The 50,572-nt window shown below is 71.3% G+C and carries 44 protein-coding genes, 1 pseudogene and 2 CRISPR repeat arrays; of the genes and pseudogenes, 30 read left to right on the forward strand and 15 right to left on the reverse strand.

The features are described 5' to 3' along the window. The 14 genes and pseudogenes from ABD330_RS26740 to ABD330_RS26805 form a co-directional block, all read left to right on the forward strand. On the forward strand, window positions 1–188 hold a 188-nt coding region (locus tag ABD330_RS26740; protein WP_344468568.1), incomplete at its 5' end, for a hypothetical protein. Between the two features lie 86 nt (window positions 189–274). Continuing rightward, window positions 275–1,402: a CRISPR direct-repeat array (repeat unit 29 nt; unit sequence GGAGCGATCCCCGCGAGCGCGGGGCGGAC). Window positions 1,403–1,660: 258 nt separating this feature from the next. Beyond that, window positions 1,661–2,011, forward strand: a complete 351-nt coding sequence (locus ABD330_RS26745; protein ID WP_344468569.1) for a hypothetical protein — start codon at window positions 1,661–1,663, stop codon at window positions 2,009–2,011. Next, on the forward strand, window positions 2,008–2,268 hold the full coding sequence (locus ABD330_RS26750) for a hypothetical protein (RefSeq protein ID WP_344468570.1): 261 nt from the start codon (window positions 2,008–2,010) through the stop codon (window positions 2,266–2,268). Before ABD330_RS26745 ends, ABD330_RS26750 begins: the two co-directional genes overlap by 4 nt. Before the next feature lie 555 nt (window positions 2,269–2,823). Next, window positions 2,824–5,736, forward strand: a complete 2,913-nt coding sequence (locus tag ABD330_RS26755) for a CRISPR-associated endonuclease Cas3'' (protein ID WP_344468571.1) — start codon at window positions 2,824–2,826, stop codon at window positions 5,734–5,736. Between the two features lie 217 nt (window positions 5,737–5,953). Continuing rightward, window positions 5,954–7,669 carry a type I-E CRISPR-associated protein Cse1/CasA gene (gene casA / locus ABD330_RS26760; protein ID WP_344468572.1) on the forward strand — a complete coding sequence of 572 codons (1,716 nt, stop codon included), beginning with the start codon at window positions 5,954–5,956 and terminating at the stop codon, window positions 7,667–7,669. Then, on the forward strand, window positions 7,669–8,271 hold the full coding sequence (gene casB, locus ABD330_RS26765; RefSeq protein ID WP_344468573.1) for a type I-E CRISPR-associated protein Cse2/CasB: 603 nt from the start codon (window positions 7,669–7,671) through the stop codon (window positions 8,269–8,271). Before casA ends, casB begins: the two co-directional genes overlap by 1 nt. Window positions 8,272–8,333: 62 nt before the next feature. Next, the gene (gene cas7e, locus ABD330_RS26770) at window positions 8,334–9,473 is read left to right on the forward strand and encodes a type I-E CRISPR-associated protein Cas7/Cse4/CasC (RefSeq protein ID WP_344468574.1); all 1,140 of its coding nucleotides are present in this window, start codon (window positions 8,334–8,336) and stop codon (window positions 9,471–9,473) included. Next, the gene (gene cas5e / locus ABD330_RS26775; protein ID WP_344468575.1) at window positions 9,470–10,342 is read left to right on the forward strand and encodes a type I-E CRISPR-associated protein Cas5/CasD; all 873 of its coding nucleotides are present in this window, start codon (window positions 9,470–9,472) and stop codon (window positions 10,340–10,342) included. The genes cas7e and cas5e overlap by 4 nt, the downstream gene beginning before the upstream one ends. A 5-nt stretch (window positions 10,343–10,347) precedes the next feature. Beyond that, window positions 10,348–11,109, forward strand: coding sequence for a type I-E CRISPR-associated protein Cas6/Cse3/CasE (gene cas6e, locus ABD330_RS26780; RefSeq protein WP_344468576.1), 762 nt, complete (start codon window positions 10,348–10,350; stop codon window positions 11,107–11,109). A gap of 2 nt (window positions 11,110–11,111) precedes the next feature. Further along, window positions 11,112–12,134 (forward strand): type I-E CRISPR-associated endonuclease Cas1e, encoded by a 1,023-nt coding sequence (gene cas1e / locus ABD330_RS26785; RefSeq protein WP_344468577.1) that lies wholly within the window; start codon window positions 11,112–11,114, stop codon window positions 12,132–12,134. Next, window positions 12,131–12,409 (forward strand): type I-E CRISPR-associated endoribonuclease Cas2e, encoded by a 279-nt coding sequence (gene cas2e / locus ABD330_RS26790; protein WP_344468578.1) that lies wholly within the window; start codon window positions 12,131–12,133, stop codon window positions 12,407–12,409. The genes cas1e and cas2e overlap by 4 nt, the downstream gene beginning before the upstream one ends. A gap of 18 nt (window positions 12,410–12,427) precedes the next feature. Then, a CRISPR array of direct repeats spans window positions 12,428–12,883; the repeat unit is 29 nt; unit sequence GTCAGCCCCGCGCTCGCGGGGATCGCTCC. Window positions 12,884–13,053: 170 nt separating this feature from the next. Then, window positions 13,054–13,467, forward strand: a pseudogene (locus tag ABD330_RS26795) (gfo/Idh/MocA family oxidoreductase); the annotation flags it as partial. A 171-nt stretch (window positions 13,468–13,638) separates the two neighbouring features. Beyond that, window positions 13,639–14,718 carry a protein kinase family protein gene (locus tag ABD330_RS26800; RefSeq protein WP_344468579.1) on the forward strand — a complete coding sequence of 360 codons (1,080 nt, stop codon included), beginning with the start codon at window positions 13,639–13,641 and terminating at the stop codon, window positions 14,716–14,718. A gap of 627 nt (window positions 14,719–15,345) precedes the next feature. Then, window positions 15,346–16,068: a bestrophin-like domain gene (locus ABD330_RS26805; RefSeq protein ID WP_344468580.1), complete on the forward strand. Its 723-nt coding sequence runs from the start codon at window positions 15,346–15,348 to the stop codon at window positions 16,066–16,068. 145 nt (window positions 16,069–16,213) lie between these two features. On the opposite strand, the gene ABD330_RS26810 is transcribed toward ABD330_RS26805, so the two are convergent. The 3 genes from ABD330_RS26810 to ABD330_RS26820 all read right to left on the reverse strand — a co-directional run bounded on the left by ABD330_RS26810 (window position 16,214) and on the right by ABD330_RS26820 (window position 18,813). After that, entirely contained in the window at window positions 16,214–17,302 is a 1,089-nt protein-coding gene (locus ABD330_RS26810; RefSeq protein WP_344468581.1) for an aldo/keto reductase, read from the reverse strand. A 17-nt stretch (window positions 17,303–17,319) separates the two neighbouring features. Next, entirely contained in the window at window positions 17,320–17,667 is a 348-nt protein-coding gene (locus ABD330_RS26815; RefSeq protein WP_344468582.1) for a nuclear transport factor 2 family protein, read from the reverse strand. A gap of 165 nt (window positions 17,668–17,832) precedes the next feature. Next, complete coding sequence (locus tag ABD330_RS26820; protein ID WP_344468583.1) at window positions 17,833–18,813, reverse strand: methylglyoxal synthase; 981 nt, start codon at window positions 18,811–18,813, stop codon at window positions 17,833–17,835. A 383-nt stretch (window positions 18,814–19,196) separates the two neighbouring features. Between ABD330_RS26820 and ABD330_RS26825 the strand changes: the two genes are divergently transcribed. Both ABD330_RS26825 and ABD330_RS26830 read left to right on the forward strand, forming a co-directional pair. Continuing rightward, window positions 19,197–19,679 (forward strand): hypothetical protein, encoded by a 483-nt coding sequence (locus ABD330_RS26825; RefSeq protein WP_344468584.1) that lies wholly within the window; start codon window positions 19,197–19,199, stop codon window positions 19,677–19,679. Window positions 19,680–19,681: 2 nt separating this feature from the next. Beyond that, on the forward strand, window positions 19,682–20,131 hold the full coding sequence (locus ABD330_RS26830) for a tail fiber domain-containing protein (protein WP_344468585.1): 450 nt from the start codon (window positions 19,682–19,684) through the stop codon (window positions 20,129–20,131). Window positions 20,132–20,171: 40 nt separating this feature from the next. Here ABD330_RS26830 and ABD330_RS26835 read toward each other — a convergent pair whose 3' ends face one another. Together ABD330_RS26835 and ABD330_RS26840 are read right to left on the reverse strand one after the other, a co-directional pair. After that, a complete protein-coding gene (locus ABD330_RS26835; protein ID WP_344468586.1) occupies window positions 20,172–20,936 on the reverse strand; it encodes an SDR family NAD(P)-dependent oxidoreductase in 765 nt (254 codons plus the stop codon). 9 nt (window positions 20,937–20,945) lie between these two features. Further along, window positions 20,946–21,611: a DUF4386 domain-containing protein gene (locus tag ABD330_RS26840; protein ID WP_344468587.1), complete on the reverse strand. Its 666-nt coding sequence runs from the start codon at window positions 21,609–21,611 to the stop codon at window positions 20,946–20,948. Between the two features lie 77 nt (window positions 21,612–21,688). Between ABD330_RS26840 and ABD330_RS26845 the strand changes: the two genes are divergently transcribed. Continuing rightward, complete coding sequence (locus tag ABD330_RS26845) at window positions 21,689–22,165, forward strand: MarR family winged helix-turn-helix transcriptional regulator (RefSeq protein ID WP_344468588.1); 477 nt, start codon at window positions 21,689–21,691, stop codon at window positions 22,163–22,165. A gap of 83 nt (window positions 22,166–22,248) precedes the next feature. On the opposite strand, the gene ABD330_RS26850 is transcribed toward ABD330_RS26845, so the two are convergent. From ABD330_RS26850 to ABD330_RS26875, 6 genes are all read right to left on the reverse strand, one after another. Continuing rightward, a complete protein-coding gene (locus tag ABD330_RS26850) occupies window positions 22,249–22,683 on the reverse strand; it encodes a VOC family protein (RefSeq protein ID WP_344468589.1) in 435 nt (144 codons plus the stop codon). Window positions 22,684–22,840: 157 nt separating this feature from the next. Then, a complete protein-coding gene (locus tag ABD330_RS26855; protein ID WP_344468590.1) occupies window positions 22,841–24,832 on the reverse strand; it encodes a WD40 repeat domain-containing serine/threonine protein kinase in 1,992 nt (663 codons plus the stop codon). Between the two features lie 49 nt (window positions 24,833–24,881). Continuing rightward, window positions 24,882–26,912 carry a WD40 repeat domain-containing serine/threonine protein kinase gene (locus ABD330_RS26860; RefSeq protein WP_344468591.1) on the reverse strand — a complete coding sequence of 677 codons (2,031 nt, stop codon included), beginning with the start codon at window positions 26,910–26,912 and terminating at the stop codon, window positions 24,882–24,884. 221 nt (window positions 26,913–27,133) lie between these two features. After that, window positions 27,134–27,649 (reverse strand): GNAT family N-acetyltransferase, encoded by a 516-nt coding sequence (locus tag ABD330_RS26865; protein WP_344468592.1) that lies wholly within the window; start codon window positions 27,647–27,649, stop codon window positions 27,134–27,136. 115 nt (window positions 27,650–27,764) lie between these two features. After that, window positions 27,765–28,760 carry a phosphatase PAP2 family protein gene (locus ABD330_RS26870; RefSeq protein WP_344468593.1) on the reverse strand — a complete coding sequence of 332 codons (996 nt, stop codon included), beginning with the start codon at window positions 28,758–28,760 and terminating at the stop codon, window positions 27,765–27,767. 497 nt (window positions 28,761–29,257) lie between these two features. Next, a complete protein-coding gene (locus ABD330_RS26875; RefSeq protein WP_425555646.1) occupies window positions 29,258–29,512 on the reverse strand; it encodes a chaplin in 255 nt (84 codons plus the stop codon). 288 nt (window positions 29,513–29,800) lie between these two features. Between ABD330_RS26875 and ABD330_RS26880 the strand changes: the two genes are divergently transcribed. The 5 genes from ABD330_RS26880 (at window position 29,801) to ABD330_RS26900 (ending at window position 35,660) form a co-directional block, all read left to right on the forward strand. Further along, a complete protein-coding gene (locus ABD330_RS26880; RefSeq protein WP_344468594.1) occupies window positions 29,801–31,366 on the forward strand; it encodes an APC family permease in 1,566 nt (521 codons plus the stop codon). Window positions 31,367–31,379: 13 nt separating this feature from the next. Then, the gene (locus tag ABD330_RS26885; protein ID WP_344468595.1) at window positions 31,380–32,597 is read left to right on the forward strand and encodes a saccharopine dehydrogenase family protein; all 1,218 of its coding nucleotides are present in this window, start codon (window positions 31,380–31,382) and stop codon (window positions 32,595–32,597) included. A 180-nt stretch (window positions 32,598–32,777) separates the two neighbouring features. Next, on the forward strand, window positions 32,778–33,749 hold the full coding sequence (locus ABD330_RS26890) for an RNA polymerase sigma factor (protein WP_344468596.1): 972 nt from the start codon (window positions 32,778–32,780) through the stop codon (window positions 33,747–33,749). Between the two features lie 225 nt (window positions 33,750–33,974). Next, on the forward strand, window positions 33,975–34,796 hold the full coding sequence (locus ABD330_RS26895) for an alpha/beta fold hydrolase (RefSeq protein ID WP_344468597.1): 822 nt from the start codon (window positions 33,975–33,977) through the stop codon (window positions 34,794–34,796). A gap of 315 nt (window positions 34,797–35,111) precedes the next feature. Next, window positions 35,112–35,660 carry a CGNR zinc finger domain-containing protein gene (locus ABD330_RS26900; RefSeq protein ID WP_344468598.1) on the forward strand — a complete coding sequence of 183 codons (549 nt, stop codon included), beginning with the start codon at window positions 35,112–35,114 and terminating at the stop codon, window positions 35,658–35,660. A 31-nt stretch (window positions 35,661–35,691) separates the two neighbouring features. Here ABD330_RS26900 and ABD330_RS26905 read toward each other — a convergent pair whose 3' ends face one another. Continuing rightward, a complete protein-coding gene (locus ABD330_RS26905; protein WP_344468599.1) occupies window positions 35,692–36,255 on the reverse strand; it encodes a hypothetical protein in 564 nt (187 codons plus the stop codon). Window positions 36,256–36,807: 552 nt separating this feature from the next. Here ABD330_RS26905 and ABD330_RS26910 point away from each other — a divergent pair. The 4 genes from ABD330_RS26910 (at window position 36,808) to ABD330_RS26925 (ending at window position 41,622) form a co-directional block, all read left to right on the forward strand. After that, window positions 36,808–38,418, forward strand: coding sequence for a tannase/feruloyl esterase family alpha/beta hydrolase (locus tag ABD330_RS26910; protein ID WP_344468600.1), 1,611 nt, complete (start codon window positions 36,808–36,810; stop codon window positions 38,416–38,418). A 570-nt stretch (window positions 38,419–38,988) separates the two neighbouring features. Further along, window positions 38,989–40,050, forward strand: coding sequence for an alpha/beta fold hydrolase (locus tag ABD330_RS26915; RefSeq protein WP_344468611.1), 1,062 nt, complete (start codon window positions 38,989–38,991; stop codon window positions 40,048–40,050). Window positions 40,051–40,184: 134 nt separating this feature from the next. After that, entirely contained in the window at window positions 40,185–40,616 is a 432-nt protein-coding gene (locus ABD330_RS26920; RefSeq protein WP_344468601.1) for an SRPBCC family protein, read from the forward strand. A 229-nt stretch (window positions 40,617–40,845) separates the two neighbouring features. Further along, window positions 40,846–41,622 carry an alpha/beta hydrolase gene (locus ABD330_RS26925; protein ID WP_344468602.1) on the forward strand — a complete coding sequence of 259 codons (777 nt, stop codon included), beginning with the start codon at window positions 40,846–40,848 and terminating at the stop codon, window positions 41,620–41,622. Here the strand turns inward: ABD330_RS26925 and ABD330_RS26930 are convergent. Next, window positions 41,619–44,387: a helix-turn-helix transcriptional regulator gene (locus tag ABD330_RS26930; RefSeq protein WP_344468603.1), complete on the reverse strand. Its 2,769-nt coding sequence runs from the start codon at window positions 44,385–44,387 to the stop codon at window positions 41,619–41,621. The genes ABD330_RS26925 and ABD330_RS26930 overlap by 4 nt on opposite strands. A 246-nt stretch (window positions 44,388–44,633) precedes the next feature. Further along, window positions 44,634–45,107: a nuclear transport factor 2 family protein gene (locus ABD330_RS26935; protein WP_344468604.1), complete on the reverse strand. Its 474-nt coding sequence runs from the start codon at window positions 45,105–45,107 to the stop codon at window positions 44,634–44,636. 607 nt (window positions 45,108–45,714) lie between these two features. Between ABD330_RS26935 and ABD330_RS26940 the strand changes: the two genes are divergently transcribed. The 3 genes from ABD330_RS26940 (at window position 45,715) to ABD330_RS26950 (ending at window position 48,331) form a co-directional block, all read left to right on the forward strand. Further along, window positions 45,715–46,629, forward strand: coding sequence for a C1 family peptidase (locus ABD330_RS26940; RefSeq protein ID WP_344468605.1), 915 nt, complete (start codon window positions 45,715–45,717; stop codon window positions 46,627–46,629). 371 nt (window positions 46,630–47,000) lie between these two features. Beyond that, window positions 47,001–47,609, forward strand: a complete 609-nt coding sequence (locus ABD330_RS26945) for a hypothetical protein (RefSeq protein WP_344468606.1) — start codon at window positions 47,001–47,003, stop codon at window positions 47,607–47,609. A gap of 269 nt (window positions 47,610–47,878) precedes the next feature. After that, window positions 47,879–48,331 carry a hypothetical protein gene (locus ABD330_RS26950; protein ID WP_344468607.1) on the forward strand — a complete coding sequence of 151 codons (453 nt, stop codon included), beginning with the start codon at window positions 47,879–47,881 and terminating at the stop codon, window positions 48,329–48,331. Between the two features lie 312 nt (window positions 48,332–48,643). On the opposite strand, the gene ABD330_RS26955 is transcribed toward ABD330_RS26950, so the two are convergent. Further along, the gene (locus tag ABD330_RS26955) at window positions 48,644–49,243 is read right to left on the reverse strand and encodes a hypothetical protein (RefSeq protein WP_344468608.1); all 600 of its coding nucleotides are present in this window, start codon (window positions 49,241–49,243) and stop codon (window positions 48,644–48,646) included. A gap of 276 nt (window positions 49,244–49,519) precedes the next feature. Here ABD330_RS26955 and ABD330_RS26960 point away from each other — a divergent pair, with 276 nt between their 5' ends. Next, on the forward strand, window positions 49,520–50,281 hold the full coding sequence (locus ABD330_RS26960; RefSeq protein WP_344468609.1) for a hypothetical protein: 762 nt from the start codon (window positions 49,520–49,522) through the stop codon (window positions 50,279–50,281). Window positions 50,282–50,572 lie beyond the last annotated feature (291 nt).

Raw genomic sequence — 50,572 nt, forward strand, 5'->3', positions numbered from 1 at the left:
CACTCGTCGACGCCATTGAGGCCTATGGCCGGGCAGTCGCCGCTGGCGAGACGGACCGTGAGCAGGCTGCCGCCGCGATTGTCGAGGCTGGCCGTGGTGCCATCGCTCCCCTGAGCGCGGAGGAACTCATCACGAACTGGCGGACGGCGCGCCAACGCCACGAGCCCGGCCAACAGGGCGATCACTGACCAGACTGAACAGGGTCGGCGCCCCGCACGCTGCCCCCATGACGACGAAGGCCCCATGTCCTCCTGGCCGCCCTCGACGCGCTCAAGGAACGATCCCCGCGAGCGCGGGGCGGACCACGGAAGGGATGAAGCGCCCGTGAGCCTGTCGGAGCGATCCCCGTGAGCGCGGGGCAGACTGGGCACCGCCCAGGTGCTCGGTCACCATCTGGGAGCGATCCCCGCGAGCGCGGGGCGGACTACCAGGGGGTCGTGACGCACGGGCCGATGTCGGAGCGATCCCCGCGAGCGCGGGGCGGACATCGCCCGCAACTGGAAGCCGTGGCGGACCCGGGAGCGATCCCCGCGAGCGCGGGGCGGACGTGGCTGTCGGACCGGCGGGTGGAGAATGCGGCGAGCGATCCCCGCGAGCGCGGGGCGGACAGGCCGATCCACATCCGCGACGTGACCGGCGTGGAGCGATCCCCGCGAGCGCGGGGCGGACTCCGACGAGGAGGAGGAGCTGTGGCAGGCCGCGGAGCGATCCCCGCGAGCGCGGGGCGGACCGCAAGGGGTTCTCGGTGACCGTGGCCGGGAAGGAGCGATCCCCGCGAGCGCGGGGCGGACCCGGAACGCCGCGACGACGTCCGCCGTCAGGCGGAGCGATCCCCGCGAGCGCGGGGCGGACGTGATGACGGTGAGAACTCCGGCGCCGGTGAAGGAGCGATCCCCGCGAGCGCGGGGCGGACGCAGGTGCGGGGACGAATACAGGTGAGGCGCTGGAGCGATCCCCGCGAGCGCGGGGCGGACTGCAGGTGGCAGCCCTGGCACATCGCGCGGAGGGAGCGATCCCCGCGAGCGCGGGGCGGACCACCGGTCGCCTCGGCGCCGAGCCCGAAATGCGGAGCGATCCCCGCGAGCGCGGGGCGGACCTGCACTGCTGGCCTGCTCGCCGTGTTCCCGCCGAGCGATCCCCGCGAGCGCGGGGCGGACCACGCCTGCCCGGTGTCGGCGGTGCCCCAGCCGGAGCGATCCCCGCGAGCGCGGGGCGGACGTGGCACGGCGGAGATCGTCCTCGTAGTCGTGGGAGCGATCCCCGCGAGCGCGGGGCGGACTCGTCCTCGCCTTATCGCTGAGTCGGGCGACGGGAGCGATCCCCGCGAGCGCGGGGCGGACTCAGCTGGCGAGCTGGCCACGATCTGATGGAAGGAGCGATCCCCGCGAGCGCGGGGCGGACACTTCGTGACCTGCAACGTTACCGCCACCAACTACCGCACAGCATCAGTTCGAGCAAGCCAACGTACACGCGGGCTCGGCCGCAACCCCGCGAGCGCGGGGCAGACGGGTGCACCATCCGCTAGGACGGCTCCGCGAAGGAGGGACCCCCGCGAGTGCTGAGCTATCCGTTAGTCACGTCGGCCCCAGCGACGTCTGAAGACGTATCCCCCGCCAGCACGGGGCCGGGTAGCCTCACATCAGACGAGAGGAGCGTACTCATGAGCCAGCCTGCGCACGATGGAGTCGAGTTCATTCCGCGGCCCGAGCAGAGCCCAGCCGCGCTCAAGGCCGCCCTGGCCGTGGTCGCCGCCGATCGCCTCCCCGAGATGATCGACGGGCAGACCCGCGCCATGGCCGAAGCCATCACCACCGGCAGCATCCAGCCGATCCGCGCCTTCGTCGCACACTGGGCCACCGTCCTCGAGATCGAACGGCAGCCCGCTATCGCGCAGGCCTACCACCGGGCGAACTACCTCGCCAACCACGCCGCCACCGTTGCCGAGTGCCGCGAGCACGCCGCCACCGTCGCCGAGCTCTACCGCGCCGCCTACGCGGCGGTGACCGGGTGACCTGGACCTGGGAATACCTCCCCAGCGCCCAGCACGTCACCGCCGGAGCGCCGGCCGACTTCCTCGCGGCCGTCGAACACCGAGCCGCCGAACTGGTCCGGGCCGCCGAAGCGCTCCACCTCGACGGCACCTCCTACCAGGGCAGCGGCGAGCCGATGCGCTACCTCGACGTCGCCGGCGGCCTACTCGCCTACTACGTCGTCCCCCGCCTGGAGCTCGTCGCCATCTGCCAGGTCACACCACCACCGACACCCTGACCTACGCAGCCATACCGGCCGAAAACCTTCCAGCATCACCGCATCAGAGCAACCAGCACAAGCACGGACACACCCAGGCAGCAGCGGCTTGAGCACCGCCGTGACGGAGCTATCCCCGCGAGCGCGGGGCGGACGGCGCGATCCTGTGCGGTACGTGCTGGCAGCCGGAGCGATCCCCGCGAACGCGGGGCAGACGCGCTCGTGGCGATCTGGTCGCGGGGGTCGATAGAGGGATCCCCGCGAGCGCGGGGCGGATAGGCCGGCAGCCCTGAGCCACGCCGCGAGGGTGGAGCGATCCCCGCGAGTGCGGGGCAGACCGGGCCGCCGACGCGCTGGCCAGGTCGGCCAGGGGGCGATCCCCGCGAGCGCGGGGCGGACGTCCGGCCGTCCGCGTACGCGGCGTACAGCTTGGGGCGATCCCCGCGAGCGCGGGGCTGACACCTCGTGGCCTGCGGTGGTGCTACAGCATCGGCAGCTCGTGGCGAGGCTACCGGTGGCGGGGCCGATTGTCAGTGGTGTCACCTACCGTGTGCGAGAGCTTACGGAAGTGGGGAGATGCTGGTGCGCGATGACCGCTGGGAGCAGTACGCGCCCGAGGTGGTGGCCGCTGTCGGGGCGCTGTGGGGGAAGTCGGCGGGTAAGGCCGGTGGGACCAGGAATCTGCTGCTGTCGCACATGCTGGACACTGCAGCGGTGGCGGAGGTGGTCTGGGGCGACTACCTGCCGCCTGTCTCCCGGCGGAGTCTCGACGAACTTGCTGGCGGGCCCGGGAGGGGCCGGCGTTTCTTCGCGTGGCTTTGCGGTGTGCACGACTGTGGGAAGGCCACTCCGGCGTTCCAGCACATGGATGCTGACGGCGCGCGCGCGGTGCTCGCGGCGGGTCTGACCTGGGACAGGTACGCGGTGGGCCGGAGCCGGTGGCGGCATGACAAGGCCGGCGGCAAGCTCCTCAGGCGTCTTCTGGTGGAGGCCCAGTGGGCCGAGGCGCAGGTGGAGTGGGTGTGGCCGTTGGTGGCGGGCCATCACGGGACGGTTCCCACGCTCGGTCAGCTGGGTGCCGGGAAGCCCGCCTTGCAGGGTTCGGGTCAGTTGTGGCCGGCGGTGCAGTCCGCGCTGGTGGAGGTGTTCACGCGGGAGCTCGGTTTTGATGCTGAGCGGCCGCTGGCGGCGGTTCAGGCGCGAGGGGTGCCGGGGCGGGCGGTGCAGTTGCAGCTGGCCGGGTTGGTGGTGATGTGTGACTGGATTGCCAGCGACGAAGCTCATTTCGTTGGTGTGGATGATCTGTCGAGGGTGACGATGCCGGCGGCGCGGGGTCGTGCGTCCGCGGCGTGGTCGGCGTTGGGGCTGCGGGGTGGGTGGGGGCAGCTTCCCGCGCCGGGGAGTACGGGGTTCAAGGCTCGTTTCGGTGCCGACCCTCGTCCCTCGCAGGAGCTTGTGACGGACGTGGTGGGGCGGATGGGCGGTCCCGGTCTGCTGGTTGTCGAGGCTCCGATGGGCGAGGGGAAGACGAAGGCGGCCTTGGCCGCTGCTGAGGTGCTGGCGGCGCGGTTCGGCGCGGGTGGTGTGTTCGTCGGGATGCCCACCCAGGCGACCAGTGATCCGATCTTCACGCAGGTCCGTGACTGGCTGCGTGGGATCGAGCCCGGCTTGGAGGACCAGGTCGCTCTGCTGCACGGGAAGCGCATGTTCAATCCCGAGTGGCGTCAGCTCCTGCAGGGTGCTGGCGACTGGGGCCAGGACGCGGACGACCGTTTCGCATCCGTGTGCGAGGACGAACCCGACGAATACGGCATGGACTCCTTCGACGAGTGTGCCGGGGAGAGCCACCAGCGCCATGCCCCGGCTGAGTGGTTCCTGGGCAGGCGGCGCGGGCTGCTGAGCCCGTTCGCGGTCGGCACCATCGACCAGCTCCTGTTCGCGGCGACCCGGACCAAGCACGTCATGCTGCGCGCGGCCGGGCTGGTGGGCAAGGTGGTGGTGTTGGACGAGGTGCACGCCGCTGACGTCTACATGTCGCAGTTCCTGGAGGAGGGCCTGTGGTGGCTGGGGCAGGCGGGCGTCCCGGTGGTGCTCCTGTCGGCGACGCTTCCGCCCGTGCAGCGCCGGAAGCTGGTCGGGGCGTATCTCGCGGGTGCCCGGTCGGCGGAGCCGGGTGTGGTGGAGTTGCCGGAGCCGCAGGGGTATCCGAGTGTGACGGCGGCGTGGGTGGGCGAGGGCGGGGCGGCGGAGTTCGTGGTGGAGCACGCCAGGTCGTGGCGTGAGGATCTGGGTGTGCGGGTGGAGGTCTTGGCTGATGGGCCTCCGGCCGTGCCGGAAGGGCCGGCTGGTCCGGGCGCTCCGGCGGGTCCTGTGTCGGAAGAGGCCGCTCTGGTGCAGCTGCTCGGCGAGCGGTTGGCGGACGGCGGGTGTGCGCTGGTGATCCGGAACACGGTCGCCCGCGCGCAGGCGACCTTCGAGGCACTGAGGGAGAGCTTCGGAACGGATGTCCGGCTGCTGCACGGCCGGTTGCACGCCGGGCACCGGGCGGACCGGACCCGGGAGTGCCTGCAGCTGCTGGGGCCACCGGGGCCCGAGCATGAGCGGCCCGGGCGGCTGGTCCTGGTGGCGACTCAGTTGGCCGAGCAGTCCTTCGATGTGGACGCGGACCTGCTGGTGACCGATCTCGCTCCGGTGGACCTGCTGCTGCAGCGGATCGGCCGGCTGCACCGCCATGGCGGGCAACGGCGGCCGGCGCGGGTGGCTGTCCCGACGGTCGTGGTCACGGGTTTCAGCGAGCGCGGGGACGATGCGCCGTGGATCCTCGGGGCGAGCGAGGAGATCTACGGCCGGTACCTGCTGCTGCGGACCGCGGCCCTGGTGATGGCTGCGACGGGCGGGACGTGGAGTGTGCCGGGGCAGGTGCCGGAGCTGGTGGCCCGGGTGTACGGCGAGGACAGCGGTGTGGTTCCTGACAGTTGGGCCGAGGAGGAGGCGCAGGCGCGCCGTGCGTGGGACAGGTGCCAGGAGAAGCGGCGGATGGCGGCCCGGGATTTCGTGCTGACCCGGCCGGGGGAGCACGGCGCTGCGACGTTGGAGGGTCTGCACTACGCGGGTGCGCCCGGGAGTCTGGCGGAGGGCCAGTTCGAGGCTCTGGTGCGTGACGGGGACCGGAGCGTGGAGGTGGTTCTCGTGCGCCGGGACGGCCAGGGGCTGCGGGCCGTGTCGGGCCGGCGGCTGGGGCCGGGCGGCGAGGTGACGGCGCAGACGCTGGATGACGTGCTGGCAGGGACGGTGCGTCTGCCTGCGTCGTTGACGGCGGCTGCGGAGGCGGAGTTGGTTCCGCTGCCGGGCTGGCGGGGTCATCCGTGGCTGCGGTACAGCCAGGCCCTGGTGCTCGACGACGGGTCCGATGTGGTGCTGGGGGAGTACCAGGTCGGTTATGACGAGTCGTTGGGGCTCGTGGTGAGCGGCGGTCCGGCGCGGCGGTGAGGTTGTGAGCGGGCCCCTGGGGGCCCGCTCGTTCCCCGCGAGCGCGGGGCCGACGGGTAGCTCGGCGGTGTCGGCAGACACGGCTAGGAGCCATCCCCGCGTGGTGCCGGCGGGGCCGATGGTGCCAATTCAAGCATTCGGCTCACTCCGGACATCGGGGAGTGCCAGGATCGAAACCAACTCGCAGCTGAGACACGGCTAGTTGGAGGGCTTCTGCATGCCTGAGTACAACCTGGTCGACGAGGCGTGGCTGACGCTGCGCCCTGTGGGGGCCGGGCCTCCGCGGGGGGTGGGGTTGGCGGAAGCGCTGCTGGACGCTCACGCGTTCGAGGGTGTGGTGGTGGAGTTCTCCACACAGCTTCCGGCGGTGATGCGCCAGGTGCTCCTGCCGGTGTTCGGGGATGCGCTGGGTGTTCCGTCGGGGCGGGCGGAGTGGGCGGAGCGGTTCTCGCGCGGCCGGCTGAGCGATGGCGAAGCCGAGCGCCTGCGGCGCTATCTCGACGAGCACCGGGACCGGTTCGACCTGTTCAGCGAGGTGGCTCCGTTCGGGCAGGCGGCCGGGCTGCGGACGGCGAAGGACGAGACGAAGGGGTCGGCGGCGCTGGTGGCGACGGCCGCGAGCGGCAACAACGTGCCGTTGTTCGCGAGCCGTACGGACGCTGACCCGCTGGAGCTGACACCGGCCCAGGCTGTCCACTGGCTGCTGCACACGCTGTGCTGGGACACGGCGGCGATCAAGACGGGCGCGGCCGGTGACCCGCAGGTCAAGGCGGGGAAGACGACGGGGAATCCGACCGGCCCGCTGGGGCAGCTCGGTGTGGTCATGCCGGTGGGGCGGACCCTGTACGAGACGCTGCTGCTGAACCTTCCCTGGACGCCCGCCTCCCAGGTGGGCGAGCCGCAGTGGAAGCGCCCGCCAGCAGGACCCGGGTGGGAGCCGCGGTACGCGGAGGGGCTGCTGGACCTGTGGACCTGGCAGGGCCGACGGATCAGGCTGATCCCCCAGGCCGGCGCGGGCGGGCCGAAGGTGACCCGGGTCGTGGTCTGCGCGGGTGACCGTCTTGAAGCGATCCCGGCGTCTGAGCCGCACACCACCTGGAACCTCGGCCAGCCGGCCAAGAAGGCCGGCGGGGCGAAGAGCGCGGTGGGGGAGCGGCGCCCGCGCCGTCACACCCCGGGCAAGGCCGCATGGCGTGGCCTGGAGGCCCTGCTCGCCCCGGCCCGGGAGTCGAACGGGAAGTTCGAGACGAGTGCGCTGCTGGAGCAGTTCAACGCGCTCCTGGAAGCCGGGACCCTCGAGGAGACGTACCCGCTGCAGGTGCAGACCTTCGGCATCGTCTACGGAACGCAGTCCTCCGTCGTGGAGGACGTGCTGCACGACGCCGTGCCCCTGCCGCTGCCGGCCCTTCGGGACGGTGGCGAGGTGCACGACCTGCTGCTGGAGGTCGCCGACCAGGCGGAGAAGCTGGCGTGGACGGTCAACAACCTGTCCGCCGATCTTCGGCGCGCCGTCGGTGCGGACCCCGTCCCGTGGGACAAGGGCCAGCGTCCCGGCGAGCTTCTGCTGCACGTCCTCGACCCGCTGGTACGCCGCCTGCTGGCAGGAGTCCAGCGTGCCGGCTCCGACGAAGCGGTCCTGGCACGGGGCCGGCTGGCGTGGGAGCAGGTCGCCTGGCAGGCCGCGCGCTCTGTCGCCGAGCCGCTGTTCGACGCGGCTCCGGCCGATGCGTTCCGCGGCCGTGAGGTTCAGCAGGCGGGGAAGGGCACCCGCACCTCGGTCTACTCGCTGGGCGCTGCCGAAAGCAATTTCCGCAGGCAGCTTGCCTTCATCCTGCCGCGGCAGGCCGACGTGCTGCGGGCGGCGGCCGCCGCCCGGCGCGAGACCGAAACCCGCGCAACCGAAGACGGATCGACCCTAGGAGCCGGCATCTGATGGCCGACAGCACGAGGACAGCACGTCTGTACTGGGACCGGTTCGTCGGCCCCGACCACAAGTGGCGCCGCGACCCGGTGACCGGCGGCGAACGGACACCGCCGGGCGAGGACCTGGCCGCCCTGCGCGCCGGCCTCGGCAGGCCCGCGATGGACGTCCCCAAGCTGTGGCCGTACTACACCAGCGCCGTCAACGACGACCTGGCGCGCCGCGACCAGGTCTCCGACGAGCAGCAGGCCGAGCACGCGGCGCTCACTCTGTTCGGCCTGCACCAGCAGAGCCGGAACGAGCCGATGCACCGTCAGGGCGTCAAGCTCGGCCAGGCGCTCCTGGCCCTGCGCCGCACCGAGAAGTTCAGTGACGAAGCGCTGGACCGCCGCGTCGCCACCCTCGCCGCGGCCACCAGCGTCCCGGCGCTCCTTGTACACCTGCGCGGGCTGGTCACCCAGCTGCGCACGGTTGGGCAGCCGCTGGACTACACCCATCTGATGTCCGACATCCAGCAGTGGCACAGCGTCGACAGGCGCTCGGCGGTCCGCCGCAAGTGGGCGCTCGGCTACCAGGCGTGGAAGCCGGAAAGCACCGACAAGAACGGCGCCTGACCGGCGCGGACGTTCCCGTACATGCCCGACAAGGGCCGCACACCCATCGCTAGGAGAAGCGCATGACCAGCCGCCTGTACATCGACGTGCACATCCTGCAGACCGTCCCGCCGGCCAACCTGAACCGGGACGACAACGGGAACCCGAAGGAGGCGTACTTCGGAGGCAAGCGCCGCTCCCGGGTGTCCTCCCAGGCGTGGAAGCGCGCCACCCGCCTGCACTTCGCCCAGCGGTACGCCGAGCAGGACCTCGCCACCCGCACCAAGCGGATCGCCGCACAGGTGGCCAAGCGTCTGCAGGCCCGCACCACCGTCACCCTGGAGGACGCGCAGCGGATCGCCGGTGCACTGCTCAAGCCGATGGGGATCACGGCAGGGAAGAAGGCGGGGGACACGGCCTACCTGCTGTTCTTCGGCCGCCGCCAGCTGGAGAACATCGTGGACCTGGTCGCCTGCCGGGCCCCGGAGCTCGCTGCGCTGGAGGACAAGGAGCTGGAGGAGGCGGTGAAGGACCTGCCGGTCCGGGAGCAGTTGCAGTCCGGCCACCCGGCGGATGTCGCCCTGTTCGGCCGGATGGTCGCGGACATCCCGGGGCTGAACGTGGACGCGGCGACGCAGGTCGCCCACGCCCTCTCCACGCACGCCGCCGATCTGGAGTTCGACTACTTCACGGCGGTCGACGACGAGAACGCCGCGGACGAGACCGGTGCCGGGATGATCGGCACGATCGGGTTCAACTCCGCGACGCTCTACCGGTACGCGACGGTCGGTCTGCACCAGCTGCGCGAGAACCTTGGAGAGGACAAGGCGGCGGTCGACGCGGTCGAGCTGTTCGTCGACTCGTTCGCCCGCTCGATGCCGACCGGCTACGCGAACTCCTTCGCACACCGCACCCGCCCGACCCTGGTGGCCGTCGTTGTCCGTACCGACCAGCCGGTCAACCTGGTCTCCGCCTACGAGAAGCCCGTCGCTGCCGGGGACGGGATCGTCGCGGAGTCCGCCCGCCGCCTGGCCGAGGAGTACGACACCTCGGTCCGCCAGTGGGGCGACGAGCCCCGGCACGTGGCGGTCTGCCACAGCTTCGGCGACGACACCGGGGAAGGCGCCGCGCTGGCCGCCGCGTTCGGAGCCAACAAGCCGTTCCCCCAGCTGCTGGAGGACCTCAAGGCGACGCTCGCCGACGAGGTAGCCACCCACCGATGAGCAGCCAGCCCGATCCCCACGGGACTCCGGCCGGCGGGCCCGGAACAGAAAACGACCTCGCCGTCCTCGTCCTGCGCCTCGCCGCCCCTTTGCAGTCCTGGGGCGACCGCAGTGCGTTCAACCGCCGCGACACCCGCCCCCAGCCGACGAAGTCCGGCGTCGTCGGCCTGCTCGCCGCCGCCTCCGGACGCCCCCGGGAAGCCGACATCACCGACCTCGTCGGCCTGCGCCTCGGAGTGCGGATCGACCAGCCCGGCACGCTCCTGCGGGACTACCACACCGTCAGCGACTACCGCGGGCGCCCGCTCCCGCAGGCCGGAGTCAACGCCAAGGGCATGCAGAAGCCCACCTCCCCGGCCAAGGACACCCACGTCACCCAGCGCTTCTACCTGCAGGACGCGGTGTTCGTCGCCGCACTCCAAGGCCCGCGCGCCCTGGTGGAATCCCTCGCCGAAGCCGTCCGCCACCCGGCCTTCCCGCTCGCCCTGGGCCGCCGCTCCTGTCCGCCGACCCAGCCCGTCACCCTCGGCAGCCTGCGTACCGGCACCCTCGCCGATGTCCTGCAGGCCGAGCCCTGGCAGGCCGGGCCCACCGCACGGGACGCCTACCGCAGAAGCCTCGACCGCGGCGGGCAGCTCGCCACCGTGGACCGGATCGACCTGGCGGCGACACTCGACGACCCGGCCGGCAACGACACCTGGCAGGACGTCCCCCTCTCCTTCTACCCGCACGGACGCGGCTTCACCACCCGCCGGGTCTCTCACCGGTGGCTCTCCGTCCCGACCGGACTGACCGCACCCCCGAACACCGCTCCGCCCGCCGACGCCGACCGCGCCGGACACGACCCGTTCGCCCTGCTGGGCTGGTGACCCCCATGACCTACCTCTCGCGCATCCGCATCAACCCCCTGCGCGCCGCAAGCCGCACCCTGCTCGCCAACCCACGCGCGCTGCACGGCGCCGTCATCGCCGGCGTCCCGGACGGACCCGACGCCGGCCGGGTCCTGTGGCGCCTGGAGACCACGGACAACCCGCGCCGACCGGTCCTCCTCGCCCTCACACCGTCCAAACCCGACTGGACCCACATCGTGGAACAGGCCGGCTGGCCCGACGCAGAAGGGGAGCACTACGCCGTCCGCGACTACACACCGCTGCTCGCCCAACTCGCCGTGGGCCGGGAGTTCGCGTTCCGCCTGACGGCCAGCCCCGTCCAGAACACCTCCACCCCCCACAGGGACAGCCCCCACCGCACCCGGACGGCCGCCGAACTCCACCACCGCTCCTACCGCCTCCCCCACAAGACAGCGGCCCAGCAGCTCACCTGGTTCCTGGAACGCACCCCCCGGTGGGGCTTCGAGATCCCCGCCGCCCGCACCGACACCCCCGCCCCCGGCCTCCAAGCCCCGGACGGCCAAAGCACGGACGCGCGGGAAGTGAGGATCACCGACCGGAACCGGCACACCTTCACCAAACCCGGCACCCGAAGCGCAGTCACCCTCACCACCGCCACCTTCGAGGGCCACCTGCGGATCACCGACCCGCAGCTCCTTAAGGACGCCCTCCTCCACGGGATCGGCCCCTCCAAGGCCTACGGCTGCGGACTGCTCACCCTCGCCCCGCTCCACGGCCGGACGTGACGGTGGCCGACATCTGGTGGAAAGCCCACCCGCACGACCTGCACCGCCTCGCCGACCGCGTCTCCAGCGTCTACGTCGAGCGCAGCCACCTCGACCGTGACGAGAACGCCGTCGTCGTCATCAACAAACGCGAGACCGTGCGCATCCCCGCCGCGATGGTTGCCGTCGTTCTCCTGGGCCCCGGCACCCGGGTGACCCACGGCGCGATCAACCTGCTCGCCGACTCGGGTACGACCGTCTGCTGGGTCGGCGAGCAGGGCGTCCGGATGTACGCGGCCGGCCTCGGCCCCAGCCGTGGCGCAGGGCTCCTCAACCGCCAGGCATGGCTGGTCAGCCGTACCAGGGAACGCCTCGGCGTCGCCCGTGCGATGTACCGCATGCGTTTCCCCGGCGAGGATGTCTCCACCGCCACCATGCAGCAACTACGCGGACGCGAGGGCGCGCGAATCCGGAAGAGGTACCAGGCCGAGGCCCGCCGCACCGGCGTTCCCTGGAACGGGCGCGTGTACAAGGCCGGTGACGCGTACGCCGCAGGCGACGATCTCAACCGGCTGCTCTCGGCCGCGAACGCTGCGCTCTACGGCATCTGCCACGCCGTCATCACCGGGCTCGGCGCCAGCCCCGGGCTCGGCTTCGTCCACACCGGCCTGGCGACCTCGTTCGTGCTCGACATTGCCGACCTGTACAAGGCCGAATACACCATCCCGTTGGCCTTCGACCTGGCAAAGCAGGGCCTGACCGAGGAACGGGACGCCCGGCTGGCGCTGCGCGACCGAATTGCCGAGGACAGGCTGCTCGGGCGGATCGTCCGGGACATCAAGTCGCTCCTCAGCCCTGATGGGGTCGAGATGCCGGAGACCGAGATCAACGAACTCTGGGACGAGCGGGCAGGCACAGTGCAGGGAGGCGTCAATTATTCGACCGATGCCGCTTTCGGGATCGTGAACCCCGGCATGGGCGACGAACACCTCGCCGTCATCGGCCCCGAGTTCGACCACCCCACCACCGCCCAGGGTCGACCGTGACCGTCATCATCCTGATCGCCGCCCCCGACGGCCTCCGCGGCCACCTCACCCGCTGGATGGTCGAAGTCAACGCAGGTGTCTTTGTAGGAGACCCCAGCCGCCGCATCCGCGACCGCCTCTGGGAGCTGCTCTCAACCCGAATCGGCGACGGCCAGGCCGTCCTCGTCGAGCCTGCCACCAACGAACAAGGCTGGACCGTCAGGACGGCAGGAAAGGACAGATGGAAGCCCGTTGACTTCGATGGACTGATTCTCTCAGCCCGCCTGCGCCGATAAACCACCAGCTCAGGAAGTGTCAGCCCCGCGCTCGCGGGGATCGCTCCCGGCAGCCCGCCGTGCGCGTCTCCAGCCTCATGTCAGCCCCGCGCTCGCGGGGATCGCTCCCGCCACTGACGGCCGGCAGGTGGCGGCTAGGGGTCAGCCCCGCGCTCGCGGGGATCGCTCCGCGTCGAGGATCTCGCCCATGGTCTCTGTCCCGTCAGCCCCGCGCTCGCGGGGATCGCTCCCGGGAGGGCTGAGCGGTGCCGATACGTCCGGAGTCAGCCCCGCGCTCGCGGGGATCGCTCCCCGTACATGGCGCAGCTCATGGAGGCCCGCCAGTCAGCCCCGCGCTCGCGGGGATCGCTCTTCAGGACCCCTCCGCAATTCGCTCGAAAGGAGGTCAGCCCCGCGCTCGCGGGGATCGCTCCGGGTGACCGGGACCGAATGCCCCGGAGGACAGGTCAGCCCCGCGCTCGCGGGGGTCAGCCAGATTTGGGCTGCCTGCGCCTGAGGTGAGTGCTGCGCCCCGGAGCGGGATCGTGCGTGTGTCTGTGGTGCTGTTTTTGTGACCGCCGCCGATGGTCGACTGGGGGTGCTCGGCCCGGTACTCGCGGGGTGGTCCTGGCCGGTGGGGTAGGTTTGGGGGTGCCTCAACGACCCACGTGGTGGACACGCTCCGCTTCCTCGTTCCCGGCGAGATCGAGCACGTCGACGTCCGTTCGCGGACCCGGAACGGCCTGCTGGAGCACGTGGTGCTGACCCTGGCCGGGGACGGCTTCACGGCGTTGGGCGTGATGAACCGGGTCAGCGGGTCGACCGAAGAAGTGCTGGAGGTCTCCGGCGGCGACAGCAAGCGCATGGTTCTCAACCTCGCGGAGGTCGTGGACCACAAGGGCCAGCCGACCGTCCGCCGGCGCGGTGACTGGGTCCCCGTCGCCCGCCAGCGCGGTATCGAGCAGATCGTGGTGAGCTTCCTGGACGCCGTCCGTGCCGGCCGGACCCTCGACGCCCGTGATGCCCTGCGCACTCACGAGCTCTGCGAGCTGATCGTCGAACGGATCGAGTCCTCCTGAGGCTGCGTCAGGGCAGCTGCACCCGCCCCGGCGACGACGTTGCCGGGCGAACCTCCGCGCTCACGGGGTCGCGCACTTCGAGTGCTTGTTCCTACGGTGGCCTTTCCGGATAGGCTCGACGGCGTTCGCGAGATCACCGAGGCGCTGGTTCCGGGCGCAGAGGAGTCGTCGATGCAACGTCCGGACCCGCGTTATGCCGCGCGGCTCGCCGCCTACGGGGCCGTGGGCACGCGCCTTTCCCTGCTGAGTGACCGTCGGCTCGGCGAGGTCGTGGCCGCTGCGGCCCCGCTCGGGTCCGGCATCGGCGGGAGGTCGGCGGAGCTGGACATTGACGGCACGCGGGTGTTCGTCAAGAGGGTCCCCCTGACGGACACCGAGTTGCGGCCGGAGAACACGCGGTCGACGGCGAACCTGTTCGGGCTGCCGATGTTCTACCAGTACGGGGTGGGCTCGGCCGGGTTCGGGGCATGGCGTGAGCTGGCCGTGCACGTGATGAGCACCAACTGGGTCCTCGGGAACGCGTACGAGGGCTTCCCGCTGATGTACCACTGGCGCATCCTGCCGGACTCCCCTCCTGAGGGGTTCGTCGACTACCTGGGAGGCATCGACGGGGCGGTCGCGCACTGGGAGGGATCAGCGGCTGTGCGTGAGCGGCTTGAGGCCATCGGCCGGTCTTCGTCGAGCCTCGTGCTCTTCCTGGAGCACGTCCCGCACACACTCGCCGACTGGCTGCACGACCACCGCACCGCCGCGCCGGAGGACGAGGAGGGATCGCCGTACCCGTGGGTGGAGGAGGCCCTGGCGCGCGGAACGGCCTTCATGAGCTCACAAGGACTCGTGCACTTCGATGCCCACTTCGCCAATGTCCTGACCGACGGTCGGCTGCTCTACTTCGCGGACTTCGGACTCGCCCTGAGCTCCGGTTTCGAACTGTCAGTGGCCGAGGCCGAGTTCCTCTCGGACCATCTCGCCTACGACCGCTGCCACACTGCGAGCCATCTGCTCCGCCACCACCTGCCCGATGGCCTGCGCGGCGGTATGGAACACGAGGCGTTTCTGCGCGAGTGGATCACGGGATGGCGGCCCGACGGCGTTCCGCGGGAGATCGCCGCCATCATCGACCGACACGCCCAGGCTGCCCTGGTCATGGGCGAGTTCAGCCGCCACCTGCGCACCGAGAGCAAGCGGACGCCCTTTCCAGCCGCTGAGATCGGGCGGGCCTGGGGCAGCGCGGTCGCGGCACCCCACTGACGCCGGCTCTCCACAGAAGGCCGCTGTCGGGAGGTCCTGGGGCGACCGGTGCGCCGAGGGCCGAGGCGTCGTGGCAGGAGGACACCGACGTGCTCGGCGTCCCTCACGGATCTGATGGCATGGACATGGCCATATTTCGATGTTTGGGTGCCTCAGGAGCCCACTCAGCACCATCCGAATGCCTTCCATGCTTCCACTGCGCCGAGTCACCCGAGCAGCGCAGATGGCTTCACCAGCCATAACCGGTCCAATTCGCTCTGGGATCAGGCCTGCCGAGATTCAGCCATTCGTCCTGAACCTACTGTCTGCCCTGCTCTCCTTCCACGTAGGGTATTTCTGAGCAACCGTTCTGGAGCAGTCATTTATGTTCGAGAAGGATGCGGAGAATCCGGGGATGGCCGTGGCGCGATATGCGCGGGGCTGCGGCATGCGTGACATCCACCGGCCTCTGTCTCCGTAGACGACGAGAGATACCTGGTCAGCGCCGAATTCTCGGTGGCCGTGCTGACTCCGGAGGCCCTCGGAGGACCGGAGAACGGCGAGATCGCCCACCCCCACGACCGACCCTGCGGAGAAGCCGGAGCGCCCGCGTTGAGCTTGTCCGATATCCTCATTTTCGTTGTCTCCATGGCCGTGACAGCCCTCGGCCTGTGGCTGGTGCAGTACTTCGTCCCGCATCCGCGCCGGGAAACCCACAACGATGTCGCCGGATTCATCTTTGCGGGCGTCGGGGTTCTCTACGCCGTCCTGCTGGCTTTTGTCGTCATCGCCGTCTGGGGCAACGTCGACGCGGCCCGGAAGACCACCTTCAAGGAGGCCGACGCCTTGGCCGGGGTGTACTGGGTGTCCCGCTCGATGCCGTTGCCGCTCGGTGCGGAGATCGAGAGGAACACCCTCGCCTACGCCCACACCGTCCAGGACACCGAGTGGCCGCTGATGGCCGATCAGGAGAGCAGCCCGGCGGCCACTCAACTCGTCTACCAGATCCGGAGCGAGGTCTTCTCCTACCAGCCGACCACCCCCGCCCAGCAGGTCCTCTTCGACCACGCGGTCACCCGCATCGAGGACCTGGCCTCGGCCCGACGCGAACGCCTCAACGAGGTGGGGGACTTGGTGCCGCCGATCCTGTGGGTGGCGTTGATCACCGGCGCGGTGCTGATGATCGGCTTCACCTTCCTGTTCGGGCTCTCCAACACCGTGGCGCACGCGCTGATGGTGCTGAGCATGGCAGCGCTGGTGGCGCTCTCCCTGATCCTGATCAAGGAGATGAACTACCCCTTCGGCGGCGTCACGAAAGTCGAGCCGACGGCCTTTCGGGTCTTCCTGGAGCGGCTACCGCCTCCCCGTTGACAGGCCGACGGGCTCAGTGCGAGTCGACGGCGCCGTCCCGGCCCGCACGTCCCACTGCATCCCCGTCCTCAAGGGTGACCATGTCGGCGGCGGGTGCACTCCGACTTCAGTTCGTCGGTTGCCGTGCGCCGCCGACACGGTCCGGTCAGCGGACCGGGAGCGGGGGCAGGTGTACTGCTTCGAAGCTGCCGCCGACCAAGGTCGAGGCGGCATTCGCCACACCGTCGTGGGGCACTCCGAGGACAGGTGCGCTGGCCAGGCAGAGTCGATCTGTCTGCTCTGCGGTCAACTCGACGTCCAGTGACTGGAGATAGGCCTCCAGGTGTTCCACCGACCGCGGGCCGATGATCGGGACGCGGGGGGCGGCTCCGGTCGGTTGGCGCCCGAGCAGCCAGGCCAGGGAGACCTGGGCCGGCGAAAGCCCGGTTTCGTCAGCGATCGCGAGTACGGTGTCGACGGTCTCCGACTTCTGTCGGGTGTCCTCCTTCTGCACCACGCCGCCGTTCCAGTCCTGCAGTCGCCCCGTCGCGCCCTGGCGGTACTTGCCGGTGAGCAGGCCGCCACCGAGGGGCGACCATGTGCTGACGCCGAGTCCGAAGGCGTCGGCCATGGGAAGCAGGTCCCGCTCGGCGCTGCGTTCGACGAGTGAGTACTCGAACTGGAGCGCGGTGAGCGGGGCCCAACCGCGTAGCTCTGCGAGCGTGGCGGCACGGGCGGCTTGCCATGCAGGGAAGTTCGACAGGCCGACATAGAGCACCTTGCCCGTACGGACCAGGTCGTTGAGGCCGGCCATGATCTCATCGGTCGGGGTGAGCGGGTCGGGCCAGTGCACCCAGAGCAGATCGACGTAGCTCGTGCCGAGGCGCCTGAGGCTGCCCTCCAGAGCCTGGACCATGTTCTTGCGGTTGTTTCCGGTCGTGGAGATCTTCACATCGCCCGTGCTCAGACCGTACTTGGTGGCGAGTACGAAGTGCTCGCGGTCGGCGCCGATGAACTTTGCGAGCATTCGCTCGGAGTCGCCGTCGCTGTAGACGTCGGCCGTGTCGATGAAGGTGCCACCGGCCTCGGCGAACCGCTCGAACATCGCCCGGGATTCGGTCTCCTCGGCCCCTCCGCCCCAAGCGGTTCCGAAGTTCGCGGTTCCGAGCGCGAACCGCGACACGCGAAGACCGGTGGCACGCCCGAAGGTGGTATAGCGCATTTCCAGCTTCCCTTTCTCTGCCATCGCGTACATTCAGGGGATTCGCAGGGTCAGGCCTTGTGCTGGAGGGTGTAGCGGACCGTCTGCAGCCGGATCTGGCCGTCGCGGAAGATCAGTGTGTCGATGCCGTCGTCCACCTTGGTCCGGGCGGCTTCGGCGGACCACTCAAGGAGCATGCCGTCACCGGCGTAGATCTGCGTCTTCAGGCTCCAGTCCGCGCTGGGGACGTCGGCGAGCAGCTTGGTGAACGCCTCCCTGATGCCGCTCTTCCCGTGCTTGGTGCCGTCCGGGCTGATGAAGACCGCGTCGTCGGAGTAGTCGGCGACGATCTCGTCCAGGTCGCCGGCGCCGAGCGCCTGGACGTGGTGGGCGAAGATCTCTTCGGGTGTCCTAGACATGACAATTGCCTTTCCATGGAGTTCTCATCCGATTTCCTGCGGATGAGGCGTAGGCCCTGTTTGTTGATGTTCAACGGCACTTCGAGGAACCAGCATCGTGCGGCCGTGCGTTCCGGGACCGTGTCCCGCGTCCCTGGCCCGCGCGACTGCTTCTCGTACGAGTTCTCAGCCGGTGGCCAGCGTCCGGCCGGTCACCAGCAGGTCGGCGCTCGCCGCGTTGAGTGCGATGGGGATGTTGGCCAGCGTGGACAGGCGTACCAGTGCGCGTACGTCGTCTCCGTGCGGGTGGGCGGTGAGCGGGTCCCAGAAGAAGATCACCGCGTGGATCTCCCCTTCGGTGATGCGGGAGCCGATCTGCTGGTCGCCGCCCAACGGCCCGCTGTGCAGGGCCGTGACCTCCAGGCCGAGCTTGTCGGCGAGCAGGGAGCCGGTCGTACCGGTGGCGAAGATCCGGTACGGCGCGAGGTCGGCGCTCCGGTCCGCGGCCCAGGCGATCAGGTCGGGCTTGCGGGTGTCGTGGGCGACGAGCGCGATGCCGTGGCGTTCGACGACCGGAGCGCTCGCGGGATCGAGCCAGGAGGGGTCGGCCAGTGGGAAGAGGTGCAGGGCGAGCGCGCGCAGCTGCTCATGGTGCAGGAACCCGGCGCGCTCGGTGTCGAGTTCGTCGAAGCTGAGGCCGTGCTCGTGCGGGTCGAGCCCGGAGGCGTCGAACAGGCGCGCGTAGTCGGCCCGCGCGATGTACCCGTCGCCTTCGACGTCGAGCGCATCGGCGATCGCGTCGAGCGCTTCGAGCACTGCCCGGCGGAACCGGGGGTCGGCGTCGAAGGCGCCGCGGTCGGTGGCGGCGATGAACTCCTGCTGGCCGATCGACCCGTCGTGATCGGTGTCCGAGACCGCGGCCAGCTGGATCCACAGGTGGGAGAAGGCCGTACGCAGGGCGTGCGAGTGGTCGTGCGTCAAGTCCTCGTCGGTACGCAGTCCCGCGATCATGCGGTCCGAGTAGGCCCTGAGGTCCGAGCGCGTGATGTGCCGGTCCCTGTCGACGTCATAGAGGTCGAATAAGGCATGAGCCCGCTGTGCTCGCGCCTGGTAGTCCAAGATCAGCTCCTTAATAATTATACGATCATCGACCTGAGCGGAGATCATCTACCCCACCCCGGGTCGAGGTAATCTCAGTTGGACCACTGGTTCGGGGTGTGGAAGATCGAACTCGCCGCGCCGGCTGCCGAGATCAGGCTGACGATCACCGTGTGCCACCTACCGGCGGGCGCCTCGAAGCAGAGCTGGAGTATGCGTGTTCGTCACCGCTCTGCTGACGTTTCATCAGATTGTGCAAACTTCCGGTTTGCACACGGTCGAGCCGAATTGCCGCCCATACGCTCATTCGTGTCGCCCGGCAGAGGGCGGCACTCGTCGCGTGCCGCGCACGCGCCCCGCCCGTCCCAGCTGTAGTGCGCTGCTCAGGACGCGTGCGGGATATTCGATGGGGAGTGGACATGGCCTCTTTGGGTCGTAGGACCGCCACGGTGATGGCAGCGGCTCTGGTGTCGCTGAGCGTGGGCGGCGGCGTCCTTGCGTCGGCGGCGACCCCGCCGGCCTCGCCGTGCGGCAGCGCGGAGTGCACCGGCCTCCAACCGGTCAGCATGGCGGCCGGCCAGGGCTCGTTGAACGTCACGCAGATGCAACTGGAGAACATCAGCGCGACCGTCGTCGACGCCGTCTCCGGAGAGCCCGTCCGCGGCGTTCAGATCCAGTTCTCCACCACTGGTGGCCGGCTGCTGGGGACGGCCTACACGAACCACAACGGCGTCGCCGCGATCTCCGCGTCGGAGAACCTCGGCCCCGGCACGGCCCAGGAACTGCTGGCGGGCTACGACGCCGTTCTGCTCGGCGACGGCGTCCACACACCGGCCAGCGCACATGGGGCGATCACCGTCGGGGACGACGGCGCCCTTCTCTTCAGCGACCGTGGGCTCAAGCAGGACGTCGTCCCGGTCGACTGGAGCCGGTAGAGGTGCGCATCTTCCGCCGCCGCTCCACTGCGGCCGACCGCAGTGCCCCGGCCCGTCCTCCGGCCGGCGCGCGGGGGAGCGGCGCGGTGGCCCCGGCCGGTGCGGTCAACGGTCATACGGTCCTGGAGACCGTGGCCGCGCTGCCGGTCAGTACCTGGCGCTACCTGTGGGAACCCGAAGACGTGCGCCACCTCGGACCGATGGCCCAGGACTGGCACGCCGCCTTCGGCTTCAACCGGGACGACACCACCATCCCCGTCGTCGACGGTCTCGGCGTCTCCCTGGTGTGCATCCAGGCCCTCAACCGCCGCCTCGACGAGCTGACCGCCGAAGTCGGCCGCCTCCGTGAGAGCGTCGGAGGCCCACCACAGGACGGACCGCCCGCCGACACCGGTGCTGCGCGTCCTTCGCCGACCCGCCCAGGTTCGAGCATCCCGCTGGAGACACCGTGAGGTTCCCCGCAGGCGGGGCGGTCCCTATCGTTGCCGACCGTCAGCCGGTGATCCGGCCGCCTGCCACGTCGATGGTGAGTCCCGTCAGATAGGACGCGGCGTCCGAGGCGAGGAACAGGGCGGTCTCGGCGACGTCCTCCGGTGTGCCGAGCCGGCGCAGCGGGTGCACGGCGGCGACCCGCTGCTGGATTTCGGCGGGCATCCGGGACTCGACCTTCTCGGTGCGGACGGCGGACGGCGCGATGCAGTTGACGCGGACTCCGCGCGGCCCGACCTCGGTGGCCAGGTGGCGGGTGAGCATCACCAGCCCGGCGTTGGCCACGCCGTAGGCGAGGTTGGCCTCGCTGGGTTGGCGGCCGGCGGCCGAGGACATCGTGATAACCGAGCCGTGGCCGCGTTCGAGCATGCCGGGCAGGAAGGCCTGGACGGTCAGGAACGCCGAGGTGAGCTCGGAGTCGATCACCTCGCGCCAGCGCCCTTCGGTGAGCTCGGTGGTCGGGACGGGCCGGCCCTGGCCGCCGGCGAAGGCGGCCAGGATGTCGACCGGGCCGAGCCGGGACTCGGCCTGCTCGCGGACGTCGGCCAGCGCGGCGGCGTCGGTGACGTCCGCGACGGCGGCGACGGCGGTGCCGCCCTCGCCGGTGACGGCGGCGACGACCGAGGCCAGCGCCTCCCGGTCGCGTCCGACCACGCACACCTTGCTGCCCTGGGCGGCGAAGGCCCGCGCGGTGCGGGCGCCGATGCCGCGCGATCCACCGGTGACGACCACGGTCCGGCCGTGCAGGTCGGGGTAGTTGCTGGGCATGTGGGCCTCCTACGGGTGGGTGGTGCGGGGGCGGGTGAGGGGGAGCCGGGCCGCGACCAGGACCAGCCACAGGAGGCCGCCGAAGCGGACGACCGGCAGCAGGTAGCCGAAGCCGGAGACCAGCAGGGCGAGGGAGGAGAGCATCCCCACCCCGGCGAGCACGAGCCCGGCCCAGCTCAGGGCACGCGGCAGCAGGCCGGCCAGCAGGCCGGGCACCGCGACCCCGGCGAGCAGCAGGGCGAACATCACCACGAACCCGGGCCCGCCGGACGCGTACGACAGGTCGGCGAGCGCGCGGGCCAGTGCGGGGCCCGCGTCGGCGGGCAGCCTGCCCTCCGTCCAGCCGAGCATCCCGCTCAGGGCCAGCCAGCCGGCCGCGAGCACCCCGCCGACCAGGGTGATCGCCGAGCCGGGGGCGGTGATGCCGAGCGCGCGCAGCCGGCGGTAGAGCACCGCGGCGATCAGCGCGAGGGGCACGGCGGAGGAGAAGAGCAGGAAGGCGCCGACCTTGATCGTGGTGCTGTGCGCCTGGGTGTACTGAAGGACCGCGAGGCCGGAGGCGTCGGGGTGCGGGGTGGAGCGGTTGACCACGACGTAGGCGATGGTCAGCGCGGTGAAGGCCAGCACGGGCGCCAGAAGCGGTGGGCCGGACTGCGGGCGGCGTTCGGTGGTCATGGCTGCTCCTCGATCGTTCCTGTACTCAAAATAATGATTACAAAGCGGAACGATTGTCAAGGCAGTACGATGCCCTTATGAGCATGGATCGTGGGGATGGCGGGCGAGGCGGCGTGGCGTTCCTGCTGGCGCAGCTCGGAGCGCACGCGGCGGGCCGGTTCGCGGAGCGGATCGCCGGGCTCGACCTGACACCGGCCCAGGCCGGTCTGCTGCGGCTGCTGGCCAGGACACCCGGCCGCAGCCAGCGCGAGCTGGCCGGTGACCTCGGGATGCCACCGAGCCGCTTCGTCCCGTTCGCCGACAAGCTGGAGGAACGCGGGCTGATCGAGCGGCGGCGCAACCCCGACGACCGGCGGCTCTACGCGCTGCACCTCACGCCGGAGGGCTTCGGTCTGCTGGGCGCTCTGCGCGAGGTGGCGACGGCGCACGAGGAGCAGACCTGCCAGGCGCTGTCGCCGGAGGAGCACGAGCAACTGGGCGCGCTGCTGCGGCGGGTGGCGGAGCAGCAGGGGCTCACCCCCGGGGTGCACCCCGGGTACCGCTCGGTCCGGTAGCGGACGCACGCTCCATCGGGGTGGCCGGCCGCCGGTTCTGCTCGGCGGCCGGCCGGGGCCCGGCCCGCTGCGGGGCCGGATACTCAGTCGAGGCAGAACTCGTTGCCCTCGATGTCCTGCATCACGAGGCACGACTCGTTGACCTCATCGGCGACCATCGTGCGCAGGTGCACTGCGCCGAGCGCGACCAGTCGCGCGCACTCGGCCTCCAGTGTGGCCAGGCGCTCCGCTCCCACGAGCCCGGTGCCGGCCCGCACGTCGAGATGCACCCGGTTCTTGACGGCCTTGCCCTCGGGGACGCGCATGAAGAGCAGTCGCGGGCCCACGCCCGAGGGGTCGTTGCAGGCGAAGTACGCCCCCTGGTACTCGGCCGGCTGCGCGCGGTCGAACTCGTCCCACGTGGCGAATCCCTCCGGCGGCGGCGGTACGACGTACCCGAGCACCTCGCACCAGAATCGGGCGAGGCGCTCGGGCTCCGCGCAGTCGAAGGTGACCTGGAACTTCTTGATCATTGCCATCGGCCCACCCTAGCAGGGGGTCTTCGCCGGTCAACTCCAGCTAGGAGGAGGCATGTTGACGGCGCAATGCCCCGGCTCGCACCGGGCCCGGCGAACAGGGGCGAACCGGTACACGCACGGCGCTCGGTGCACCGGCCCGCCCAGTCCACCGGCCTGCTCAGTGCACCGGCCAGAGATGGACGCTGCCGCTCCGGACCCCCACGGCGAGGGTCTTCCCGTCCGGGCTGAACGCCAGCGCCTGGACGGGGCCGTGGCCGGTGAAGGCGGTGGTGGCCGATCCCGAGGCGGTGTCCCAGAGGAGGGCGGTCCCGTCCTGGTCGGCGCTGGCCAGCAGCCGGCTGCCCGGGTGGAACGCGAGTGCCTGGATCGCGGCCTTGTGGCGATCGAGGGTGGCGATCGCCTGGTGGGTGGCCGCGTTCCACAGCAGCACGGTGTAGTCCACCAGCACGACGGCCAGGAGTTGGCCGTCCGGGCTGAACTCCGCGAGTTTCGAGGCCTTCTGCGGGCCGACGGCGACGGTGGTCACCACCTGGTCGGCCAGCAGCCGCCGGAGCTGGAGCGGATCGCCCGCGGCCAGCAGGCCGCCGTCCGGCCCGAACGCCGTCGGCCCGGACTTCGAGTCCTCGTGGACGGCGAGGGTGCGGCCCGAGGGCACCTCCCACACGTACAACCCCTTGGGGCTGCTCGCGGCCAGCGTCCTGCCGTCCGGGCTGAGGTCGACGGAGTCGAAGTAGCCGTCCTGGAACTGGAAGGAGGCGGCTCCGGTGAAGGTGCCGGTGACGCGTCCGGTGGCCACGTCGTACAGCTGGACCTTGTTCTCGTCCGCCCTTGCCAGGACGGTGAGATCCCGGTTGAACACGCCGGGCTGCTCGTAGTGGGGGATGTCGATGCGGGTGACCGTGCCGTGCCGGGTGGACGGGTCCCAGCGCCAGATCGTGCCGTCCGGGCCGGCCGCGGCCACCGTCCTGCCGTCCGGACCGAAGGCGAGCGCGTCGATGCCGTCCGGCCCGTGGAGGGCGTCGTCCTGGCCCAGGACGCCGGTCTGCCGTAGGAGGACGGTGGCTCCGACCGCCGCGGCCGTGGCGGCTGCAAGGCCGCCGAAGATCAGCGTGCGCCGTGACACCCGTCCGGTGGCCGGTCCGGGGGCGGGCGGTACGGGTGCCGCGAAGGCTGCCGGGACAGGCCCGGTCCGGGTGGCGCCGTAGGGATCCGCTCCGGGCGGTGTACCCAGGTCCGCCACCGTCGCGGGCCGTGGCTGCTGCACGGGGGAATGCGGCGGTGTCGGCCGTGCCGGGGTCAGGACCACCGTGTGCTCCGGCCCGGGCGGCCGGACGGGGGCGCTGCCCGCGGGGGCTCCCGCGAACCGGGCGGGGAGGCCGGCGACGGCGGGCCGGTCGGCCGGGTCCTTGGCGAGGCAGGACTCCAGGATCCGCCGCAGTTCGCCGTCGAGGCCGTCGAGTGCCGGTGGCTCGTCCAGGATCCGTTGGACGACCGTCAGGAGGGTGGGCGCGTCGAAGGGGCTGCTGCCGGTGGCGGCGAAGGCCAGGACCGCGCCGAGCGCGAACACGTCGCTGGCGGCATCGGCCCGGTCGGCGCGGATCTGTTCCGGTGACATGTAGGCGTAGGTGCCGATCACCGAGCCGGTGGCGGTGAGTGAACTGGCGTCCACCGCACGGGCGATGCCGAAGTCGATGATGCGGGGGCCGTCGTCGGCGATGATGACGTTGCCGGGTTTGAGGTCGCGGTGGACGAGGCCGCAGCGGTGGATGGCGGTGAGGCCTTCGGCGAGTCCGGCGCCGAGGCGCAGGACGGCGTCGGGGGTGAGCGGGCCGTGTGTGGTGACGACCTGTTGGAGGGTGGGGCCCGGTATGTAGGCGGTGGCGAGCCAGGGTGAGGGGGCGTCGGGGTCGGCGTCGACGACCTGTGCGGTGTGGAATCCGCCGACCTGGCGGGCGGCGTCGACCTCGCGGACGAAGCGGGTGCGGAACTGGGGGGTGTCGGCCAGTTCCGGCCGGATGACCTTGACGGCGACTTTGCGGCCGCCGGGGGAGGAGGCGAGGTAGACCTGTCCCATGCCGCCCGCACCCAGCCGGCCGTCGAGTTGGTACGGGCCGACCCACCGGGGGTCGCCGGGCAACAACGCGTCCATGAGTACCGTCCGTTGGGGGAGTGGGGCGCCGACCGGGAGCCGGGCCGGCCTAGCGGAGCTTCCAGAGCTGGATCGAGGTGCCGGATTCGCTGACCGCGCCGACCTGGTTGAGGCTGGCGGCCAGCATCGTGCCGTCCGGGCTGAAGGCGAGCGCCGAGATCGAGGTGTCCATCCGGGACTTGGGCATGGTGCCGGTCAGGACCGAAGTGACCCGCCCGGTGGACAGGTCCCAGAGGCTGACGGTCTTTCCGGTGTCGTCCTGGATGTTGGGCTCGCGGACACCTCCGGCACCCGCGATCATCGTTCCACCCGGCCGGAACGCCGCCGCCCGGAGGAAGGGGTGGGTGTCGGTGAGGGTCGCGGTGGGCTGCCCGGTGGCCAGGTCCCACACCTGGACGCCGGGGCCCGCGCCGGCGACGGTCCTGCCGTCCGGGCTGAACATCACCGCGTTGAAGTGGTCGGTCCCCACGGCGCTGAGGGTCTTGAGGCCGTGGCCGGTGCCGGTGTCCCAGAGCCGGATCCGGGCGCTGCCGACCGCGGCGGCGACGCTGGCCAGGGTTTTGCCGTCCGGGCTGAACGCGATGCCGTTCAGGCTGCCGCTGTCCCCGGTGAGGGTGGCGTAGACAGTGCCGGTGGACCGCTTGACGAGTTCGATCCTGCCGCCGACGCCCACGGCGAGCGTCCCGCCGTCCGGGCTGACGGCCAGGCACTCGACGTAGTCGTTGATGCCGCTGTACGAGGCGGTGACGCTCATCGGCTTGCCGGTATGCAGGTCCCAGCACCGCAGGGTCTTGTCGAAGCCGCCGGAGTACAGCGTCCGGCCGTCCGGGCTGTAGGCCACGGCCATGACCTGGTCGGTGTGCCCGCGGTACGTCGTGATCGTGGTGCCGGTGGCGACGTCCCACACGCGCACCGTTTTGTCCCAGCTGCCGCTGGCCAGGGTCCGGCCGTCCGGGCCGAAGGCGAGGCACTCGATCTCGGCGGTGTGGCCGCTGAGGTGTGCGACGGGCTTGGTGGGGTCCGTGGCCGAGCCCGGGCCGGACTTCGGCCAGAGCAGGTAGGAGGGGACGGCGATCGCCGCCGTCGTGGCGGCGGCTATCCCGCCGAACAGCAGCGTCCGCCGGGGGAGCGGTCTGCCCGGTGCGGCCGGTGCGGCTGCGATGACCGGGGTGGCCAGTGGGACGGGCGGGACCAGCGGGACCGGCATGGTGCCGGGCGCGGTGCCCGGTGCGGTGGGCAGGTCGCCGAACGCCGGGCTGTGCGGTGCGGCGCCGGGGCCGGTGACCGAGAGCCGGGCCAGCACGTCGGCGGTGGACGGGCGGTCGGCGGGGGCTTTGGCCAGGCACCCGGTGACCAGGTCGTACAGGTCGCCGAAGAGGCCGTCGAGCCGGGGGGCTTCACTGGTGACCCGGTGGATGATGGCCGGCACCGTCGTCGCGTCGAAGGGGCTGCTGCCGGTGGCGGCGAAGGCCAGGACCGCGCCGAGCGCGAACACGTCGCTGGCGGCGTCGGCCCGGTCGGCGCGGATCTGCTCCGGCGACATGTAGGCGTAGGTGCCGATGACCGAGCCGGTGTGCGTCAGCGCGTCGGAGCCCGGGGCGTGCGCGATGCCGAAGTCGATGATGCGGGGGCCGTCGTCGGCGATGATGACGTTGCCGGGTTTGAGGTCGCGGTGGACGAGGCCGCAGCGGTGGATGGCGGTGAGGCCTTCGGCGAGTCCGGCGCCGAGGCGCAGGACGGCGTCGGGGGTGAGCGGGCCGTGTGCGGTGACGACCTGTTGGAGGGTGGGGCCCGGTATGTAGGCGGTGGCGAGCCAGGGTGAGGGGGCGTCGGGGTCGGCGTCGACGACCTGTGCGGTGTGGAATCCGCCGACCTGGCGGGCGGCGTCGACCTCGCGGACGAAGCGGGTGCGGAACTGGGGGGTGTCGGCCAGTTCCGGCCGGATGACCTTGACGGCGACTTTGCGGCCGCCGGGGGAGGAGGCGAGGTAGACCTGTCCCATGCCGCCCGCACCCAGCCGGCCGTCGAGTTGGTACGGGCCGATCCGCCGGGGGTCGCCGGGGCCCAGGGGCTCGACCATGCGTCACTCGAATCTGTCAGGAATACGAACAGTGTCTCGGACGGCATTGAACCATGATCCAGCGCACCGGGACGGTGAGATGGCGATCTCGCCCGCACGGCCCGCGGCCGGGGCCAGGGGGCGGAAAGGTGATCGCGCCGTCGGCCGAATGCGGCGGCGTGCGGTGGGATTTCGGCCGTTACCGCGGAGTGGGGTCCGGCGGTTCGCCGCGACACCTCTGCTCAGCTGCGGCGACCGGGCCCCGGCGCCAGATCCAGCTCGTAGACCTGGCCGACCAGATCGACGCCGAAGCTGTGGTGCGGCTCCTCGGCGACGAGCCGGAACCCGGCGGCGAGGTAGATGCCGCGTGCGGAGGTCAACGGGTCGTTGGTCCACAGCCGGATCCTGGCGTACCCGGCGGCCCGTGCGAACTCCAGGCACTCGTCCACCAGGCGTGTACCGAGCCGCTGCCCCCGGGCGACCGGGTCGACCAGGAGGATCCGTAGCTTCGCGGTGCTCTCGTCGTCGGCGACGCACAGGACGCAGCCCACCCGCCGGCCGTCCTGCTCCGCGATCCACCCCGCTCGGCGGGCCGGGCCGTCGGCCGCCGCGAAGTCGGCGACGATCCCGGCCACCAGGGCCTCGAACGTGGTGTCCCAGCCGAACTCGGCCGCGTACTGCTCGCCATGGGCCATGACCATCCAGCCCAGGTCCCCCGGCTTCCCGATCGGCCGGATGACCGCCCTCGCCCCGTCCATGAGCACCACCGTCAGTGAGACAACCGTTTTGGTGATGCTAGCCGGGGACACCACCACGGACCGGTGCCGCTCGCAGCGGCGTCGGGCGAGGGCACCCCCCGGGCAGGGGCGGGGCTCAGACCCGGCGGCCGGTCCGGGCCGGCTGTTCCGTTCGGGCCCGGCGTCTGGCGGCCCGGCGGTTCAGGTACCGGGTGAGGAGGAAGTAGATCACCACGGCGTAGGCCCAGCCGGCCAGCACGTCGGTGATGAAGTGCTCGCCGAAGTAGACCAGCGTGAACCCCATCGCCAAGGGATAGGCGACCAGCAGCACGCGGAGCCTGCGGCTCGCCATCGGCCAGAAGAAGAGCAGCAGCAGCATCGGGTAGGCGGCGTGCAGCGAGGGCATCGCGGCCACGTCGTTGTCGAACCGGCTGCCGTTCTCGAACAGCGACCCCGCGCGCGGCAGGCCGCTGTAGCTGAAGACGTCCTGCACGATCCGGGTGACGGCCGGCATGTGCCCGTTCACGGCGGTCAGCCACGGCGGGTCCGCGGGGTAGAGCACATAGGTGGCGAACCCGACGTACGTCAGCGTGAGGTAGAGCGCCAGCAGCCGCTGGAAGCGTCCGTCCTGCTTGCGCCAGAGCACGGCGAGCAGCGCGAACACCACGAAGAAGTGCGACATGTAGACCACGGTGCCCGCGTAGTCGTACCAGTGCGGGTGGTCGGGAGTCCAGAGCCAGTGCTGGAGCCGGACCGTCCAGGTCTGCCCCGCGCCGAGGAAGCGGTCGATGTCCAGCTGCGGTCGGTACCGCACCGGCCACGGGGTGTGCGAGCCGTAGCCGCGCAGCAGCGAGTACGTCCAGACGGCCGCCATCACGGGCAGCCAGTCCCGCAGGATCCGCACCCAGCCGAGCCGGTGGCCGCTGTGCACCGCCGCCGCGATCAGTGCGCCGATCAGGAAGCAGAAGACGATGTCGTTCGCGTACGGGAGCCCGTAGGTGTGCACGTACCAGACGAGTGTGGCGGCGTACGCGGGCCAGGCCAGCAGCCGCAGGGGAGAGCGGTGCGCAGGGGGAGCCGCCCTGGGGAGTGGACGGCTCAGGGTGTGTTCGGCATGGATCGGACGGCTCACTACTGGCGCTTCCTTCGTACGGTCACGTCGGCCGGGCCGGGTCACCGTAGCAATGCCACCCGGGAACAGTCTGCTGGTTCACCCGCACCAAATATCGCCCGTTTCGGGTCATATCGGGTGAACGGCGAAGATGAGTGCCAGTGTTCCCAACGAATTCGCGACAGTAATGAGAGTGTCGTAAGAATTGCGACCGGTGTGACGGACCGGAGTCGCCGCGTCACGGCGCCTGCGGGCTTGCGCCGGTGGCGGAGCGTCACGAACGGGGTCCCTCCGGCGAGCCCGCAGGCTGCCCCGCGCGTACCGGTGCGGCCGGCGGCGCGGGTGCCCGGCGGCACCTGTGCCCCGGCCGGCGCCGGGTCCGCTGACGGGCAGTCGGCCCGGATCGGGCCCGAATCTTGATGGTGGACGGTCAAAGATGCGGGCATGGTACGGGGCCGGCGCGCTGCGGTCAGCAGCGCCGGCCCCTCTCTGCCTGGTGTTCGAGTGCGAGGAGGGTGTCAGCCCTGGTTGATGCAGGTGTTGCCGAACGCCGGGTTGAGCAGGGAGATCACGCCGATGCTGTTGCCGCAGACGTTGACCGGGATGTGGATCGGGATCTGGATCACGTTGCCGGACAGGACGCCCGGCGAGCCGAAGGCGATGCCGTTCGCGTCGGCGGAGGCGCTGGCCGCACCGGCCGTCCCGAGCACGAGCGCACCAGCGGCCCCGGCGAGCACAAGAGCCCTGCGGATGTCCTTCATGGTCTTCTCCATTCCTGAGGGGATGGTGCATAGTCATGACGACGAGGTCACCGCTGCCCGCGAAAGGCGGCGGCGACCCCGGAGTCAGTCTTGGCGCTCGCGGCACGACGCGCTCGCCGGGCGCACCGTGGGTTCACCCACCCGGGCGGCCTTCCGGCCCCGGGGCTCGGCCATCGGTGGGACGGCCGAGGAGGGTCGCCGACGCCCGACAGGACTGGCCGGGACAGCCGCAGTAGCCTGAAAAACGTTCGTTCGTCCGTCCTGCGTTGTCGTCCGAGTGAGAGAGCGGGGGTGGGCGTGGTGTCCCGTCCGTCCGGCAGTCCTGTACCGGCCGCGCCGTCGGTGACCGGTTCCGGTGCGGGGGAGAAGGGCCTCAAGGGTGGTGCACTGGGCCTGTTCTCCTCGGTGGCGATCGGGCTGGCCTCCACCGCCCCCGCCTACAGCCTGGCGGCGACGCTCGGTCTGATCGTCGCGGGGGTGGGGCTCCAGGCGCCGATCATCACCATCCTGGCGTTCATCCCGATGCTGCTGATCGCGTACGCCTACAAGGAGCTGAACGCGTCCGACCCGGACTGCGGCACCACCTTCACCTGGGCCGCGCGGGCGTTCGGCCCGCGTACCGGGTGGATGGGCGGCTGGGGCATCATCGTCGCCGACATCATCGTGATGGCGAACCTGGCCCAGATCGCCGGTATCTACGGCTTCCGGCTGATCGGCCTGGAGTCGCTGGCCGGCAACAAGGTGTGGACCACCCTCGCGGGGGTGGTCTGGATCATCGTGATGACGCTGATCTGCTACATCGGCATCGAGATCTCGGCCGCCCTGCAGCGCTGGCTGCTCTGCGTGGAGATCGCCGTCCTGGTGCTGTTCTCGGTGACCGCCCTGGTCAAGACGTACTGGAGCAACCCGCCGCCGACGGCCGTCCACATCTCGGCCTCCTGGTTCAATCCGTTCAACGTCCCGTCGGCGAGCGCGCTGACGGCGGGCATCCTGGCCGCCGTCTTCATCTACTGGGGCTGGGACACGGCGGTCTCGGTCAACGAGGAGACCGCCGACAGCGCCCGCACCCCGGGCCGGGCGGCGGTGATCTCCACGGTGCTGCTGCTGATCATCTACGCCCTGGTGGCCACCTCGGCGCAGGCCTTCGCCGGCGTCGGCACGGACGGCATCGGGCTGGCCAACCCCGACAACTCGGGGGACGTGCTCTCCGGGCTGGGCAACGCGGTCTTCGGCAGCACGGGCCTGGGCTGGTTCCTCACCAAGCTGCTGATCTTCATGGTGCTGACCTCCTCGGCCGCCTCCACCCAGACCACCATCCTGCCCACCGCACGGACCTCGTTCTCGATGGCCACCCACCGGGCGCTGCCCGAACAGTTCGGCCGGGTGCACCCGAAGTTCCTCACCCCGACCTGGTCCACGGTCGGCATGGGCATCGCGTCCATCGCCTTCTACGTCCTGCTGACGGCGATCAGCGGCAACGTGCTGGCCGACTCGATCGCCTCGGTCGGCCTCGGCATCGCGTTCTACTACGGCCTGACCGGCTTCGCCTGCGTCTGGTACTACCGCCGGGTGCTCACCCGCAGCACCCGCGACTTCGTCTTCAAGGGGCTGGCCCCGGGCCTCGGCGGCCTCAGCCTGCTCTACTTCTTCTGCTACGGCGCCTTCGACGTCTACGCCAAGCCCGACTTCGGGGCCACCTCGATCGACCTGCCGGTGTTCGGCCAGACCGGCGGCGTCACCGTCATCGGCCTCGGCGCGCTGGTGCTGGGCGCGGTGCTGATGCTGATCCAGTGGGCGGTACAGGGCTCCTGGTTCCGCAACCCGGACGTACCGGTGAGCGCCGCCGACCCGGCCGACGCACCCTAGGGAGGCCGGTCCGATGCGCGTACTGCTGGTGGGTGCCGGAGGTGTCGGTACGGCGATCACCAGGATCGCCGCCCGTCGCCCGTTCTTCGAACACTTCGTGGCCGCCGACCACCAACTCGCGCGCGCCGAGGCCGCGGTGGCGGCCACCGGGGACGCCCGCTTCCACGCGGCCCGGGTGGACGCCGCCGACCAGGGCGCCGTCACCGCGTTGCTCGCGGAGCACCGGTGCGACGTGCTGCTCAACGCCACCGACCCGCGCTTCGTCCTGCCGCTCTTCGGCGCGGCGCTGGCGGGCGGCGCGACCTACCTCGACATGGCGATGTCGCTCTCGCATCCGCACCCCGAGCGGCCCTACCAGGAGTGCGGGGTCAAGCTCGGCGACGCCCAGTTCGAGCGCGCGGGGGAGTGGGAGCGGGCCGGGCTGCCGGCCCTGTGCGGCATCGGCGTCGAACCCGGGCTCTCCGACGTCTTCGCGCGCTACGCCGCCGACGAACTGTTCGACGAGATCGAGGAGATCGGCGTCCGGGACGGCGCCGACCTGACCGTCGACGGCTACGAGTTCGCGCCCTCGTTCTCGATCTGGACCACCATCGAGGAGTGCCTCAACCCGCCGGTGCTCTACGACCGCGACCGCGGCTGGTACACCACCGCGCCGTTCAGCGAACCCGAGGTGTTCGACTTCCCCGAGGGGATCGGCCCGGTGGAGTGCGTGAACGTCGAGCACGAGGAGGTGCTGCTCGTCCCGCGCTGGGTGGACGCCCGGCGGGTCAGCTTCAAGTACGGGCTCGGCCAGGAGTTCATCGACGTGCTGCGGACCCTGCACAAGCTGGGCCTGGACCGCACCGACCCGGTCACCGTCGGCTCGTCCGCCGGACCCGCCGCGGTCTCCCCGCGCGACGTGGTCGCCGCCTGCCTGCCCGACCCGGCGGGCCTGGGGGACCGGATGCACGGAAAGACCTGCGCGGGCACCTGGGTGCGCGGGACGAAGGACGGCGCACCACGCGAGGTCTACCTCTACCACGTGGTCGACAACGACTGGTCGATGCGCGAGTACGGCTCCCAGGCGGTGGTCTGGCAGACCGCCATCAACCCGGTGATCGCGCTCGAACTGCTCGCCGCCGGCACCTGGTCGGGGGCCGGGGTGCTCGGCCCCGAGGCGTTCCCGCCGGTGCCCTTCCTCGACCTGGTCGGGGCGTACGGGCCGCCGTGGCAACTGCGCGAGGGCGGCTGACCCGGCGGCTCCGCCGCTGCCGGGCGCCGACGCCGGGCCACCCGCCGCCCTCGGCCGCTGGAGCACCCTGTCCGACAGGTGTGTCGAATCGGCACACGTCCCACCGGAGCCCCCTCACACCTATCTGCCCGCCGGGGTAGTCTCGGAGCGACAGCGGACGGGTGTGGAGGGTGGCCGCGGATGGGTGTACGTCCTGGACAGGTGGGGCAGGCCGAGGACTTGGCGCTGACACTGGCCGCCCAGAACGGCGATGTGACCGCGCTGGGTGTGCTGCTGGAACGCCACCGCGGCGGGATGCGCGCGGTCGCGCTCAGCCTGCTGGGCCCCGGCCCCGACGTGGACGACGTCATGCAGGACGCGGCGCTCGTCGCCCTGCGCCGCATCGGCGACCTCCGGGACCCACAGGCCGTGGGCCCCTGGTTGCGCATGGTGGTGCGCAACGGCTGCCGGACGCTGCTGCGCGCCTCCCGGCGCTGCGATCCGGTCGAGCAGGTGCCACTGCCCCCGGACACCGCCACACCCGAGCGGATCCTCGAAGGGCACGCGCTGCGCGGCTGGATCTGGGAGGCCGTCGAGGAACTGTCGCCCGCGCTGCGCCTGCCGGTGGTCCTGCGCTACTTCTCCACCGGCGTCACCTCGTACCAGCAGATAGCGGAGGTCTGCGCGATTCCGGTCGGCACCGTCCGCAGCCGGCTGAGCCAGGCCCGGACGGCGCTCGCCACCGCGCTGGCCCGGACGGCCGCCGGGGCGTACGAGGACGTCGAGCGCCGGGTGCGCGCCGGCTGGCAGGAGGCGCACCACACGCTCGCCAGCGCGGAGCGGGGCGAGTTCCACCGGGTGGTCCGGGAGCGCTACGCACCCGGGTTCACTCTCCTGAGCGCCGGGGAGCGGCTGGGCGGGATCCCGGTCGTGCTGGCCGGCATGGAGACCGACCTGTGCGCGGGGGTGCGGCAGCGGCCGCAGAACATCGTGGCCGGCCGTTCGCTGATGGTCTGGGAGATGGAGTTGGTCAACCCCGCCGACGATCCGGACCACTGCCCGCCGGGCGTCGCCTGGATCATGACTCTGGAGCACGGCCGTGTCCAGCGGCTGTCGCTCCACCACGCGCCGCGCCCGCGGGCGGCGCCCGAAGGGGCCGTCTCCGCCTCCTGAGCCGAGGCCGCCGATGTGAGCCGGATCACGGGTGGAGAACCGAACTCCCGGGCTCGGACCGCGTCCTGTCGCTGTCAAGGACACCGACAGACCCGACGGAGACCCTCGTGGACAACCTCAGCACCCCTGCCCCCCCGGCCCGGCGACGCCTCCCGCTCCGCGGGCGGCCCGCTCTCCCCCGGGACCCACACCATCGAGATCGGCGGCATCGCCCAGCGCTACCACGTGTACGGCAGCGGCCCGGTCTGCCTCGCCCACCCCGGGGGGCCCGGCATCGGCTGGGAGTACCTGCGGATGCCCGCGCTGGAGCAGCAGTTGACGATGGTCTACCTGGAACCCGTCGGCACCGGCGGGTCCGGACGGCTGCCGTCGCACCCCCACGGCTACACCAGGGAGCGGTACAGCCGCTTCGTGGAACTGGTGACCGGCCGGCTCGGCGTCCCCGAGGTGTACCTGCTGGGGCACTCGCACGGCGCCTTCGTGGCCGCCCACCACGCCCTGCACCGTCCGCAGCGGCTGGCGGGCGTGATCCTGTACGAAGGCGCACCGGTCACCGGAGCCGAGCACGGGGAGGAAGCGGGCCGCCGGGCGGCGGAGTTCGCGGCGAAGCACGCGGGGGAGCCCGGGCTGGCCGAGGTGCTCGCGGCTTTCGGGGCGATGGCGGCCATCGCGGACGACGAGGACACGCTGGCCGTCGCCAAGGGCGTCCTGCCGGCGTACTTCGCCGACTACTGGGGCGACGAGGAGCGGCTCGCCCCGGTGCGGGACGCGGTCCGGGCGACCTACATCTCCGGACTGGACGAGGACCTCAGGCCGGAGGTGATCGACGACCGGGCCGCGCTCAAGGACCTGCGGGTGCCCGCGCTGGTGATCGTGGGGCGCCATGACGTGATCTGCGGGCCACGGTGGAGCGAGGAACTGCACGCGCTCATCCCCGACTCCCGGCTGGTGGTCCTGGAGGACAGCGGCCACCTGGGCCACATCGAGGAGCCCGAGCTCTTCAACGCGGCGGTGACGGACTTCGTACGCGGGACCGGCCCGGTGTGACGGGCCGGCGGGCGTCCTGGGAGGTGCGGCGGCGGCTCGGAGAGGGGCCGTCGCCGGCCGGCTCCGGTGACGCAGTTCGACCGACGGTCGGATGACCTGTGCCGTCCGGTGCCCGGCGTGGGCCACAGTCGTCACAACGACCTCGCTTCACGGAAGGGAAACCGTCATGAACGGCGAACACCCCGCGCTCCGGGTCCGCCGGACGGCGACGCAGGACCTACCCGCACTCACCCTGGACGTCGAAAGGGTGCTGGACGGGCCGGCAGCCGCGTCCGGCTCGTTGCTTTTCGCCCCGTCACCGGTCAGTATGGTGACGTGCATCATGCCTTTCCCTGTGGGACCCTGCCGCTGGACTTCGTCGGCACGCTGCGCGCACGGCGCAACGCCGAGCCGACGGAGAAGCTCGCCTCCCCGGGCCTGCTCGACTCCTGGTTCGTCGAGTCCGGGATGCTGGACACGGCTCCGGGCGCCGACGAGACCGATCTCGACATCGCCCTGGAGCTGCGCGAGGCCGTCTACGCGCTGGTGACGGACCGTCTTGCGGGCAGGCCGCTGGAGCCCCGCCCGGTCGCCGTGCTGAACAGGCAGGCGGCGGGGCTGCCCGTGACCCTGCGACTGGGGCCCGGTGGCACGACCCGCACCGGCTCGGCCGCCCAGGCGCTGGCGTCGCTGGCCCGTGAGGCGGCCGGGATCCTGGGAGGCGACGAGGCGGACCTGCTGCGCGAGTGCGCCCGCCCGGAATGCACCCAGGTCTACCTGGACCGGTCACGCGGCCACCGGCGCGAGTGGTGCGCGATGACCACCTGCGGCAACCGGGTCAAGGCCGCGGCCTACCGGGCGCGCCGGCACGGCGACACGGGCTGACGGCGGGCGCCGCCGAGGACGGGCCGACTGCTCAGGCCCCGCCCTGATCGGCCCTCAGCAAGGTGTACATGACCGAGCGCTCCTGCTTGTGGCGGCGGACCTGAGCCTTGGCGACGAGCGATTCGAGGGTGTTCCGCACGACCTGTGGAGTGGGCTCCCGGTCCGGGTGCCGCTCCAGCAGTTCCTCGCGCAGCTCCTTGGCCGGGCGTGGTTCGCTGTGAGCGGCCAGCAGCTCCAGCAGGATGTCACCCAGCAGCACGGCCTGCTTCGGCTTGCCCTTCACTGCGGCCTTCGCCTTCGAGCCCGGCCCACCGCCACGGCCCGACGGCCCGGCCGGACCCTGCGCGGAGTCCGTACGCGGCCCCCTCCGGGCCGGCACCGGCTCGGCCTGGGGCTGCTCCGGCAGCGGGGAGGAGTCCTCCGAGGCCTCGTACCGCTCGGCGAGACTCAGGATGTCCAGCAGAAGGGCCTCCTCCTGCCGCAACACCTTGATCTTCCCTGCCAGCTCCTGCTGGCGACGGCGGTTCTCCTCCAGATCCGACGCGGCCTGCACCACGTACCGCGATCGGAGCGAGGCGGCTGACTCGCTGATCACAACCGTTCACTCCCTAGGTATGGATCACTCTGTGCATGTGTGGTGATGACGGCAGTCATCCTGGCACAGGCGCCCTTCCCGGGCACCCGTGGACCAGGATGCCGGTTTGAGGTGTCGGGGTACCTTCTGATGATAGACATAGAGATACGTATGTCATATGTGCACGCGGAACCGGGCTGGTTCACAGGACCGTGGCCGCAGTCCGCCCGGCCGGCCGCCCGCCCGGGAAAGGGAACCCGCGGGACCTGTCTGCGGGGTCAGGCGGCTGTGGCGTTGACGGTGACCGGGATGTTGTCACGGGTGGCCTTGGAGTGCGTATCCGAGTGCGATACGTATCACAGAAGGCGGCCCGCCGCACACGTGTCCGTCAGTCGCAGGCCCGGGGGCGGGCGGCGCAGTCACCGGTGACAGGCCGTCAAGTGACTGATGTCCGGCCGCTGCGCACGAGCCAGAGTGTGACACAGAACGTTCGCTGCCCTGGAGGGCTGACCCCACGGGGATCGGAACACCTATTCCACGGCCGGCACACACCTACTTCTGGGACAGGAAGCGATGCGACGATTTCTGACAGGCCTTGCGGCCGCGCTGCCGCTGACGGCGGCGGTGTACCTGCCGTCCGGTGCCTCGGCCTCCACCGCCGGCCTCGCGCTCACCTCGGCCGGCTGTTCGGCCGTACAGGTGCAGGCACCGGCCGGGACCGTGATCGAGTCCGTCACCGCGGCGAGCGAGGCCGGCGGCACCGTCCAGGGGACCGGGGTGGTGGGCGGCACCGTCGCCGACGTGCCGCCGTACTGCAACGTGACGCTCACCGTCACCCACCCCGGTGCCGGCGATCATGCGAAGGTGCAGGTCTGGCTGCCGGTGAGCGGTTGGAACGGCCGCTTCCAGGCGGTCGGCGGCGCCGCCTACTCCGCGGGTGACAACGGGGTCGGGCTCGGCACGGCGGTCAGGAGCGGCTACGCCGCGGCGACCACCGACGCCGGGATCGGTGACGCGCTCGACACCAGCTGGGCGCTGGACGGCAAGGGCCGGGTGAACACGGCGCTGCTGGAGAACTTCGCCTCCCGGTCCCAGCACGAGACCGCGATCATCGGCAAGGAGGTGGTGACCGCGTTCTACGGCCAAGCGGCGTCCTACTCCTACTTCAAGGGCTGCTCGACCGGTGGCCGGGAGGGCTACATGGAGGCCCAGCGCTACCCGGACGACTACAACGGCATCCTCGCCGACGCGCCCGCCGTCAACTGGGACCAGTTCGAGGTGGCGACGCTGTGGCCGCAGGTGGTGATGCACGAGGAGAAGACGTACCCCACCTCCTGCGAGTTCAACGCCTTCAACCAGGCCGCCCTCAAGGCCTGCGACGGGCTCGACGGCGTCACGGACGGTCTGATCTCCAACCCTGACGCCTGCGGCTACGACCCCGCCCGACTGGTCGGCACCGAGCTGCTCTGCGACGGCAAGCAGGTCACCGTCACAGCGGCCGACGCCGCCGTGGTGCGGAAGATCTGGGACGGTCCGCGCAGCGCCTCGGGCAAGCGGCTGTGGTACGGCCTGCCGGTCGGCGCCGACTTCTCCTCCCTGGCCGCGACGAAGCCCTCGCCCGACGGCACCCTCACGGGGAGTCCGTTCGTCGTGCCGGCCGCCTGGGTCTCCTCGTTCGTGCTCAAGCAGCCCTCCTTCGACACCTCGACGCTGACCTACAGCCAGTTCACCAAGGTGTTCCAGCAGGCCCGGACCGAGTACGACAGGATCATCGGAACCGACAACCCGAACCTGACGGCGTTCAGGAAGGCCGGCGGCAAGCTGCTGACCTGGCAGGGCGACGCCGATCAACTCATCCCGACCCAAGGCACCGTGGACTACCGCCGGCGGGTCGACCGGATGATGGGCGGCACGCAGCGGGTCGACGACTTCTACCGCCTCTTCCTCGCCCCTGGTACCGCCCACTGCGGCCTCGACGGCGGCAGGAGCGACGACCTGGCGGCCCTGGCCGCCTGGGTCGAGCACGGCAAGGCCCCGCAGACGCTCACCGCCACCCTCACCACCGCGACGGGCCGGACGGTCACCCGCGACCTGTGCCGCTACCCGTTGGTCTCCCGCTACTCGGGCCACGGCGACCCGGCAGCGGCGGCAAGCTTCCGCTGCGTCCCGGCCGACCGTCGCTGACCCGACGGAATCCACCCGGCCCCCTGGGGCCTGACCACGTCCCGGCTCGCGCCCCTCGGCGCGAGCCGGGACGTTCGGCGTCGGCGTCGGCGTCGGCGTCGCGGCGGCAGGCCGGAGCCGGCCCAAGGCGGTCTCCCGGCACTCGCGCGACCGAGGTCCTAAGGACGGAGCGGCGCGGCGGGTCGATCAGTCGCTCACCCTCGCCGGTGCGCGGCCTGCGGGGGATCCGTCACATGACGGTCGGAAGCGCGCGGTGCGGGCGGGACGCCCTTGGGTCACGCAGGCTCCCCGACGGGTCTGGCCCCACGGGCTGTTGGCGGTCCCCGTCCGGTCGGACAGCCGGGACGTCGCGGACGGCGGCCGGGCCGGGGGCCGCTGCACGGTGCCATGCGGTGCCTCGCGGCGCCTGCGGTGCGCCGGTACCGCGCGGGTGCTGCGGCGTGCCGCCGCGAACTCGGTCACGGCTCACCGTCAACTGACAGATGTGGCCGTTCCCGCCACGGCCGAGAGTGAGTGCCGTCAACCCCACGGCACTCGACATCAGCGAGCGTCAGCGAACGACGGAGGACCATCATGAACAGGCGCAGCTTCACCAAGGTCGTCGGACTGGGTGTCGGCGCGACCGCCGTCGGCCTGCCTGCGGCGGCGACCGCCGCGACCGCCCCCACCGCGCGGCGGGCCGGTGGGCCGGCGCCCACCGTGCCGACGATCACCCCGGGGACGCACACGGAGTTCAGCGGGCTGAAGCAGGTACGCGCCGGGGTGCTGGACATCGGGTACGCCGAGGTCGGTCCGGCGCACGGTCCCGCGGTGATCTGCCTGCACGGCTGGCCGTACGACATCCACAGCTTCGTCGACGTGGCCCCGCTGCTGGCCGAGCAGGGCTACCGGGTCATCGTCCCCTACCTGCGGGGGCACGGCACCACCCGCTTCCGGTCCGCCCGCACCGTCCGCAACGCCCAGCAGTCCGCGATCGCCCTCGACATCATCGCGCTGATGGACGCCCTGGAGATCGACAAGGCGGTTCTGGCCGGTTTCGACTGGGGTTCGCGCACCGCCGACATCATCGCGGCCCTGTGGCCCGAGCGGGTCAGGGCGCTGGTGTCGGTCAGCGGATACCTCGTCACCAACGTCGAGGCGCAGGCGAAGCCCCTGGCCCCGGCGGCCGAGCACACCTGGTGGTACCAGTTCTACTTCGCCACCGAACGCGGCCGCCTGGCGATGGAGAGCCCGATCGACCGCCCGGCCCTGTGCCGGCTGGTCTGGGAGACCGTCTCGCCCGGCTGGGACTTCGACGACGCCACGTTCGCGCGCACCGCGGCGGCGTTCGAGAACCCCGACTACCCGGCCATCGTCATCCACAACTACCGCTGGCGCCTGGGGCTCGCCGCCGGGGAGCGCCACTACGACTCCGTCGAACGCAAGCTCGCGGCCCGCCCCAGGATCACCGTGCCCACCGTCACGCTGGACCCCGCGCTGGACCCCTTCACCGCTCCCGGCGACGGCAGCGCCTACCGCTCCTTCTTCACCGGCCCCTATGTCCACCGCACCCTGAGCGGCATCGGCCACAACCTCCCCCAGGAGGCCCCCAGCGCCTTCGCCCAGGCCGTCGTCGACGCCGACCACCTCTGAACCCGGGCCGCCCGGCGGTCCACACGTGTGTCGAGCCTCGTCGGGCCCCGGCGCGTTCGTCACCACATTGACAGGTTACGGGAACCTGCGACATGTTCGTCACCGGTCAGAGCAGTTACCAGGAAGGACAAAGCATGGCAGTCATACGCATCCACCTCGTCTCCACCCTCAGTCCGAAGGAGGTGCTGGGTGTGCTCACCGACTTCGGCCCGACGCGCCCCCAGGCCTGGCCCGCGATCGACGCCGAGCACTTCACGGTGCACGAGCTCGGTGACACCTGGGCCGAGGTGACCGAGGGCACCGCCGCGGCATGGGAGCGCACGCGCTACCAGTGGGACCCGGCGGGCAGAGAGGTCACCGTCACCACACTCGACTCCAAGCTCTTCGGGGCCGGTGGAGGCTGGGTCTTCACGATGACCCCCGAGGGGGAGGGCACCCGCGTGGACGTCCGACTCACCCGCGAGCCCGCCACCTTCAAGGGCAAGGTGCTGGCTTCGCTGCTGCCCCTGATCGCCCCCTCCTCGCTGCGCAAGTCGTTCGCCGGCCCGTTGAAGGCCAAGATCTGATCCCGGGCGGGGTCCGGCCGCCCCGGCCGCCGGGCTCCGCCCGGCCCCGCAATCCCCCGGGAAGGATCCCGCCCCCCGTACGCGGCGAGAGCGGGGGCGTCCGGTACCGGTGGAGTGTCTGTACCCGGTCACATGCAGTCATCCGACTGATCCCGCGCGGGGCCGCCGGCCCGATGCTGGGACGGTCGCCGCCCGCCGGCGCGTCGTCGTCAGGTTCGGAGGGCCAGCTGTGATCCGTACGCCCGTCGTGTTCATCCACGGAGCGTGGCTGCACGCGCTGTCCTGGGAGCCGTGGGAAGAGCGCTTCGCCGGCCACGGCTATCTCACCTGCGCCCCGGGGTGGCCGGGCGAAGCGGCCACCGCGCGGGAGGCGCGGGCGCGTCCGGGCGCGTCGGCCGGCCCGGGACTGGACGAGCTGACCGACCACTACGCCAAGCTCGTGGCCTCCTTCGAGGTCTCGCCGGTGATCGTCGGGCACTCGGTCGGGGGGCTGGTCGCCCAGCACCTCCTCGGAGCCGACCTGGGGCGGGCGGCGGTCGCCATCGCACCGGCGCCCATCAACGACACCGCGCCGCAGCCCGGATGCGAGCCCGCCGGTGGACGGGCGGACGCGCCCGTGCTGCTCTCCGTCCGGCGCTTCTGCGAGGTCTTCGCCAACACCGTCGCCGGCGAGGAGGCCGAGCGGCTCTACGACAGGTATGCCGTCCCCGTCCCGCGCCGGCTGCTCGACGACCTCGGCTGCGGCGGAGCCCCGCGGCCGCCGAGCGCCCTGGTGGACACCGGCAACACGGGGCGGGGCCCGCTGCTGCTGGTCTCGGGGCAGGAGGACCTGCTGGTGCCCGACCGGCTGACCCGCAGCGCCTACAAGGAGTACGGCGACTCCACGGCGCAGACGGACCTCAAACAGTTCGCCGACCGGGGGCACTCGCTGGTCGTGGACAGCGGCTGGCGGTCCGTTGCCGACCACGTGCTCGACTGGCTGGACCGGTGCGGTGTCCGTGCCTAGCCGCTGCCCTCCGGACGGGAGTCGCTCAGCGCCTCTCCCAGCGCGTCGCGCAGTGCCGCGCGGGTGGTGATGCCGAGCTTGGGGAAGACCCGGTACAGGTGCGAGCTGACCGTGCGCGGGGACAGGTGCATCCGCTCGCCGATCTCCTTGTTGGTCAGGCCGCTCGCGGCGAGGCCGGCGATCCGCTGCTCCTGCCAGGTCAGGCCCGCCGCGGAGGAGGGACGGGTGGACATCCCGGAGGCCCGCAGTTCGGCCCGCGCCCGGTCGGCCCAGGCGGTGGCACCGAGTCGTTCGAAGGACTCGGCCGCTCGCGTCAGTGCCTGCCGGGCGGCCCTCGGCCCCTGCGACTGGCGGGCCCGTACGCCGCGGGCCAGCCGGATGCGGGCCAGCTCGAAGGGGAAGCCGACGCCTTGGGCGAGCGACTCGACCCGTTCGTCCATGGCGTTCGCCTCCTCGTCGTGCTCGGCGGTCATCGCCAGCGCCCCGTAGGTGACCAGGGCCAGCCGCGGCGAGATGCCGGGCAGGCCGGCCTCCTGCGCGGCCAGGGCGTGGCGGCGGGCCTGGTCCGCGCGACCGCTGTGCAGAGCGGCCTCGACCAGGTCGAGCAATGTCCGGGAGGCCTGGTGCGCACAGGGCGCGAACGTGCCCGGTGCGGTGACGGCGACCGCGTGCAGGTAGGCGGCCTCGTAGTCGCCCTCGTGCAGCGCCGCGACGGTTCCGGCGGCGTCGGCGATCTGGGTCAGGAAGCCCACACCCCGGGGTCGGGCCCAGGAGTCCACCGCGGCCCGCAGCTCCCGGGCCCGCTCGGTCTGCCCGCGCATCGCCGCGAGCTGGGCGAGGTAGGCGCGGCTGTGGTGCGCGAACAGCGTGTGGCCGTGCTCCACCGCGAGCTCCAGGCCGCGCACGCCTGTGCGCTCGGCTTCGTCCCACTCACCGACGGCCATCTGGTCGAGCATGATCAGATGCAGCATGGTCATGGCGGTCGAGGTGGCACCGGTCTCCACCTCGCGGTCCACCGTGCGCTGGAGATGCGGACGGTGGGGCCCCAGGACGTCGAGGTGGTGGGCGGACACGCTCAGGCGGACCGCGTCCCAGGGGTCGAGCTGCGGGAGGTCGGCGAACGCGCGCTCCAGCCGGTCCCGGGCGCCCGCTCCGTGGCGCACCACGTCGCTCCAGGTGTCGCGGTAGATCAGGGAGCGCGCCGGTACGCGGTCCCCGAGGGCGTCGAGGACCTCGCGGGTCCGCTGCCAGCAGTCGGCGTCGCCGGCGTACTGGGAGATGGCCAGCAGGAGGTTCACCAACCGGACCTCGACCTCCCCCGTACTGCGCCGGTGGTCCTCCCGCAGCGTTTCGAGCGCCGCCACGACCTGCCGGTGGGAGGAACGGACCTCGCCGTCCCGGTACAGCGCCGCGTAGGCGGAGGCCACCACCGCGGCGGCGGAGTCACCCGCGCCCTGAGCGGTGTCGGAACTCACGAGCAGCTGCGCCTGGTCCAGGAGGGCCGCCTGGCCGGCGATGAAGGCGGCGTCGCCCAGGCGCCGGGACCGTCCCTCGCGGTTCTCGCTGAGCTCCGCCGCACGGGTCAGCCAGGCCACGGCGGCCAGCGCGCCGCCGCGCCGGGTCGCGGACTCGGCCGCCTTCTCCAGCTCGGCCGCCACCTGTTCGTCGGGGTCGACGGTCGAGGCCGCCAGATGCGTGGCACGCCGCTCGGGATCGTCCCGGTGCAGGCGGGCCAGGACGGCGTGCGCGTCGCGCCGTTCGTTGGGGGTGGCCATCTGGACGACCGTCGAACGCACCAGCGGATGCCGGAAGACGAACCCGCCGCTCATCCGGTCGAGGTCCAACAGGCCGCAGGAGGCCGCCTCGTCGGCGTCGAACATCTGGTAGCGGGTGCCGCGGGCGGTGCTCGCCGCCCGCCCCGAGGCCGTGCCGTCCAGGGCACCGCGCAGCAGTTCCGCCCGGACCGTGGTGCCCAGGGCCTTGATGCGAGTTCCGTACACGTATTCGAGCCGGCGGGGGAGCGGCACGCTGGGCGCGCCGAGCAGGTCCTTGACCCGGTGGGCGGACCTGCTGCTCAGGAAGGGCGGCAGTTCGAGCAGGGCCAGCGGATTGCCCTGGGCTTCGTCCAGGACGATGCGGCGGACCACGGGGTGGAGCCGGGGGTGGTGCAGGTCGAGCAGTTCCTCCGAGTCGTGCTCCGACAGGGTCGTGACGTGGAGCTCCGGCAGCGCTGCCGTGTCGAAGAGCGACGGGACGTCCGAGCGCAGGCCGACGAGGAGCTTGACCGGGCCGCCCGTGAGCCGTCGTGCCGCGAAGCCGCACACCTCGGCGCTGGCGGCGTCGAACCACTGGCCGTCGTCGAGCACCAGCAGCAGCGGCCGCTGCGCCGACGCCAGGGACAGCAGGTCGAGGAGCGCGATGGCGAGGGTCATCACCGAAGGCGGCGGCCCCTCGTTGCGGCCGAACACGACGTCAAAAACCCTGCGGTGGGAGGCATCGAGCCGGTCGAGGTGCGGGAGCAGCGGATGCAGGAACTGATGCAGGCCGGCGAAGGGGAACGCCGACTCGGCCTCCACGCCCACCGCGCGGACGACCTGGTGGTCCTCCCGCACCGCAAGGTCCGCGGCGTGGTCCAGCAGGGCGCTCTTGCCCACGCCGGTGTCACCCCTGAGGACGAGCGACCTTCCGCCCGCGGCCGTCGTGAAGGACGACAGCAACTCCCGCTCCCGGCGCCGGCCCACCAATGACCCGACCAGCGAATCCATGTCCCCCACTCCCTCGACCGATCCCTCGGATCTCGCACCATCCATGCGGATCACCGGCCGTGTCATCAGAACCGACCGGCCGTTCCGGCAGCGGACACCGTCGGGGACTCCTCTCCCCGTGCGGCAGCCGTCCGGACGGCCTGGGTGAGCATACGTGTGTCTCTGGCGCCGCGCACATGCCGCCTTTGTGCGCCCGCCACACGTGCCCGGACCCTTGGCGGTGGAGCCAGCGGCGTTTTGCGAGGATCACCGTGGTGCGGCGGCCTGGTGCAGATGCTGGCTCAAGTCCCCGACGAGGGTGATGCGGACCCGGCGCTGCGTGAAGCGCCACCGGCCGTCATGCCGTTCGAAGCGGTCGTGGTACCGGCCGCCGGCGATGGGCTGCAGCGGCAGGCCGGGCAGCGCCTGGAACACGGTGACGTACGAGCGCGAGACCGCCGTACCCGACTGTTCGTCGACCTCGACGGCGAGATTGGTGGTGACGTGCTGGGTCCGCGGCGTGCCGTCGGCGTAGAGGATCACGGTGTCGCGGAACACCCGCTCGATCGCCTCCCCGCCGCTGGCCGGTTCGCCGCTGCCCGTGAAGGTCGCGTGCTCCAGCAGGGCGCCGAGGCCCGCGAAATCGCCGTCGTCCACGAGTTCGGCGTAGCGGGCGATCAGGTTCTCGATGGCCCGGTGGCTCGGCTGCGGACCGGCGGGTGCGTCGGCGGTGGTGGACATGGCTGCTCCCAGTGGGACGGGTGATCTCCGGTGTGCGGCCCCCGGCGGAGCAGGTCGGTGCCTTCGGCCAGGGCACCCCGATCCTCCGGACGCCCGCTGGGCGGGTGCTGCTCACGCCAACATACATGTGAATTGGGCATCTGGCACACGTGTGACGTCTTGGGGGGCTCCTCCTCTCGTGCGGGAGTGCCGGGAGGCGGGTCGGTCCCGTGGTCTCGATGTCGCCGTCCCTGTTGATCAGGAGGAACGCCGAGGCCGCCGCCGCGTGCAGCGAACCCCGACCGGGCGCGCCGGCCGGGACGGCCGCGGGGCTCACGGCCGTCCCGGGCCGGCTGAACCCTGGCGGGCAGGCGGAAGTGGAACCTGACTTCCTGTGAGTTCGCTGTCAATTCCTGGGAGAATCCTGTCCACTTTCCGCCATTGTCGTGCTCTGCTCATGACATGTACAGCCCGGGGCCTCTACGGTGAGCAGCGCTCCGGCCGACATCGCGTCAACCGGGGCGAACCCCCACTCTTTCGCTCTCCGTACCGGGCCGCCCCCACACGCGGCGCGCTACGGCAGGCCGGCCGCCCCCAGCAGCCGGCGACCCCCACAAGGAGCTCATCGATGCGTTCCCGCATAGCGATCGGCATCGCCGGTACCCTGGCGCTGTCGTCCTGCCTGGCCCTGGCCGGTACCGCCGGCGCGGCGACCCCCGACGCGCGGCCGGCCGGGCACCACACGCACCACAAGCACTTCGCCACCGGCCTCGACCTGGCCGCGCTCAAGGCCCACCAGCACGCGCTGCGCCCCGCCGCGGCCACCGCCCGGGACCTCAGCGCGATCGCGCCGTTCGCCCGCTCCGGCGCGGCGCCGGCCAGCGCGGACCTGACCCAGTACGCGCTCTCCCCGGGCGACCAGGGCCAGGTCGGATCCTGCGTCACCTGGGCCACCGGCTACACCGGCTACGGCGTCCTGATGAACGAGCAGGGCCTCAGCGGCGCGCCGATGGCCCCGATGTACATCTACTCGCAGATCGCCCAGGGCAACGACCAGGGCACCTACGCGAGCGTCGCCCTGCCGATGGAGCAGCAGCAGGGCATCGACACGCAGTCCGACTACTGGCAGGGCACCACCGACTACACCACCCAGCCGGACTCCAACGAGACCGCGAACGCGGCCAACTACCGGCTCTCGGGCTTCGTCGCACTGCCCACCAGCGGCAGCGCGGCGCGCAGCGCGATCGAGGACGCGATCTCCCAGGGCGAGCCGGTGCCGATCGGCTTCTCGGTCCAGCAGAGCTTCATGGACCTCAACTCCCAGACCGCGTCCGACTACAGCTACATGCCCGGCGACACCGGCAGCGACCCGGTGGTCGGCGGCCACGAGATCACCATCGTGGCCTACAACGACCAGGGTGTGACGATCGAGAACAGCTGGGGCACCGACAGCTGGGGCAACGGCGGCTTCGCCAACCTCCCGTGGAGCTTCTTCGACGCGGGCGTGGTCGACGAGGCCCACGCGATGGGCAAGCTCGCCTGACGCACCGGCAGGAACACCGCAGGGCCTGTCCCACCGTGCGAGCGGCGGGGCAGGCCCTGCGGTGTTCCTGGGCCGATGTTCGAGGTCGAGGGGGGAGCCGGCCCTCCGGAACGGTCGCACGCACGCGTCCGGGCTCGTCCGGGCTCGTCCGGGAACGCCCGGGAACGCCCGGAGCTCTGGCTGGACGGCCCCGTGGACCGCAGCCTGCCTGTCGGGGCCGCAACGGCGAGCCCCGGTCGGACGGTCAGGAGACAGCGCTTCATGCTCAAGCTCCGAGCCTTCCGACGTGTCATGGCAATCGCGAGCCCACCGCGACGGTCGTTGCGCGCTGTTGCGCGCCAATCGATCGCTCGTCAACTCGAAGGAACTCCATGAGACTCAAGGCCATGGCGGCCGCCACCCTGGCAGCCGCGTCCCTCGTCCTCGGAATCGCCGGCCCCTCGACCGCGGCGACCCACCCGGCCCCGGCCGGCCACGCCGCCACCAAGGCGCCCAAGGGGGCGCCGACGGCGATCCTCCCCGGCCACTGGACCACCGAGGCCCCCCGGCTCCCGCAGGGCTGCGGCTGGCTCTACATCGGCTCGCCCGGCAACTACGGCACCCCCGACGGGTACGCCGGGCAGGTGGAGCAGATGTACAACTCCTGCAACGGTGACGTCTACGCGCACTGGCAGTGGGACTCGGGCTTCATGGCCCGGTTCCCGGACCGCCAGCTCAACCTGGCCGTGGGCTCGCCCTACTACAACGGCGGCCAGGCGTTCTGGACCGGCGACGTCCCGGCCTCCAACGGCCAGGACGAGTGGTTCGAGTTCTCCGACGGCTCCAGCGTCCCGCACGGCTGGGCGAACCCGGACGCCTGGCGCGTGGGCGCGGAACTGGACGACTCCACCTGCGTCGCGTGGGGCACCCTGCACTGGTACGGCGGCCAGGACTGGTCCGGCCCGGTCGGCGGCTGCGGCGACAAGATCACCCCGTCGTGATCCCCGGCCGCCTCCCTGACGGGGCCGGCGGCTGAGCCTCCCCCTGATCGGGCGCTCTCTCCCGAGCCCGGCGGCCTGGCCTGCGAGGTACCGCAGCAGAGCAACGTGCAGGGCGGCACCGTTGCGGCTGAGTCCTGGGTCGCAGGTGGGGGCCTGGTGAACGACGCAACGGGACTTCCCGGCGGATCGACCTGCGCCGAGCAGGAAGACCACGGGGAGTCCCGTTGCAGGAGAAGTACGCGCAACCCAGCCGCCGGTAGCCTGTCCGCGTGGCTGAGACCTGGGACGAACAGCAGCTGGTGGCGGACGGTTTCGAGCGCGTTCACGTCGAGTCGGCCTGGTACGACGGCCCCCGCGAGGGGATCGCCGATGTGGACGGAGTCCCGCACTACTTTCGCAACCACGACTTCGACCCCTCCGACGCCGATGACGAGTACGTGGTGTGGCCCGCGGGGGCTGCTGCTGTCGCACTGGAGCGGGAGCAGTGGGCGATCTTCGTCAGGTGGTACCTGCGCGACGAAGCAGGAACCGCCGCGCCGGACACGCATCCCGGACAGGGCGGGGTCGACGCCCGCTACGACGACCTGACCTCGCTGCTCGCGCCGCACCGTGAGGCGCCGGACGACGCGCGGCGAGTTGTGGGCGAACTCCGCTACGACGCCGGCGCTCGCTATCGCGTCGAGGGGGTCGCCTACTGGTTCCGGTGGCGTCCGAGCAGGTGAGGGCGCCGTTGAGCATCGGATGTTGTATGGACGCCCAATGACCACTCGGCGGTCGCGGGCGCCGGTGTGGCAGCTGCCCGCCGGCGAGCGGGAGACGCCAGCAGGACGTTGCACTTCCGCTGGGGCAGCAGATGTCGTAGCGGGGGCACATGGCGATGTTCCGGGTCGCGACAGTCGGCGCTGAGCAGGCTGTGCGACCTGGGCTTCAGCCGGGTCGGCAGCCGTGTCGTGGTGCCCGCATTCGGATCCGTCCAGCTGGTACCGATGAAGAGGACGCCGGGAGTCGAATGGCTCACAACGCACACCCGCGTTCTACTCCGTCGGCTCGCGCCAGGCGGCGACGAGATTGTGGAAGCGCGAGAAACGGGTGCCCGGAACAGTCTCGCCAGTGACCGTCTCGCCGTTGAGCGAGCAGATGTCGAAGATACCGGTCTCGGTGTCGAGCAGGCAGCACACGCCACCGGCTGCGGCGGTGAGGTCGGTGAACACCTTCCTGACGCTCGCGGACTGCTCGAACATCCGGCTCATGTCCGAGCTGGCCGCTGTGAACTGCAGCGACGCGAAGTCCGGGTGCCATGCGGGCTTGAAGCAGACCGTCAAGTAGATGTACCCGACCGGCACTTGTCCCGACTCGTCGATCCTGTCGGAATCGCGCAGAAAGAACTCGCGCATCGCGTCGTCGACGCCGATCACGATCGAGGTGTCCAGTTCGAGCGTGCCGCCTGCCGACCGGTCGACCGGTTCGCTCTTGAACTTCGAGGTGAACGGCACGATCAACTGCTCTCCGCCCGGCAGGGTGACCCGAAGCGGCGGCGTGTCGTGGCCTTGAGGTGCGAGCTCGGCCAGCCGGGTCAGTGCTTTCGCAACATTCTGAGGGGGCATGAAGATCTCGTAGCTGTAGTCCAGCCCCATACCGCCCCGCCTCCCCTGTCCTGAACCGGCATCCTTTCACGGCATGGACCGGTCGCCCAGCTGATTCCGGGGCGGCTGGCTGTACCCGGGCGCGGTCGGCAGCGGGACGCCAACGTTGGTTCGTCTCCTCTTCGGTGACGCCGGCAACGGCAACCTGTTCGGCCTCGTCCCTCACACTGGACGCCCTGGGACGTGTAGGCGGCCCGAACCACCGCCTTGAGCGGAGGCCTGCGAATTCACACGACAGGTGCGAGCCGACTCGGCGATCATTGGCCGATGACCATGGGACCGGACCTTCTCAGTCTGAGCATCGTGTGCCCACCGCCCGACGAGGGCGGCGTGGAGGTCCGCCCGATCGTCAATGGCCGGGATCTTCTGGCGGAGGTGGTCCCCGGTGGCGTGGGAGGCTCCCGGTACCTGGGAGTGGGCCCCCGGTATCTGTTGGGCCGCGCCGGGCCGTTGCATACAACGGCGACGCCCCACGAGGTTCGTCTCGCTTGGTCCGGGTGCGGCGTGGAGGAGTGCTGTGGCGCCCTGTACATGACGGTCAGGCACGACGGGGATCATGTTGTCTGGGCGGGCTGGCGCGACCCGGCCAATCAGGACTTCGACCTGCCGGAGCTTCGGTTCACCACAGGTCAGTACGAGGCCGAGGTCCTGCGAGTCGGAAGGGACCGCAGTTGGGAGTTGCCGGCAGGAGCGGTTGCGCGCTTGCTTGAGGCGGGGCTGAGGCGACGTGGGGACTGGCTCGCTCGGTGGGAGTGCGAGTTGGAGGACGTCTGGGCCTCCCGCAAGGAACCCGATCGAATCCACGTCGTCCTGAGGCATCCCCCTCACCGGGCCGATTCAGATCTGCCCTGGCTCCAGTTCGGGATGACTCTCCCGATCTCCGAGGACGCCCCGTCGGAACAGGCTGAGCGCCTTGAGGCGCGGCTGACCGCAGGCGATCCCCGTGCCACCGCCGAGGTCTGGGGAGGTTCGCATGACGCCGGGCAACTGGGCTACCCATGGCCGCCGGTCGACCCGCAGTTCATCTGACGCCGGAGTGAGAGGATCGGCATTCCTTTGCCGTTGGGCATCCGGTGGCAACCTCCACCCCACGGGGAAGCGTGACCATGCGGGGGCATTGCCTGACGATGATCATGTAGGTCGTGGGAAGGTGTGACCGCTGACAGCAGCCATTGCCGAGTTGTCACTGCCTCCGGGGACGGCTAACGATCAATGTCGACGTGAGCTTGTTGTTTAACCTCGCAGGTCACTCGACCTGCTGATCTGCGGTTCTTCCGGGGACAGCACAGGCGGCCGTTCTCCACGCTTCGAGATGTCGAG

This window comes from Kitasatospora kazusensis, from assembly GCF_039529945.1.
Taxonomy (GTDB): domain Bacteria; phylum Actinomycetota; class Actinomycetes; order Streptomycetales; family Streptomycetaceae; genus Kitasatospora; species Kitasatospora kazusensis.

Bases quoted from the DNA above. Each gene is read 5' to 3' on its own strand.
- ABD330_RS26745 (WP_344468569.1), top strand. From the start codon at position 1,661: ATGAGCCAGCCTGCGCACGATGGAGTCGAGTTCATTCCGCGGCCCGAG.
- ABD330_RS26755 (WP_344468571.1), top strand. From the start codon at position 2,824: ATGCTGGTGCGCGATGACCGCTGGGAGCAGTACGCGCCCGAGGTGGTG.
- casA (WP_344468572.1), top strand. From the start codon at position 5,954: ATGCCTGAGTACAACCTGGTCGACGAGGCGTGGCTGACGCTGCGCCCT.
- casB (WP_344468573.1), top strand. From the start codon at position 7,669: ATGGCCGACAGCACGAGGACAGCACGTCTGTACTGGGACCGGTTCGTC.
- cas7e (WP_344468574.1), top strand. From the start codon at position 8,334: ATGACCAGCCGCCTGTACATCGACGTGCACATCCTGCAGACCGTCCCG.
- cas5e (WP_344468575.1), top strand. From the start codon at position 9,470: ATGAGCAGCCAGCCCGATCCCCACGGGACTCCGGCCGGCGGGCCCGGA.
- cas6e (WP_344468576.1), top strand. From the start codon at position 10,348: ATGACCTACCTCTCGCGCATCCGCATCAACCCCCTGCGCGCCGCAAGC.
- ABD330_RS26800 (WP_344468579.1), top strand. From the start codon at position 13,639: ATGCAACGTCCGGACCCGCGTTATGCCGCGCGGCTCGCCGCCTACGGG.
- ABD330_RS26805 (WP_344468580.1), top strand. From the start codon at position 15,346: ATGGCCGTGACAGCCCTCGGCCTGTGGCTGGTGCAGTACTTCGTCCCG.
- ABD330_RS26810 (WP_344468581.1), bottom strand. From the start codon at position 17,302: ATGTACGCGATGGCAGAGAAAGGGAAGCTGGAAATGCGCTATACCACC.
- ABD330_RS26815 (WP_344468582.1), bottom strand. From the start codon at position 17,667: ATGTCTAGGACACCCGAAGAGATCTTCGCCCACCACGTCCAGGCGCTC.
- ABD330_RS26820 (WP_344468583.1), bottom strand. From the start codon at position 18,813: ATGATCTCCGCTCAGGTCGATGATCGTATAATTATTAAGGAGCTGATC.
- ABD330_RS26825 (WP_344468584.1), top strand. From the start codon at position 19,197: ATGGCAGCGGCTCTGGTGTCGCTGAGCGTGGGCGGCGGCGTCCTTGCG.
- ABD330_RS26835 (WP_344468586.1), bottom strand. From the start codon at position 20,936: ATGCCCAGCAACTACCCCGACCTGCACGGCCGGACCGTGGTCGTCACC.
- ABD330_RS26840 (WP_344468587.1), bottom strand. From the start codon at position 21,611: ATGACCACCGAACGCCGCCCGCAGTCCGGCCCACCGCTTCTGGCGCCC.
- ABD330_RS26845 (WP_344468588.1), top strand. From the start codon at position 21,689: ATGAGCATGGATCGTGGGGATGGCGGGCGAGGCGGCGTGGCGTTCCTG.
- ABD330_RS26850 (WP_344468589.1), bottom strand. From the start codon at position 22,683: ATGGCAATGATCAAGAAGTTCCAGGTCACCTTCGACTGCGCGGAGCCC.
- ABD330_RS26855 (WP_344468590.1), bottom strand. From the start codon at position 24,832: ATGGACGCGTTGTTGCCCGGCGACCCCCGGTGGGTCGGCCCGTACCAA.
- ABD330_RS26860 (WP_344468591.1), bottom strand. From the start codon at position 26,912: ATGGTCGAGCCCCTGGGCCCCGGCGACCCCCGGCGGATCGGCCCGTAC.
- ABD330_RS26865 (WP_344468592.1), bottom strand. From the start codon at position 27,649: ATGGACGGGGCGAGGGCGGTCATCCGGCCGATCGGGAAGCCGGGGGAC.
- ABD330_RS26875 (WP_425555646.1), bottom strand. From the start codon at position 29,512: ATGGAGAAGACCATGAAGGACATCCGCAGGGCTCTTGTGCTCGCCGGG.
- ABD330_RS26885 (WP_344468595.1), top strand. From the start codon at position 31,380: ATGCGCGTACTGCTGGTGGGTGCCGGAGGTGTCGGTACGGCGATCACC.
- ABD330_RS26890 (WP_344468596.1), top strand. From the start codon at position 32,778: ATGGGTGTACGTCCTGGACAGGTGGGGCAGGCCGAGGACTTGGCGCTG.
- ABD330_RS26910 (WP_344468600.1), top strand. From the start codon at position 36,808: ATGCGACGATTTCTGACAGGCCTTGCGGCCGCGCTGCCGCTGACGGCG.
- ABD330_RS26920 (WP_344468601.1), top strand. From the start codon at position 40,185: ATGGCAGTCATACGCATCCACCTCGTCTCCACCCTCAGTCCGAAGGAG.
- ABD330_RS26930 (WP_344468603.1), bottom strand. From the start codon at position 44,387: ATGGATTCGCTGGTCGGGTCATTGGTGGGCCGGCGCCGGGAGCGGGAG.
- ABD330_RS26935 (WP_344468604.1), bottom strand. From the start codon at position 45,107: ATGTCCACCACCGCCGACGCACCCGCCGGTCCGCAGCCGAGCCACCGG.
- ABD330_RS26940 (WP_344468605.1), top strand. From the start codon at position 45,715: ATGCGTTCCCGCATAGCGATCGGCATCGCCGGTACCCTGGCGCTGTCG.
- ABD330_RS26945 (WP_344468606.1), top strand. From the start codon at position 47,001: ATGAGACTCAAGGCCATGGCGGCCGCCACCCTGGCAGCCGCGTCCCTC.
- ABD330_RS26955 (WP_344468608.1), bottom strand. From the start codon at position 49,243: ATGGGGCTGGACTACAGCTACGAGATCTTCATGCCCCCTCAGAATGTT.
- ABD330_RS26960 (WP_344468609.1), top strand. From the start codon at position 49,520: ATGACCATGGGACCGGACCTTCTCAGTCTGAGCATCGTGTGCCCACCG.